General features: G+C 43.3%; 49 protein-coding genes (2 of these 49 only partly in view). 48 read left to right on the top strand and 1 reads right to left on the bottom strand.

Annotated features, from left to right (window positions below; genetic code table 11):
* The 17 genes from J7E37_RS04070 to J7E37_RS03990 all read left to right on the top strand — a co-directional run.
* Nucleotides 1–612, top strand: partial view of a 1-deoxy-D-xylulose-5-phosphate reductoisomerase gene (locus J7E37_RS04070; RefSeq protein WP_215022913.1) — the 3' portion only. It extends 531 nt beyond the left edge of the window; 612 of the gene's 1,143 nt are visible here — the last part of the coding sequence; its start codon lies beyond the left edge, outside the window; the stop codon is at nucleotides 610–612.
* A 51-nt stretch (nucleotides 613–663) separates the two neighbouring features.
* The gene (gene rseP / locus J7E37_RS04065; protein ID WP_215022641.1) at nucleotides 664–1,926 is read left to right on the top strand and encodes an RIP metalloprotease RseP; all 1,263 of its coding nucleotides are present in this window, start codon (nucleotides 664–666) and stop codon (nucleotides 1,924–1,926) included.
* 86 nt (nucleotides 1,927–2,012) lie between these two features.
* Nucleotides 2,013–3,716: a proline--tRNA ligase gene (locus tag J7E37_RS04060; RefSeq protein ID WP_215022639.1), complete on the top strand. Its 1,704-nt coding sequence runs from the start codon at nucleotides 2,013–2,015 to the stop codon at nucleotides 3,714–3,716.
* 726 nt (nucleotides 3,717–4,442) lie between these two features.
* The gene (locus tag J7E37_RS04055; protein WP_214777102.1) at nucleotides 4,443–8,768 is read left to right on the top strand and encodes a PolC-type DNA polymerase III; all 4,326 of its coding nucleotides are present in this window, start codon (nucleotides 4,443–4,445) and stop codon (nucleotides 8,766–8,768) included.
* 212 nt (nucleotides 8,769–8,980) lie between these two features.
* Entirely contained in the window at nucleotides 8,981–9,451 is a 471-nt protein-coding gene (gene rimP, locus J7E37_RS04050; protein WP_214777100.1) for a ribosome maturation factor RimP, read from the top strand.
* 203 nt (nucleotides 9,452–9,654) lie between these two features.
* Nucleotides 9,655–10,764 (top strand): transcription termination factor NusA, encoded by a 1,110-nt coding sequence (nusA, locus tag J7E37_RS04045; RefSeq protein WP_214777098.1) that lies wholly within the window; start codon nucleotides 9,655–9,657, stop codon nucleotides 10,762–10,764.
* A gap of 16 nt (nucleotides 10,765–10,780) precedes the next feature.
* On the top strand, nucleotides 10,781–11,062 hold the full coding sequence (rnpM, locus tag J7E37_RS04040) for an RNase P modulator RnpM (protein WP_041967254.1): 282 nt from the start codon (nucleotides 10,781–10,783) through the stop codon (nucleotides 11,060–11,062).
* Entirely contained in the window at nucleotides 11,062–11,364 is a 303-nt protein-coding gene (locus J7E37_RS04035; RefSeq protein ID WP_214777096.1) for a YlxQ family RNA-binding protein, read from the top strand. Before rnpM ends, J7E37_RS04035 begins: the two co-directional genes overlap by 1 nt.
* Nucleotides 11,365–11,383: 19 nt before the next feature.
* Nucleotides 11,384–13,684: a translation initiation factor IF-2 gene (gene infB / locus J7E37_RS04030; RefSeq protein ID WP_215022637.1), complete on the top strand. Its 2,301-nt coding sequence runs from the start codon at nucleotides 11,384–11,386 to the stop codon at nucleotides 13,682–13,684.
* Nucleotides 13,684–13,965, top strand: a complete 282-nt coding sequence (locus J7E37_RS04025) for a DUF503 domain-containing protein (RefSeq protein WP_192470372.1) — start codon at nucleotides 13,684–13,686, stop codon at nucleotides 13,963–13,965. The genes infB and J7E37_RS04025 overlap by 1 nt, the downstream gene beginning before the upstream one ends.
* Before the next feature lie 19 nt (nucleotides 13,966–13,984).
* Nucleotides 13,985–14,365, top strand: coding sequence for a 30S ribosome-binding factor RbfA (gene rbfA, locus J7E37_RS04020; RefSeq protein WP_214777092.1), 381 nt, complete (start codon nucleotides 13,985–13,987; stop codon nucleotides 14,363–14,365).
* Between the two features lie 315 nt (nucleotides 14,366–14,680).
* Nucleotides 14,681–15,598: a tRNA pseudouridine(55) synthase TruB gene (truB, locus tag J7E37_RS04015; protein ID WP_215022635.1), complete on the top strand. Its 918-nt coding sequence runs from the start codon at nucleotides 14,681–14,683 to the stop codon at nucleotides 15,596–15,598.
* Between the two features lie 96 nt (nucleotides 15,599–15,694).
* Nucleotides 15,695–16,648, top strand: a complete 954-nt coding sequence (gene ribF, locus J7E37_RS04010; RefSeq protein ID WP_215022633.1) for a bifunctional riboflavin kinase/FAD synthetase — start codon at nucleotides 15,695–15,697, stop codon at nucleotides 16,646–16,648.
* 122 nt (nucleotides 16,649–16,770) lie between these two features.
* The gene (rpsO, locus tag J7E37_RS04005; protein ID WP_023614845.1) at nucleotides 16,771–17,040 is read left to right on the top strand and encodes a 30S ribosomal protein S15; all 270 of its coding nucleotides are present in this window, start codon (nucleotides 16,771–16,773) and stop codon (nucleotides 17,038–17,040) included.
* Between the two features lie 300 nt (nucleotides 17,041–17,340).
* Entirely contained in the window at nucleotides 17,341–19,458 is a 2,118-nt protein-coding gene (gene pnp, locus J7E37_RS04000) for a polyribonucleotide nucleotidyltransferase (RefSeq protein ID WP_215022631.1), read from the top strand.
* A gap of 311 nt (nucleotides 19,459–19,769) precedes the next feature.
* A complete protein-coding gene (locus tag J7E37_RS03995; protein ID WP_215022629.1) occupies nucleotides 19,770–20,735 on the top strand; it encodes a polysaccharide deacetylase family protein in 966 nt (321 codons plus the stop codon).
* Between the two features lie 84 nt (nucleotides 20,736–20,819).
* Entirely contained in the window at nucleotides 20,820–22,052 is a 1,233-nt protein-coding gene (locus J7E37_RS03990) for a M16 family metallopeptidase (protein ID WP_215022628.1), read from the top strand.
* Nucleotides 22,053–22,109: 57 nt separating this feature from the next.
* Here J7E37_RS03990 and J7E37_RS03985 read toward each other — a convergent pair whose 3' ends face one another.
* Nucleotides 22,110–22,259 (bottom strand): hypothetical protein, encoded by a 150-nt coding sequence (locus J7E37_RS03985; protein WP_215022627.1) that lies wholly within the window; start codon nucleotides 22,257–22,259, stop codon nucleotides 22,110–22,112.
* A gap of 96 nt (nucleotides 22,260–22,355) precedes the next feature.
* On the opposite strand from J7E37_RS03985, the gene J7E37_RS03980 reads away from it, so the two are divergent.
* From J7E37_RS03980 to J7E37_RS03830, 31 genes are all read left to right on the top strand, one after another.
* Nucleotides 22,356–22,601, top strand: coding sequence for a YlmC/YmxH family sporulation protein (locus tag J7E37_RS03980; RefSeq protein ID WP_167832858.1), 246 nt, complete (start codon nucleotides 22,356–22,358; stop codon nucleotides 22,599–22,601).
* Between the two features lie 212 nt (nucleotides 22,602–22,813).
* Nucleotides 22,814–23,716, top strand: coding sequence for a dipicolinic acid synthetase subunit A (gene dpaA / locus J7E37_RS03975; protein WP_215022912.1), 903 nt, complete (start codon nucleotides 22,814–22,816; stop codon nucleotides 23,714–23,716).
* Nucleotides 23,713–24,309 carry a dipicolinate synthase subunit B gene (locus tag J7E37_RS03970; RefSeq protein ID WP_214777080.1) on the top strand — a complete coding sequence of 199 codons (597 nt, stop codon included), beginning with the start codon at nucleotides 23,713–23,715 and terminating at the stop codon, nucleotides 24,307–24,309. The genes dpaA and J7E37_RS03970 overlap by 4 nt, the downstream gene beginning before the upstream one ends.
* 246 nt (nucleotides 24,310–24,555) lie before the next feature.
* Complete coding sequence (gene asd, locus J7E37_RS03965) at nucleotides 24,556–25,605, top strand: aspartate-semialdehyde dehydrogenase (RefSeq protein WP_215022626.1); 1,050 nt, start codon at nucleotides 24,556–24,558, stop codon at nucleotides 25,603–25,605.
* 41 nt (nucleotides 25,606–25,646) lie between these two features.
* Entirely contained in the window at nucleotides 25,647–26,891 is a 1,245-nt protein-coding gene (gene dapG / locus J7E37_RS03960; protein WP_214777076.1) for an aspartate kinase, read from the top strand.
* Nucleotides 26,892–26,950: 59 nt separating this feature from the next.
* Nucleotides 26,951–27,817: a 4-hydroxy-tetrahydrodipicolinate synthase gene (gene dapA / locus J7E37_RS03955; protein WP_214777074.1), complete on the top strand. Its 867-nt coding sequence runs from the start codon at nucleotides 26,951–26,953 to the stop codon at nucleotides 27,815–27,817.
* A 246-nt stretch (nucleotides 27,818–28,063) separates the two neighbouring features.
* The gene (locus J7E37_RS03950; protein ID WP_215022625.1) at nucleotides 28,064–29,731 is read left to right on the top strand and encodes a ribonuclease J; all 1,668 of its coding nucleotides are present in this window, start codon (nucleotides 28,064–28,066) and stop codon (nucleotides 29,729–29,731) included.
* Between the two features lie 127 nt (nucleotides 29,732–29,858).
* Nucleotides 29,859–30,611, top strand: a complete 753-nt coding sequence (locus J7E37_RS03945; protein WP_251009431.1) for a ClpP family protease — start codon at nucleotides 29,859–29,861, stop codon at nucleotides 30,609–30,611.
* Nucleotides 30,608–30,820, top strand: a complete 213-nt coding sequence (locus J7E37_RS03940; RefSeq protein WP_214777070.1) for a YlzJ-like family protein — start codon at nucleotides 30,608–30,610, stop codon at nucleotides 30,818–30,820. The genes J7E37_RS03945 and J7E37_RS03940 overlap by 4 nt, the downstream gene beginning before the upstream one ends.
* Nucleotides 30,821–31,393: 573 nt before the next feature.
* Nucleotides 31,394–33,727, top strand: a complete 2,334-nt coding sequence (locus J7E37_RS03935) for a DNA translocase FtsK (RefSeq protein ID WP_215022624.1) — start codon at nucleotides 31,394–31,396, stop codon at nucleotides 33,725–33,727.
* A 308-nt stretch (nucleotides 33,728–34,035) separates the two neighbouring features.
* Nucleotides 34,036–34,761: a GntR family transcriptional regulator gene (locus tag J7E37_RS03930; RefSeq protein WP_192473241.1), complete on the top strand. Its 726-nt coding sequence runs from the start codon at nucleotides 34,036–34,038 to the stop codon at nucleotides 34,759–34,761.
* A gap of 86 nt (nucleotides 34,762–34,847) precedes the next feature.
* Nucleotides 34,848–35,942, top strand: a complete 1,095-nt coding sequence (locus J7E37_RS03925; RefSeq protein ID WP_251009430.1) for a BMP family lipoprotein — start codon at nucleotides 34,848–34,850, stop codon at nucleotides 35,940–35,942.
* Nucleotides 35,943–36,186: 244 nt separating this feature from the next.
* The gene (locus J7E37_RS03920) at nucleotides 36,187–37,710 is read left to right on the top strand and encodes an ABC transporter ATP-binding protein (protein WP_215022622.1); all 1,524 of its coding nucleotides are present in this window, start codon (nucleotides 36,187–36,189) and stop codon (nucleotides 37,708–37,710) included.
* Nucleotides 37,707–38,786 (top strand): ABC transporter permease, encoded by a 1,080-nt coding sequence (locus J7E37_RS03915; protein ID WP_214777064.1) that lies wholly within the window; start codon nucleotides 37,707–37,709, stop codon nucleotides 38,784–38,786. Before J7E37_RS03920 ends, J7E37_RS03915 begins: the two co-directional genes overlap by 4 nt.
* Before the next feature lies 1 nt (nucleotide 38,787).
* On the top strand, nucleotides 38,788–39,741 hold the full coding sequence (locus J7E37_RS03910) for an ABC transporter permease (protein ID WP_215022620.1): 954 nt from the start codon (nucleotides 38,788–38,790) through the stop codon (nucleotides 39,739–39,741).
* Nucleotides 39,742–39,962: 221 nt separating this feature from the next.
* Nucleotides 39,963–41,051 (top strand): GGDEF domain-containing protein, encoded by a 1,089-nt coding sequence (locus J7E37_RS03905; protein ID WP_214777062.1) that lies wholly within the window; start codon nucleotides 39,963–39,965, stop codon nucleotides 41,049–41,051.
* Nucleotides 41,052–41,261: 210 nt separating this feature from the next.
* Entirely contained in the window at nucleotides 41,262–42,539 is a 1,278-nt protein-coding gene (gene yfmF / locus J7E37_RS03900; protein WP_215022618.1) for an EF-P 5-aminopentanol modification-associated protein YfmF, read from the top strand.
* On the top strand, nucleotides 42,539–43,834 hold the full coding sequence (gene yfmH / locus J7E37_RS03895) for an EF-P 5-aminopentanol modification-associated protein YfmH (protein ID WP_215022617.1): 1,296 nt from the start codon (nucleotides 42,539–42,541) through the stop codon (nucleotides 43,832–43,834). The genes yfmF and yfmH overlap by 1 nt, the downstream gene beginning before the upstream one ends.
* A 70-nt stretch (nucleotides 43,835–43,904) precedes the next feature.
* Nucleotides 43,905–44,627, top strand: coding sequence for an elongation factor P 5-aminopentanone reductase (gene ymfI, locus J7E37_RS03890; protein ID WP_215022616.1), 723 nt, complete (start codon nucleotides 43,905–43,907; stop codon nucleotides 44,625–44,627).
* Nucleotides 44,628–44,728: 101 nt separating this feature from the next.
* The gene (locus J7E37_RS03885; RefSeq protein ID WP_215022615.1) at nucleotides 44,729–44,986 is read left to right on the top strand and encodes a DUF3243 domain-containing protein; all 258 of its coding nucleotides are present in this window, start codon (nucleotides 44,729–44,731) and stop codon (nucleotides 44,984–44,986) included.
* 340 nt (nucleotides 44,987–45,326) lie between these two features.
* A complete protein-coding gene (locus J7E37_RS03880) occupies nucleotides 45,327–46,118 on the top strand; it encodes a DUF3388 domain-containing protein (RefSeq protein WP_214777055.1) in 792 nt (263 codons plus the stop codon).
* 20 nt (nucleotides 46,119–46,138) lie between these two features.
* Entirely contained in the window at nucleotides 46,139–47,038 is a 900-nt protein-coding gene (locus J7E37_RS03875) for a helix-turn-helix domain-containing protein (RefSeq protein ID WP_215022614.1), read from the top strand.
* Between the two features lie 285 nt (nucleotides 47,039–47,323).
* Nucleotides 47,324–47,476: a hypothetical protein gene (locus tag J7E37_RS03870; RefSeq protein ID WP_215022613.1), complete on the top strand. Its 153-nt coding sequence runs from the start codon at nucleotides 47,324–47,326 to the stop codon at nucleotides 47,474–47,476.
* Nucleotides 47,477–47,568: 92 nt separating this feature from the next.
* The gene (gene pgsA / locus J7E37_RS03865) at nucleotides 47,569–48,147 is read left to right on the top strand and encodes a CDP-diacylglycerol--glycerol-3-phosphate 3-phosphatidyltransferase (RefSeq protein WP_214777051.1); all 579 of its coding nucleotides are present in this window, start codon (nucleotides 47,569–47,571) and stop codon (nucleotides 48,145–48,147) included.
* Between the two features lie 24 nt (nucleotides 48,148–48,171).
* Complete coding sequence (locus J7E37_RS03860) at nucleotides 48,172–49,419, top strand: competence/damage-inducible protein A (RefSeq protein WP_215022612.1); 1,248 nt, start codon at nucleotides 48,172–48,174, stop codon at nucleotides 49,417–49,419.
* 304 nt (nucleotides 49,420–49,723) lie between these two features.
* Nucleotides 49,724–50,764: a recombinase RecA gene (gene recA / locus J7E37_RS03855; RefSeq protein WP_214777047.1), complete on the top strand. Its 1,041-nt coding sequence runs from the start codon at nucleotides 49,724–49,726 to the stop codon at nucleotides 50,762–50,764.
* A gap of 367 nt (nucleotides 50,765–51,131) precedes the next feature.
* Nucleotides 51,132–52,694 (top strand): ribonuclease Y, encoded by a 1,563-nt coding sequence (gene rny / locus J7E37_RS03850; protein WP_483297195.1) that lies wholly within the window; start codon nucleotides 51,132–51,134, stop codon nucleotides 52,692–52,694.
* A 117-nt stretch (nucleotides 52,695–52,811) separates the two neighbouring features.
* Nucleotides 52,812–53,609 carry a TIGR00282 family metallophosphoesterase gene (locus J7E37_RS03845; protein WP_215022610.1) on the top strand — a complete coding sequence of 266 codons (798 nt, stop codon included), beginning with the start codon at nucleotides 52,812–52,814 and terminating at the stop codon, nucleotides 53,607–53,609.
* A gap of 781 nt (nucleotides 53,610–54,390) precedes the next feature.
* The gene (gene spoVS / locus J7E37_RS03840) at nucleotides 54,391–54,651 is read left to right on the top strand and encodes a stage V sporulation protein SpoVS (protein ID WP_010193268.1); all 261 of its coding nucleotides are present in this window, start codon (nucleotides 54,391–54,393) and stop codon (nucleotides 54,649–54,651) included.
* Between the two features lie 70 nt (nucleotides 54,652–54,721).
* Nucleotides 54,722–55,717: a dipeptidase gene (locus J7E37_RS03835; protein ID WP_483297198.1), complete on the top strand. Its 996-nt coding sequence runs from the start codon at nucleotides 54,722–54,724 to the stop codon at nucleotides 55,715–55,717.
* A 299-nt stretch (nucleotides 55,718–56,016) separates the two neighbouring features.
* Nucleotides 56,017–57,671 carry the 5' portion of a 2-oxoacid:acceptor oxidoreductase subunit alpha gene (locus tag J7E37_RS03830; protein ID WP_215022605.1) on the top strand. The gene runs 79 nt beyond the window's last position, so 1,655 of the gene's 1,734 nt are visible here — the first part of the coding sequence; it begins with the start codon at nucleotides 56,017–56,019; its stop codon lies beyond the right edge, outside the window.

Raw genomic sequence — 57,671 nt, 5'->3', positions numbered from 1 at the left:
GATCGGAAGAGGGAAGAGCTGCAAGGTGTAACAAAAGCAGATGCCTTGAACCATCCAAACTGGTCGATGGGAGCAAAAATCACGATTGACTCCGCCACGATGATGAATAAGGGTCTCGAAGTCATCGAAGCTCATTGGCTTTTCTCTCTTCCGTATGACGATATATCGGTACTCCTCCATCGAGAGAGCATCATCCATTCGATGGTCGAGTTCCATGACACAAGTATTATGGCCCAGCTCGGCACACCTGATATGAAAGTGCCCATTCAATACGCCCTTACATATCCAGACAGACTGCCGCTGGTTACAGGGAAAAGGCTGAACCTTGCGGAAATTGGCCAGCTCCACTTTTCGGAAATGGACTTTGACCGGTTCCGCTGCCTGAAGTTTGCTTATGATGCCGGACGGGCGGGAGGCACTTTGCCTGCAGTTATGAATGCTGCTAATGAAGCAGCAGTAGCTTCCTTTTTGGACGACAGAATCACATTCCTTCAAATTGAAGACTTGATAGAGAGAGCAATGGAAAACCATAACATCATAGAAAAACCGGACCTTGAAGCAATTCAAGAGGTTGACAAAGAGACTAGAAGGTATGTAAAGTCACTACTATAAATTTTAGTCTCAATAGTGGGTTCTTATCCTATTAAAAGGTGGTTAGAAAATTTGAATACAGTTATTGCCTTTATCGTCATTTTTGGCGCCCTCGTGTTCTTCCATGAACTTGGGCACTTGATTTTCGCCAAACGTGCAGGGATCCTCTGCCGTGAATTTGCAATTGGATTCGGTCCTAAGGTCTTTTCTTTTAAGAAAAATGAAACGACTTATACGATCCGCCTTCTTCCTATCGGAGGGTTTGTCAGAATGGCTGGCGAAGATCCGGAAATGATTGAGATCAAGCCAGGGCATAGAGTAGGTTTACTCTTTAACAAGAGTGAAGAAGTTCAGAAAATCATTCTAAATAATAAGGAAAAGTATCCGGACGCACGAATTATCGAAGTGGAAAAAGCCGATATCGAACGCGAGCTTTTCATTAAAGGGTATGAAGAAGGAGAGGATGACAGCCAGCTGACATCTTTCCCAATAAGTAAAACAGCCGTTCTTGTCGAGAATGGAGTGGAAACGCAAATTGCTCCATTTGACAGGCAGTTCGGTTCGAAAACGCTTGGACAGAGAACAATGGCTATCTTCGCTGGACCTATGATGAATTTTATCCTGGCGATGGTTACTTTCATCATCCTTGCCATTTTTCAGGGAATCCCGTCAAATGAACCTGTTTTAGGCAAGCTAACCACGGATGGAAGTGCCCTCAAGGCAGGGCTGCAGGAAGGGGACGTCGTAAACAGTATTGAGGGTTCTGAAGTATCAAGCTGGCAGGATGTTGTTGAAATTATACGCAAGAATCCAGGGAATGAACTCGATTTCTCGGTCGTTCGTGAAGGACAGAGTATCGAGCTGCCTGTAACACCAGAAGTCAAGGATATTGAGGGTGAAAAAATCGGATTGATTGGCGTCTACAGCCCGGTAGAAAAATCGCCATTGAAATCGATATCCTATGGTGTGAAGGAAACATACTTCTGGACAAAAGAGATTTTTTCCATGCTTGGAAAACTGCTGACTGGCCAATTTTCGATTGACGCCTTATCCGGACCTGTGGGCATTTATGTCTCTACTGATACGGTTGCAAAGTCCGGAATCTTCTATCTAATGAAATGGGCTGCAATCCTAAGCATTAACCTGGGAATCATGAACCTTCTCCCATTCCCGGCACTCGACGGGGGCAGGCTGACCTTCTTTGCGGTTGAAGCGCTGAGAGGAAAACCAATCGACAAGCAAAAAGAGGGTATGGTCCACTTCATCGGCTTCGCATTGTTGATGCTGCTGATGCTGGTGGTCACCTGGAATGATATTCAAAGGTTCTTCCTGTAAGTCAATACATTTTACTTCCTGCCTGGGCCGCACCGGGCAGGAACATTTTTTCAAAAACATGAACTAATCCTAATGAGGTGTTAATAATGAAGCAAAGTATGTCGCTTATTCCTACTTTAAGAGAAGTACCATCAGATGCAGAAGTCAAAAGTCATCAGCTATTGCTCAGGGCTGGATTCATCCGTCAAAACGCAAGCGGTGTTTATACATACATGCCTCTAGGGCGCAAGGTCCTTCAAAAAGTCGAGGCAATCATCAGGGAAGAGATGAATAATGCTGGTGCAGCTGAATTATTCATGCCAGCTCTGCAGCAAGCTGAACTATGGCAGGAATCAGGCCGCTGGTATTCCTATGGCCCAGAACTGATGAGGCTTAGGGATCGGCATGACCGCGAGTTCGCTCTTGGCGCGACACATGAAGAAGTCATCACAAGCGTTGTCCGTGACGAAGTAAAATCTTATAAACGCCTTCCGCTGACACTTTACCAAATCCAGACAAAATACCGTGACGAAAAACGTCCAAGATTCGGCCTTCTGCGCGGCCGTGAATTTATCATGAAGGATGCCTATTCCTTCCATGCTACACAAGAGAGCCTTGATGAGGTTTATGAGCGTATCTTCCAGGCGTATTCGAATGTATTCAGACGCTGTGGCTTGAACTTCCGTGCTGTTATTGCTGATTCAGGAGCAATGGGAGGGAAGGATACACATGAATTCATGGTCCTTTCTGATATCGGGGAAGATACAATTGCCTATTCCGATACATCTGAATATGCGGCTAATATCGAAATGGCGCCAGTAACGGCCGTTTATGAGAAGAGCAGTGAACCTGCTGGGGAATTAGAAAAAGTGCACACAGAAAACAAGAAGACAATTGATGAAGTTTCTTCCTTCCTTGATGTTGAAGCACAAGATTGCATCAAGTCTCTGCTTTTCAAAGTGGACGATCGCTATGTGCTTGTTTTAGTCCGTGGTGACCATGATGTGAACGATATTAAGTTGAAAAATTACTTTGAAGCTTCAAATGTCGAACTGGCCGATGCAGCAACAACCAAAGAGGTTCTTGGCTGCTCGGTTGGCTCACTTGGACCGGTAGGAATAGACAGTGTAGAGGTAATTGCCGATAATGCCGTGCAGGCGATCGTCAATGGAGTCTGCGGAGCAAATGAAGAAGATTATCATTTTACAAATGTCAATCCTGAACGTGATTTCAAGGTTGCAGCCTTTACCGACCTGCGCTTCATCAAAGAAGGCGATCCTTCTCCAGATGGACAGGGAACAATCGTCTTCGCAAAAGGCATTGAAGTCGGACATGTATTCAAGCTTGGCACCAGATACAGTGAAGCAATGAATGCTGAGATCCTTGATGAGAATGGAAGAACAAAGCCAATGATCATGGGGTGCTACGGAATCGGCGTTTCCCGTACGATGGCCGCAGTCGCAGAACAATTCAATGATGAAAACGGCCTGGTTTGGCCAACCAATATTTCACCATTCGATGTCCATCTCATTGCAGTGAACATGAAGGACAGCGCACAGTCGGAATTGGCTCAAGAGCTATACTCAAGCCTGCAGGCAGCAGGAATGGAGGTACTCCTTGATGATCGCCAGGAAAGGCCTGGAGTGAAATTCGCAGACTCCGATTTGATTGGGTTGCCAGTAAGAATTACAGTCGGCAAGAAAGCCGGCGAAGGAATCGTCGAAGTGAAAATCCGTAAAAACGGCGAAATGCAGGAAGTGCAAAAAGATGATTTGGCAGGTGTCTTGAAAAATATTTTGCAAGAACTATAATCTGTTTGGTGGATCCTACTTCAGGGTCCGCTTTTTTTTATTTGCTCCTCGATTTAGATATTTACAAAGTGAATGCATTTTCCAGAAATCGGAAGACGGCACGATTATTGTCTCGTTTGGATTGATTATGACTGTTTTTTAGGAGATTAATGCAGACTTTCAGGCAAATCCAGGGTTGTTTCGGGAGATTATCAACCACTATTAAGAGAATAATTTTTCCAGTCCGTATATTGCGCCTGATTATAACGTATTTTCCAGCAAACGCACCCTTATAGAGTACATTTAGGGTCAAACCACACACTTATGCAGACTCGTCATCCGACTTAAGGGTATTTTTAGGGCTAAGCAGATCCCTATTCGCCCTCTTCACTCCATGTAAGGGTACTTTTAGGGTCTAAACACACCCCCATGCAGAGATGCCTCTTTCCTAATAGGGTACATTTAAGGTCTAAAACTCACCTTTAAGCCACAACTTCACTTCCCATAACGGTACACATCGGCACAATATGTATTTTGATATAACTGAGTTTGTCTACGGTATGGAAAAATTATATTTTTATTGAAGCATTGAAATGGTAATATCAAACACAGGTAACGGTACAGGCATTTTATGTTATAATAACCTTTGCTATTAAACAGGAATTCATGCAACCAGAGTTGTTTTTCAAACGGGCAATTCCGCCCGATAGATAGAATTTAAGCTTTTCAGATGGGAGAGAAATAACCATGGGTGATCTTTCTTCGGGAAAAAAAGAAAGGTTTCAGCTCCTGCTGCAGCAGCTGCAGCTAACAGAAGATGCAATTGTCACTCATTTTCAAAACGCTGAAATTGACAGGGTAGTGATTGAGAAACAGGCAAGGAAATGGCATTTCTTTTTCCAGTTTGAAAGAATCGTTCCTTGTCAGCTGTATAACACATTCATTGGCAAGCTGGAACAGACTTTCTCACATATTGCGAAAATATCATACTCGGTAAAAGTGCTTGAACAGGCAATCAGTGACAAGGAAATCCTGGATTACTGGAAGTCATGCATTAAAGAAATAGATGGCATCGCGCCTCCATTGTTAAAGCTCCTGAATGAGCAAGTTCCGCAAATCCAGGGAACGAAACTCATTTTAACAGCCAGGAATGAAGCCGAAGGACTTGCACTTAAGCGTAAATATGGGGGCACTATAGCCGAGATTTACCAGAGTTTTGGTTTCCCTTTACTTACGATTGATACGGTTGTAAGTAAAGATAGTTCTTCAGACGAATATGAAAAATTCATGAAGGCTAAAGAGAAAGAAGACCAGGAACGCGGTCTGATGGCGATGATCGAGATGCAGAAGAAGGAAGCTGAACAAGCCAAGGGAGATGGTGCGCCGCAGGAAGGCCCGGTAACCATTGGCCTTACGATCAAGGATGATGCTGACTTCCGCAAGCTTGAAGACATCGTTGATGAAGAGCGCCGCGTAGCCGTCGAAGGCTATGTATTCTTTGCCGAAACAAAAGAGCTTCGCAGCGGCAGGACGCTTTTGACATTCAAAATTACGGACTATACAAGCTCCATCATGGTAAAAATGTTCTCACGCGATAAGGAAGACGCCGCCATTTACCAGCGCATTTCAAAAGGAATGTGGCTAAAGGTAAGGGGCAGCATCCAGAACGACACCTTTGTCCGCGATCTTGTCATGATTGGAAATGACGTGAATGAAATCAAACCTAAAGGAAGAATTGATTCTGCGCCAGAAGGCGAAAAAAGAGTCGAGCTTCATCTGCATACACCAATGAGCCAGATGGACGCGGTTTCATCTGTGAGCGCACTGGTTTCCCAGGCAGCAAAGTGGGGGCATAAAGCAGTGGCAATCACTGACCATGCAGTTGTGCAATCCTACCCGGAAGCTTTCGGGGCAGGAAAGAAAAATGATATCAAGATCCTGTACGGTGTGGAAATAAACCTTGTTGATGATGGTGTGCCAATCGCCTATAATGACGCACACAGATTGCTGGCAGACGATACGTATGTCGTTTTTGACGTCGAAACAACAGGTCTGTCAGCTGTATACGATACAATCATTGAACTTGCAGCTGTCAAAATCCGCGACGGAGAAATCATCGACCGGTTCGAATCATTCGCTAATCCTCACCACCGTTTATCGGCAACGACCATCAACTTGACAGGCATTACCGATGATATGGTCCGCAATGCGCCGGAAGTGAGTGAAGTACTGGAAAAGTTTAAGGAATGGACAGGTGACTGTGTTCTGGTTGCCCACAATGCTTCTTTCGATATGGGTTTCCTGAATGTCGGCTATAAAAAGATTGGCATGGGCAAAGCGCCGAATCCTGTTATCGATACACTGGAGCTTGGCCGCTTCCTGTATCCAGACATGAAAAATCATCGATTGAATACATTAGCGAAGAAATTCGATATTGAACTAACACAGCACCACCGTGCTATCTATGATGCAGAAGCGACAGGGTACCTGTTGGTGAAAATGTTAAAGGATGCAGCGGAAAAAGGACTGGAATACCACGATCAGCTCAATGACAATATGGGCCAGGGTAAAGCATTCCAGAGAGCGCGGCCTTATCATGCTACCTTGCTGGCTAAAAACGAAGTCGGTATGAAAAATATCTTCAAGCTTGTGTCTATTTCCCATATTGAATACTTTTACAGGGTGCCGCGTATCCCACGATCACTTTTAAATAAACATCGTGAAGGAATCCTGATTGGTTCTGGATGCGATAAGGGTGAAGTTTTTGAAGGCATGATGCAAAAAGGTCCGGAAGAGGTCGAAGAGGCAGCACAGTTCTATGACTATCTGGAAGTTCATCCAAAGGCTGTTTATGCTCACTTGCTTGAGCTGGAATTAGTGCGGGACCAGAAGGCACTCGAGGATATCATTAACAATATCGTCAAGCTTGGCGAGAAGCTGGACTTGCCGGTAGTTGCTACAGGTAATGTCCACTACTTGAACGAGAATGATAAAATTTACCGCAAAATCCTGGTCAACTCCCAGGGAGGAGCAAACCCTCTTAATCGTCATGAGCTTCCAGATGTGCATTTCAGGACAACGAATGAAATGCTCGATGCCTTTAAGTTTCTGGGAGAAGAAAAGGCGAAAGAAATTGTTGTAGAAAACTCTAACAAGGTTGCTGACATGATTGATGTCATCAAGCCAATCAAAGATGATCTCTATACGCCGAAAATCGAAGGCGCAGATGAAGAAATGCGCAGTATGAGTTACGGAATGGCCCGCGACATCTATGGGGATGACCTTCCTGAAATCGTTGAGGCTCGCCTTGAAAAAGAATTGAAAAGTATCATAGACAATGGTTTTGCCGTTATCTATTTGATTTCTCATAAACTTGTTAAAAAGTCACTGGATGATGGCTATCTAGTAGGTTCACGTGGATCGGTAGGGTCTTCTTTCGTAGCGACGATGACGGAAATCACTGAGGTTAATCCGCTGCCGCCGCACTATGTATGTCCAAAGTGCAAAAAATCGGAGTTCTTCAATGATGGATCAGTCGGTTCAGGTTTTGACCTTCCGGACAAGGACTGCCCGGATTGCGGAATTAAATATAAAAAAGACGGACATGACATACCGTTTGAAACCTTCCTTGGTTTCAAAGGGGACAAGGTGCCCGATATCGATTTGAACTTTTCGGGTGAATACCAGCCGCGTGCCCATAATTACACAAAAGTGCTGTTTGGTGAGGATTATGTTTACCGCGCGGGAACAATCGGAACTGTAGCGGATAAGACGGCCTATGGTTATGTAAAAGGATACCAGGGCGACAATAATCTCCAGCTGCGCGGTGCGGAAATTGACCGTCTTGCATCCGGCTGTACTGGTGTAAAGCGGACGACTGGCCAGCACCCGGGCGGAATCATCGTAGTTCCTGATTACATGGATATTTTTGATTTTTCGCCAATCCAATTCCCTGCAGACAGCAGCACGTCCGAATGGAAAACAACCCACTTTGATTTCCATTCGATTCACGATAACTTGTTGAAGCTGGATATTCTGGGGCACGATGACCCGACAGTGATCAGGATGCTTCAGGACTTAAGTGGAATCGACCCTAAGACAATTCCGACCGATGACCCTGAAGTCATGAAGATTTTCAGCGGAACAGAATCGCTGGGTGTGACTGAGGAACAAATAATGTCCAAGACCGGCTCACTCGGGATTCCGGAATTCGGAACCAGATTCGTTCGCCAGATGCTTGAGGACACAAAGCCGACGACATTCTCTGAACTCGTACAGATTTCAGGTCTTTCCCACGGTACAGATGTATGGCTTGGAAATGCCCAGGAATTGATCCATAACAATATTTGTAACCTCAGCGAAGTAATCGGCTGCCGTGATGATATCATGGTTTACCTGATTTACCAGGGACTGGAGCCGGCATTTGCGTTTAAGATCATGGAATCTGTTCGTAAAGGTAAAGGCTTGACGGATGAAATGGAAGAAGAAATGCGCAAGAATAAAGTTCCTGAATGGTACATCGATTCGTGCAAAAAGATCAAGTATATGTTCCCAAAAGCTCACGCCGCTGCTTACGTTTTGATGGCCGTAAGGATCGCGTACTTCAAAGTTCACCATCCGCTCATGTATTATGCAGCATACTTCACAGTCAGGGCAGATGACTTTGATGTCGATGCAATGGTCCGCGGTTCCGAGAGCATCCGGGCGGTGATTGAAGAAATCAGCGCCAAGGGGCTTGACGCTTCGACAAAAGAGAAAAATTTGATGACCGTAATGGAACTCGCGCTTGAGATGTGTGAGCGTGGATTTGGATTTGCAAAGGTTGATCTGTACAAATCGAGTGCGTCAGAGTTCATTATCGAAGGCGATAGGCTTATACCGCCATTCAATGCGATACCTGGACTCGGAACGAATGCAGCGATTAATATCGTCAAAGCACGTGAAGAAGGAGAATTCCTCTCCAAGGAAGACCTGCAGCAGCGAGGGAAAATCTCCAAGACGATTCTGGAATACCTCGACAATCATGGCTGTCTTGAGGGCATGCCTGACCAAAACCAATTGTCGTTATTCTAATTGTTATCATCTTAGCCTTCTGGAGAGGAATGCTATAACTGCCGTTTGTTTGCAATAAATATCTGGTTATGTTATATTTTTATTGGAAATACTAAGGATATCTCGGCAGATGAGAGTGGGGCAACCCGCTCTTTCTTGTTTGTTAGGCACTTTTACGGGGATAAAAACCAAATAGTGATTAAGTAATGAGGTTGCGTCAAAGGAGGGATTTTATGAGCAAGGTTACCGAAGTTGTGGAAGAGCTAGTAACTCCCATCTTAAATGAAAACGAACTAGAATTGGTAGACATCGAATATGTCAAAGAAGGAAAGAACTGGTTCCTGCGCGTATACATTGATAAGGACAATGGAATTGATATCGAAGAATGCGGCATCGTCAGTGAGCGCCTTAGCGAAAAGCTCGATGCCATTGATCCAATCCCGCATAACTACTTTTTGGAAGTCTCCTCACCAGGTGCAGAACGTCCGCTGAAAAAGGAAAAGGATTATCAGAAAGCAATCGGCAAGAATGTCTTCATTAAAACCTATGAACCAATTGATGGGGAAAAGGCTTTTGAAGGAGTGTTGACTGATTTCAATGGGGAAACCATCACTGTTGAAGTGAAGATCAAAACTCGCACGAAGACACTCGTCATCCCATTCGATAAGATTGCCAGCGCGAGACTCGCTGTCACTTTTTCATAATCTGTCCAGAAATTATCTTAAGTTAATTAATTAAAGGATCGTTTCGAACCTATTGTTTTTAGGCAAAAGTTCATAATGCTTAAACGTGTGCATCCTGTACAGGAAGATGATAACGTTTTTGAGGTGTGAACTGGCGGGCAAAGGGCGGAGTTTCGAAAAGAGCCTTACTAAGCAGGGTAGTAAAAAAGGGGGATTTATATCTCATGAGCAGCGAATTGTTGGATGCTCTTACGATTCTTGAAAAAGAAAAAGGAATTTCCAGGGACATCTTAATTGATGCGATCGAGGCAGCGCTTATTTCTGCATACCGCCGCAACTTTAACCAGGCACAAAACGTACGTATTGATTTGAACCTTGGCAATGGTTCAATGCGTGTTTTTGCAAGGAAGGAAGTTGTCGATGAAGTGTTCGATCCACGTCTGGAGATCTCTTTGGAAGATGCACAAAAAATCAATCCGAATTACGTGGTTGAAGATGTTGTTGAACTTGAAGTAACACCAAAGGATTTCGGAAGGATTGCTGCGCAGACTGCCAAGCAAGTAGTTACTCAGCGTGTCCGTGAAGCAGAAAGAGGAATCATCTATTCTGAGTTCATCGATCGTGAAGAAGATATCATGACAGGTATTGTCCAGCGCCAGGATCCTAAGTTCATCTATGTAAGTCTGGGGAAAATCGAGGCCATCCTGCCAGCGAATGAACAGATGCCGAACGAACACTATAAGCCTCACGACCGCATCAAAGTATTTATCACCAAGGTTGAAAAAACCACTAAAGGTCCACAAATCTTCGTTTCCAGAACCCACCCGGGGCTGTTAAAGAGACTATTCGAGATTGAAGTTCCTGAAATCTATGATGGAACAGTTGAAATTAAGTCAGTTGCGCGTGAAGCAGGCGACCGTTCAAAGATTTCTGTTCACTCAGACAATCAAGAAGTGGATCCAGTTGGTTCATGTGTCGGACCTCGTGGAACTCGTGTCCAGGCTGTCGTCAATGAGCTTAAGGGTGAAAAAATCGATATTGTTAAATGGTCTGAAGACCCAGTCGTATTTGTGGCCAATGCATTGAGCCCATCAAAGGTTCTGGATGTCATTGTCAACGAAGAAGAAAAAGCGACTACCGTTATCGTTCCTGATTATCAGTTGTCACTTGCAATCGGAAAGCGCGGCCAAAATGCGCGTCTTGCTGCTAAATTGACTGGTTGGAAAATTGACATCAAAGCAGAAACCGATGCTAGGGAGTCCGGGATTTATCCTCGTGACAATGAGCCGCTGTTGACTGCTGATAACGACTTTGAAGATGAAGACATCGATTAATGAGAGGTGAATGATCGTGAACAGCCGTAAAAAGGTTCCTATGCGAAAGTGTGTCGCAACCGGTGAAATGAGACCGAAAAAAGAACTAGTTCGCATCGTTCGCTCAAAGGAAGGCGAAGTATCCATCGATCTGACTGGCAAGAAATCAGGCCGTGGTGCCTATCTTTCTAAAGAAAAAGAAGCAGTGCAATTAGCAAAGAAACGGAATATATTGTCCAAACAGCTTGAAACTCAAGTGGACGATGCAATATACGATGAGCTGAATGATCTCATCGAAAAGGAGAGCAGACTATCCTGATGAACTCAAATCAATGGATGTCATTGCTTGGCTTAGCCAATCGAGCACGGAAAATTATTTCAGGGGAAGAGCTTTCCGTCAAAGAAATCAGAAGCGGGAAGGCGAAGCTCATTTTGCTTTCTGCGGATGCATCCGCAAATACTACAAAAAAGATTACCGACAAGTGCAAATCCTATAATGTGCCTTACAAATTGGTCCCGGACCGGTTTCTGCTTGGCCAGGCGATCGGCAAGGAAGCACGAGTTGTAGTAGCCCTGTTGGACGAGGGTTTTGCAAAAAAACTGTTGACGTTGCTCGATTAATTCTAGCGGGGGTGAAAATATGAGTAAAACACGCGTTTATGAATATGCAAAGAAGCATAATTTATCGAGTAAAGACGTGATTATAAAATTAAAAGAAATGAACATCGAGGTTTCTAACCATATGACTGCAATGGAAGATGAAACTGTGAAGAAGCTTGACGCTGTCTATAATAAAAGAGAAGAGAAGCCACAAGCACAGTCAAAGCCGCAGCAGCAAAGCCAGCAGAAGGCTTCACAAGGACAGAAACAAGCCCAGAACCGCAATCAAGGCCAAAAGCCTAATCAGGGTCAGAATCGCAATCAATCCCAAAACCAGCAAAAAAACAACCAGGGACAGCCAAAAGCCCAGCTGAAGACAACAGCCAGTGCTTTTTCAGACGATGAGCGCCGCGCAACAACTCCGGAAAAGGTGAAAAGTTCAGCTGCTGCTAAAAAGCCTGGGAACACGCAGCCTTTCAATAAAAATAACAAAAACAAACCAAACAATAAGAACAGAAACCAGCAGAACCAGAATAAAGGCCGACAGAACCAGCAGCAAGCTCCACAACAGCCGAAGAAGGTTAAAGAGCTTCCGTCAAAAATCACTTTCAGTGAGTCCCTAACAGTAGCTGAACTAGCCAAGAAGCTTAACCGTGAGCCATCAGAGCTTATCAAGAAGCTATTTATGCTTGGTGTCATGGCAACTATTAACCAGGACCTTGATAAGGATGCAATTGAACTGATTGCTACTGATTACGGTGTTGAAGTGGAAGAGGAAATCAAGATTGATGCAACTGACCTTGAAGTTTACTTCACAGAAGATGAGGAAGCATCAATGGTTGAAAGACCGTCCGTTGTTACAATCATGGGTCACGTTGACCATGGTAAAACAACCTTGCTTGATTCCATCCGCAACACGAAAGTGACTGCAGGGGAAGCCGGCGGCATCACTCAGCATATCGGTGCTTACCAGGTTGAAGAAAACGGCAAAAAAATCACATTCCTTGATACACCTGGTCACGCAGCGTTCACGACAATGCGTGCTCGTGGTGCAAAGATTACCGATATCACTATCCTTGTTGTAGCTGCTGATGATGGTGTCAAGCCGCAGACTGTTGAAGCCTTGAACCATGCAAAAGCTGCTGAGGTACCGATCATTGTTGCGGTAAACAAAATGGATAAACCGACTGCCAACCCTGATCGCGTTATGCAGGAATTGACAGAGTATGGACTAGTACCGGAAGCATGGGGCGGCGACACAATCTTTGTTCCAATTTCCGCACTTACTGGCGAGGGCATCGACAGCTTGCTTGAAATGATTCTTCTTGTTGGTGAAGTGGAAGAATACAAAGCAAACCCAAACAGAAACGCAATCGGTACTGTTATCGAGGCACAGCTTGATAAAGGACGCGGATCTGTTGCCACATTGCTTGTACAAAACGGTACACTGAAAATTGGTGACCCGATCGTCGTCGGAAACACATTCGGCCGTGTCCGTGCGTTGGTAAATGATCTGGGACGCCGCGTAAAAGAAGCTGGCCCATCAGCACCGGTTGAAATTACTGGTCTTAACGATGTCCCTCAAGCAGGCGATCGTTTTGTAGTATTCGAAGATGAAAAGACTGCCCGCCAGGTTGGAGAAATCCGTTCGCAGCAGGCTGTACAGGCACAAAGAAGCGAAAAAGCGCGCGTGAGCCTCGATACATTGTTTGAACATATGAAACAAGGGGAAATGAAAGACCTAAATCTAATTATTAAAGCCGACGTCCAAGGTTCAGTTGAAGCACTTGCAGCAGCATTGCAGAAACTGGATGTGGAAGGTGTTAATGTAAGAATCATTCACACTGGTGTTGGTGCGATCAATGAGTCTGACATCACACTTGCAGCAGCATCAAACGGTATCGTCATCGGTTTCAACGTACGTCCTGACAATAATGCGAAACGCGCTGCGGAATCAGAGAGCGTCGATATCCGACTGCACCGCATTATTTACAAAGTGATTGAAGAAATCGAATCAGCGATGAAGGGCATGCTGGATCCGGTTTATGCCGAAAAGGTAATCGGCCAGGCTGAAGTCCGCCAGACCTTCAAGGTATCAAAAATCGGCACGATTGCCGGTTCATATGTTACTGATGGTAAAATCACTCGTGACAGCGGTGTTCGTTTGATCCGTGACGGAGTCGTCATCTTTGAAGGCGAAGTCGATGCACTGAAGCGCTTCAAAGACGATGCCAAGGAAGTAGCACAAGGCTATGAGTGCGGTATTACCATTAAAAACTTCAAGGACGTAAAAGAAGGCGATGTTATTGAAGCATATATCATGGAAGAAGTGGAACGTTAATGGTAGTAGGCTTAGCAGCCTGTGAATGCATCATCTATGATGCTCATTCTCTTAAGGAAAAGAGGGCTGTCCTCCAGCGGATCATCACAAGGCTGAAGCAAAAGTTCAATGTATCTGTATCTGAAGTGGACCATCACGATGTTTGGCAGCGGACAACAATTGCAGTTGCAGCCGTATCAGCATCGAAGGTTTCAACTGAAAGAGAGCTGCAGAATGCCTTGAAAATGATTGATTCTTTTCCAGAGATCGAACGTACCATCACCGAAATAGAATGGCTTTGATAGAACGAGGTGATTGAAAATGGGTCATAGAGTAAATCGTGTTGGCGAACAAATGAAAAAAGAACTGGGCGATATTATCAGCCGTAAAATCAAGGATCCGCGAGTTGGTTTCGTGACAGTAACGGATGTCCAGGTTACAGGGGATCTTCAGCAGGCAAAAGTGTATATTTCTGTTTTGGGTGATGAACAACAACGAGAAGATACACTTAAAGGGTTAGCTAAGGCAAAAGGTTTTATCAGGACTGAAATTGGCCAGCGAATCCGCCTGAGAAAGACACCTGAACTGATCTTTGAATTTGATGAAACGATGGCTTATGGTAATCGCATCAATTCACTGATCCATGAGCTGCAGAGGGAAGAGCAGCCAGAAGAAGATGGGCAAGAAAAGGATAATGATTAAACGGTTCGCCGTAGATCTTGATATGAAAAATGGATAGACACTTTTGTCTATCCATTTTTTTCGATAAGTGTCATAAAACTAATAATACATGGCTGTTTTAGTAAGGCTGTTTTCGTAAAGATTGTCGTTAAAATTCTGAAGCCGATTTTAATGTAATATAAGCTATTTTGCAGGTCGGTATTAATTTTGCATGCTCTTTTCTCACAAAAGAGTCAACTTTTCGAAAAAAATAGGTTATTCAATCCTATTTTGTAGCCAATAGCAACAAAGTGTGAGAAAAAAGCCTAATACATAAAAGAATTGAGGAAAAAGAAAATGGAAGGGATTCTGCCTCTTTTTAAACCAGCGGGTATGACTTCGCATGATTGTGTGTTTAAACTCAGGAAATTGTTAAGAACGAAGAAGGTCGGGCATACGGGCACTCTTGATCCTGATGTAACTGGAGTACTGCCTATATGTGTTGGCAAGGCGACAAAAATTGCCGAATACATTACTGACGCCGGAAAAGCCTATGAGGGGGAAGTCACCCTGGGCTTCACGACAACTACAGAAGATGCATCAGGTGAGAAGGTTGAGGAAAAAGCAGTGGACAGGACAATTACAAGGACAGAGATCGAAGAAGCCCTCCAATCACTGACAGGCGAAATTGCACAGACTCCCCCTATGTATTCAGCGGTAAAAGTTAATGGAAAAAAACTATATGAATACGCGAGACAAGGAATTGAAGTTGAAAGGCCAACCAGGAAGGTCACCATTTATGGGATAGAGCTGCTTGATGGCAGAGATTCATTTGAAGGTGAACAGATTAGCTTCAAATTCCGAGTTTCCTGCAGTAAGGGGACATACATTCGGACATTGGCAGTGACCATTGGTGAAAAACTAGGATATCCTGCCCATATGTCTTCCCTTGTAAGAATTCAATCCGCTGACTTCACTATTGAGGACTGTTATACGTTTAAACAGCTCGAGGAATTGGCTGAAGAAGGCAATCTGGCGGCTTCCCTGCACCCATTGGAAGCTGGTATTTCTTATTTGCCGAAATATCGCATTAATGATAAAGTAGCAGAGAAAGTGAAAAATGGAGCATTGCTTCCTATCCCGGAGGAATATGCGGGGGATAGCGGTCCCATTATAGTAGAAACAGAAGACGGAAAAGCGCTCGCCATCTATAGAGCACATCCAACAAAAATAGGGATGATGAAACCTGATAAAGTTTTGAGAAATGATCAATAGATCATCACTGTATAATTTGTTTATTTTACAAATTAGCGATGTGAACTCTAAAGTCTTGATTAAAGAGCAGCTGGGTCAGAAAAGGTGAGTAATATCGTGGAAATGATTAAACTAAACCATCCTCATGAATATAATAAAGAAGATTTTCCTCCAATGGCCATGGCCCTCGGCTATTTCGACGGAGTTCATCTAGGCCACCAGCAGGTTATCGAGGAAGCAAAAAAAGAGGCAGAAGCCAAAGGGCTGAAAAGTGCGGTCATGACATTTGACCCTCACCCCTCTGTTGTTCTTGGCAAAAGTGTTCAGCACATGGAATATATCACCCCATTAAATGATAAAGCTCGAACTATCGAAGCAATGGGAGTGGACTACTTATTTGTTGTTCATTTCACAACCGAATTCTCAAGTCTTTTGCCCCAGGAATTTATCGATCAATATATCATTGGTTTGAATGTACACCATGTCGTTGCAGGATTCGACTATTCATACGGAAAAATGGGAAAAGGAAATATGGAGACGATCCAGTTCCATTCAAGAGGCAAGTTCGATTTCACTGTGGTATCCAAGCTGTCTACAAGAGAACAAGAAAAGGTCAGTTCTACCTTGATCCGGACGTTTTTACGTGACGGCAAGGTGGATAGGATGCCGGGCTTGCTAGGGAGATTTTATACCACAGAGGGTACAGTTATCCATGGAGATCGCCGAGGGCGTACGATCGGTTTCCCGACAGCAAATGTAAGCATAGATGAGCAGTACATTCTCCCTCCTACTGGAGTATACGCTGTTAAGATTCATGTAGAGGGAGAATGGCATGAAGGTGTCTGCAATGTTGGTTATAAACCAACATTCCACATGGAAAAAAAGGACAAACCTACTGTCGAAGTCCATATCTTCAATTTCAATAAAGAGATTTACGGGGAATCCGCAGCGATAGAGTGGCATCTGCGCCTCAGAAGTGAACGGAAATTCGAGGGAATCCAGCAGCTTATTGCCCAAATCGAAAAAGATAAGCAAGAAGCCATTCTATACTTTGAAAAAAACAAGGGTTAGACTTGCTTTTTGTCGTAAAAAGATGTATTCTTATTAACGTATCAAAAAAGAACCTTTGCTTGGCAAGTCGAGTCACCGACGCTTGCTAGGTAACAGGGGATTATTAAATGGAGGTGAAACGGATGGCAATCACAAAAGAACGTAAAAACGAACTGATCAACGAATTCAAGACTCACGAAAGTGATACTGGATCTCCAGAAGTTCAAATCGCTGTCCTTACTGCAGAAATCAATACATTGAACGATCACTTGCGCGTTCACAAGAAGGACCACCACTCACGTCGCGGTCTTTTGAAAATGGTAGGTAAGCGTCGTAATCTTTTGACTTACCTTCGTAACAAGGACGTTGCTCGCTACCGCGAGTTAATCAACAAGCTTGGTCTACGTAGATAGTCTGTAAAAGCGGGATTATTCCCGCTTTTTTATTAGGCAAATTTTTTGCAGGTACATAACGATTGATTGATATGAAGCGCTCCTTTTTGGAGCATAATATAACATAAAAGATTTCTAAAAATGACAGCCATTCAACATGCTTTGTTGTACAAGCCTTTGTAAATCAGGCTGGATTGGCTGGTTCATGGTTTTATCATTCATTATAAAGGTATATTTGTTATAAGACATGCGTTTGTGGTGTTTTAAATAAATGCCCAGGCACGGCCTGGGTGTATTTAGTGGTAGAGAGGGGCAAAAAGTATGGAACAAGAAAAACAAAGTTTTTCCTTCGACTGGGCAGGGCGCAAGCTTACAGTTGAAATTGGACAGCTTGCAAAGCAAGCGAGTGGTGCAGTCCTTGTCCGTTACGGTGATACGGCTGTATTAAGTACAGCGACAGCATCAAAAGAACCGAAGAATTTAGATTTCTTCCCTTTGACAGTCAATTATGAGGAAAGACTATATGCTGTTGGAAAAATTCCAGGCGGCTTCATTAAACGTGAAGGACGTCCAAGTGAAAAGGCGATCCTTGCAAGCCGATTAATTGACCGTCCGATCCGTCCATTATTCCCGGATGGATTCCGCAACGATGTCCAGGTAATCAGCATTGTCATGAGTGTTGACCAGGACTGTTCATCAGAAATGGCTGCTATGTTTGGATCATCTTTAGCACTTTCCGTTTCCGATATCCCATTTGGAGGACCAATCGCTGGTGTCACTGTGGGAAGAATTGAAGGGAAGTTTGTAATCAATCCATCTGTTGAAGAAACAGAAAAGAGTGATATGCACCTGGTTGTTGCAGGTACAATGGATGCAATCAACATGGTTGAAGCAGGTGCCGAAGAGGTTCCTGAAGAGGTCATGCTTGAAGCAATCATGTTTGGACATGATGAAATCAAGCGTTTGATAGCCTTCCAACAGGAAATCGTCGCACAGGTTGGAAAAGAAAAAAGAGAAATTAAACTTTTTGAATTAGATAAAGAACTTGAAGCTGAAGTTCGCGGAATTTGTGAGCAGGATATGGTTTCGGCTATCCAGGTACAGGAAAAGCATGCTCGTGAAGATGCGATCAAAGAAGTGAAAAATGCCGTCATCGCCCGCTATGAAGAGCAGGAAGCGGATGAAGACAAACTTAAGCAAGTGAAACAAATCGTTGATAAAATCGTCAAAGGTGAGGTTCGCCGCTTGATTACGGAAGAAAAAGTCCGTCCAGACGGCCGTGGAGTCGATGAAATCCGACCGCTTTCTTCTGAGGTAGGCTTGCTTCCTAGAACACATGGTTCTGGATTATTCACAAGGGGACAAACGCAGGCATTAAGCATTTGTACACTTGGCGCAATGGGTGATGTGCAGATTCTTGACGGTCTTGGAATCGAAGAAGAAAAACGATTCATGCACCATTATAATTTCCCATTATTCTCTGTTGGTGAAACAGGTCCGATTCGTGGGCCGGGTCGACGTGAAATCGGTCACGGTGCTCTTGGTGAAAGAGCCCTTGAACCTGTGATCCCGAATGAGAAAGACTTCCCATACACTGTCCGGCTTGTATCCGAGGTGCTTGAATCAAATGGTTCTACTTCTCAGGCGAGTATTTGTGCTAGTACATTGGCTCTTATGGATGCAGGGGTGCCAATTAAAGCACCGGTTGCTGGTATTGCAATGGGTCTGATCAAATCAGGAGAACACTATTCTATTCTTTCTGATATCCAGGGTATGGAAGACCACCTTGGTGACATGGACTTCAAAGTAGCTGGAACTGCAAAAGGTGTTACAGCCCTGCAGATGGATATCAAGATCGAAGGATTATCCCGTGAGATTCTTGAAGAAGCTTTACAACAGGCGAAAAAAGGGCGTATGCATATTCTTGATTCCATGCTGGCGACCATTAAAGAACCACGTGAACAGCTTTCAAAATATGCACCAAAAATCATCACGATGTGGATCAAACCTGATAAAATCCGTGACGTCATTGGGCCAAGCGGAAAACAAATCAATAAAATCATTGAAGAAACTGGCGTAAAAATCGATATCGAACAAGATGGTACGGTATTTATTGGCTCAGTAGATGAAGAGATGATCCAAAGAGCAAAGAAAATTATCGAAGACATTGTCCGTGAAGTCGGAGTTGGAGAAATGTACCTCGGAAAAGTTCGCCGCATTGAAAAATTTGGTGCGTTCGTTGAAATCTTCCCTGGTAAAGATGGCTTGGTCCATATCTCCGAGCTTGCTGAAGAGCGAGTAGGTAAGGTAGAAGATGTCCTGAAGCTGGGAGATGAACTACTGGTCAAGGTAACTGAAATCGACAAACAAGGCAGAGTCAATCTTTCACGCAAGGCAGTATTGAAAGAACAGCGTGAAAAAGCAGAAAAACAATCATAAAAAAGAAATGCGGAAGCGTCTCGAGGGGCTAGGCGCTGGAGACAGTACAAGATTTCTTATAAATCATTCAAAGGCCGGGTGCAGTCCCGGCCTTTTTAATGTTTTTTCACTGTGCCACCATCTTAACACCCACAAAGACCATCCCCAGCAGGTTTCACACAAGATAATAGCCAAGATCCTTTCTTTTCTGTTCGTCCACTGTTGTCTTTCGTTCTACCTTGTCCTTCTGTTTCATAAAGTAAAATAAGGCCCACTTTGTATAAGTATCAAACATATTTTCGAGGGCCTTAACAGTAGAGGAGGCAAATTAAATGCGAAAGTTTGTATTAATTTCTGTTTTATTGATTGCTGCGTGGATCACGGTGAATAATCCATTCTCCCATACATATGTTTCAGGACTTAAAACCGGGGCACTTGAAGTGGCTGGCAATAAGAATTCGTTAATGTCAGAAATTGAATCGAAAGCAAAAGAATATGAAGTCGAACCATCCGATGCCAGAAAAGATCCTGTCTGGAAGGTAGTTCCCGGCTACAATGGGCTTAAAGTAGATATCAAAAAGTCTTTTGCCAAGATGGAGAAGGAAGGCGAATTCGATCCGGAAAAGCTAGTCTTCAAGCAGGTTCCGCCTCAAGTCCATCTAAATGATTTGCCGCCGACGGCCATCTATAAAGGGCATCCTGAAAAGCCGATGGTAAGCTTTATTATTAATGTAGCATGGGGAAATGAGTACTTAACAGGGATGCTTGCGACATTAAAGAAGCATAATGTGACTGCAAGTTTTTTTCTTGAGGGCAGATGGGTAAAGAATAATCCAGGCATGGCGAAAATGATTGCTGATGCAGGTCATGAGATAGGAAATCATTCATTTACACACCCAAACATGAAGCAGCTTTCTGCAGCGAAAATCAATGAAGAGATCCGCAGGACAAATGAGGTTATTGAAGCAGTGACTGGTGTGAAAAGTAAGTGGTTTGCTCCTCCAAGTGGGTACTATAAGGATGAAGTGGTTGAGATTGCTGCAGCACATAATTTAAGGACCGTCATGTGGAGCGTAGATACGATCGATTGGCAGAAGCCCTCTCCAGATAAATTGATCAACAGGGTAATGGGGAAGGTTCATAATGGCGCAATGATTCTAATGCATCCAACAGAGTCGACGGCTGCTTCGCTCGATCAATTGATCACTCAAATAAAAGCCAAAGATTTACAAATTGGGACAGTTTCCAGTTTATTAAGTGAAAACCGAATAATAACCACAAAAAAAATGAAAGAATAGCATTGTATTTGGAAAAAGTAAGTTAAATGGACTATACTAAGTAAATGCAATAGTTTTAGCAGCTGGTTCCAGAGGAGGAATATAATGATAAAGAAATATACATGCCAAAACGGTGTAAGAATTGTACTAGAACAAATCCCAACTGTCCGTTCGGTGGCAATCGGAGTATGGATCGGAACAGGCTCCCGTAATGAAAACCCAGAGAACAATGGAATTTCCCATTTTCTTGAGCATATGTTCTTCAAAGGCACCAAAACAAGGACTGCAAGAGAAATCGCAGAGTCCTTTGACAGCATTGGCGGCCAGGTGAATGCATTCACTTCCAAGGAATATACATGCTATTACGCGAAGGTATTAGATAATCATGCCCCATACGCACTAGAAGTTTTAGCTGATATGTTCTTTAATTCTACTTTTGATTCCGAGGAATTGAATAAAGAGAAGAATGTTGTGAACGAAGAAATCAAGATGTACGAAGATACACCTGATGATATCGTCCACGATTTGCTTAGCCAGGCAGTTTACGGAGATCATCCGCTTGCGTATCCAATCCTTGGAACGGAGGAAACGCTTCAAAGTTTTACCGGAGAAAAGCTGGAGCAGTATATGCATGATACTTACAGACCGGAAAATGTAGTCATATCCATTGCCGGTAACGTTCCGGAATCTTTCATTAAAAACGCAGAAGATTTCTTTGGCTCATATGAAGCAAGCAAGGAAAAGATGGATAATGAGAAACCTGAATTCCATGCAACACATGCTTCCAGGAAAAAGGAAACTGAACAAGCACACCTTTGCCTGGGTTTCGAAGGCTTGCAGATCGGCCACTCTGACGTCTATAGCCTGATCGTCTTGAACAATGTACTGGGGGGCAGCATGAGCAGCAGGCTGTTCCAGGAAGTACGTGAACAGCGCGGCCTAGCTTACTCTGTGTTTTCCTATCATTCGGCGTACCAGGATAGCGGTATGGTGACAATTTATGGCGGGACGGGAGCAAATCAGCTGAACGTTTTATATGAAACAATCCAGGACACTCTTTCGAAGCTGCGTGCAGAAGGAATTACGGAAAAAGAACTCAACAACAGCAAAGAACAGCTTAAAGGCAGCCTTATGTTGAGTCTTGAAAGCACAAACAGCCGTATGAGCAGGAATGGAAAAAATGAACTTCTGCTTGGAAGACATCGCTCCCTTGATGAAATAGTCGAACAAATCGATCAAGTGACCAAGGATAGTGTCGATGGAATGGCCAATAGGATCTTCACGGACAAATATTCTGTTTCCTTGATCAGTCCAAATGGCGAACTGCCAAATTTATAATATCTTCCCAAAACAGCAGTTTCCATGTGAAACTGCTGTTTTTATTTAAAGATACATTTAGCCATTCCAGTTACAGCGGGAAGGCAGAAAGAGGAGCATGTTCTTGACAGGTTTAGTCTTTGCACATGAAAAGCTGTCAAGAAAACGAAGGAATCGTGACAGGATTGGTCCATTCACCTGAAAGCTGTCAAAATAACCAGCGATCATGATAACAATTCCCCCTTTTTTCAAGGATATGTATTCTAAAAAACCTCCTGGATTGATACATATAGAGTAAGGACAAAGTGACAGGGGGTGCCAAACATGAAATTAAGTGAACTTGGCGGGAAAGAAATCGTCGATGCGAAAAGGGCAGAAAGATTGGGCGTGCTCGGACAGACTGATCTGGAAATTAATGAACGTTCTGGACAAATAGAAGCATTGATTATTCCATCTTTAAAATGGTTCGGTCTCCGCAAACAATCCGGAGAGGTTCGGGTTCCATGGAAGCATATAAAGAAAATAGGTACCGACATGATTATCATTGACATTCCTGATGACGAAGAGTAAAAGCGGGCGTAAAGCCGGCTTTATTTTTTATGACTGTGTAATTTTAAAACAAAGTTAATCTTAAACAAAGATTTCTGCGCTGGCCATAGGGCCGGCGCTTTTCTTTTATGGAAAGCTCACCTATTGCAAGTTTGATACATATGATGTTGAAGTAGTTCAATTTGAATGAAATATATATTCCAGGATTAATGGAAAAGAAGGTGATTGTTCTCATGCTGACAGGAATGCAAATCGCAGTTATCGGCGGTGATGCGAGACAGCTGGAGATTATTCGCAAGCTGACAGAGCTTGATGCAAAGCTTTCTTTAATAGGCTTCGAGCAGTTGGACCATGCTTTTACAGGTGCCTCAAAAGAAAAGATAGATGAAGTTGATTTTTCCGTCCAGGACGCTTTAATCCTGCCTGTGCCAGGAACAAGTCTGGAGGGTCAGGTCGAAACGATTTTCTCGAATGAAAAAGTAGTCCTCAACAAAGAAATGCTTGAAAAGACACCGGAACATTGCACAGTTTATTCAGGCATCAGCAACACATATTTGACTGGTATCACAAAGCAGGCTAACAGGAAACTTATACAGCTGTTCGCTCGTGATGATGTAGCAATATACAACTCGATCCCGACTGTCGAAGGAACGATCATGATGGCGATCCAACATACAGATTTCACCATCCACGGCTCGAAGGTAGCCGTTCTTGGGTTGGGCAGAGTTGGTATGAGTGTGGCGAGGACCTTCCATGCCCTTGGTGCTAAGGTGAAGGTCGGAGCGAGGAAAAGTGAGCACATAGCAAGGATTACGGAAATGGGATTAGAACCATTCCTTTTATCTGAAATAGGCAAGGAAGTTACAGATACCGATATTTGCATCAATACGGTTCCTCATCAAATCGTTACAGCCTCTGTTATTTCGAGGATGCCAGCTCATACTCTGATCATTGACCTTGCATCCAAACCAGGTGGAACGGATTTTCGCTATGCGGAAAAGCGCGGAATTAAAGCACTGCTTGCACCGGGATTGCCGGGAATCGTTGCCCCGAAAACTGCAGGACAAATATTGGCGAACGTTCTTTCTCAGCTGCTTATGGAAGACTTTAAAAACCGAAAGGAGAAAGAAGCATGAGTTTAAAAGGGAAAAAGATCGGATTTGGATTAACAGGCTCGCATTGTACGTATGATGCTGTGTTTCCTGAAATTGAAAAGTTGGTGAATGCAGGAGCTGAAGTTTTACCGGTTGTCACATTCACTGTTAAAAATACAGAAACACGTTTTGGCAAGGGAGAAGATTGGGTACAGCGGATTGAGGAACTTACCGGGAATAATGTGATAGACTCAATTGTGAAGGCCGAACCTCTTGGTCCCAAGATACCGCTTGATTGCATGGTCATTGCCCCGCTGACAGGCAACTCAATGAGCAAGTTTGCGAATGCAATGACAGATTCACCAGTCTTGATGGCTGCTAAAGCGACCTTGAGGAACCAGAAGCCCGTTGTCCTTGGCATATCGACGAACGATGCTTTGGGGTTAAATGGTGTTAACCTTATGAGACTAATGGCAACGAAGAACATTTATATGATTCCTTTTGGCCAGGATGATCCGGTCAAAAAGCCAAATTCGATGGTAGCGAGAATGGAGATGCTTTCCGAGACAATCATGGAGGCGATGAATGGCAAGCAGCTCCAGCCAGTGCTGGTCGAGCGTTATAAGGATAATTAATTCTGTAAGTTAGTCCCGAAGATAACGGGCAAAATTTTGCTCTAAATGCTCTAATTTCAACTGGAAACGCTTTTCTCCGGCAGTGAAGCAAAATGTTTCTTTTCTTAATGATTGATTATGATAAAATATAGGATAATATACTAGGCGGTTATTTCTATTGGACCGCCGTTTTACTTATGGTTCAAACAACCTCAGCAAACATGCGGGGATATAAAAACGATAATGGTAGTGGAAGGGGAAACAGCAATGTCAGAGAGAAAAGGTTACCGTATAGCAGTAGTGGGAGCAACAGGAGCAGTAGGTCATCAGATGATCCAAACGCTCGAAAGCAGGGATTTCCCTGTATCAGAGCTTTTATTGCTTTCATCATCAAGGTCAGCTGGTACAAAGGTTCAATATAAAGGAAAAGAGATAACAGTACAGGAAGCGAAGCCAGAAAGCTTCGAAGGTGTGGATATTGCTCTGTTCAGCGCTGGAGGAAGTGTTTCAAAGGAGCTGGCACCGGAAGCAGTCAAACGCGGCGCAATCGTTGTTGATAACACAAGTGCATTCCGTATGGATGAGAACACTCCGCTTGTCGTGCCCGAAGTTAATGAGGAAGATTTGCATTCTCACAATGGTATTATCGCTAATCCGAACTGCTCTACGATCCAGATGGTTGTAGCATTAGAGCCATTACGTAAGAAATTCGGCCTGGATAAGATTATCGTATCGACGTACCAGGCAGTATCAGGTGCAGGGGCAGCAGCAGTCGAGGAGCTAGAGGAACAGACTCAGGCAATCTTGAACGGGGAAGAATATGAACCAAAGATTCTCCCGGTTAAGTCAGCGGAAAAGCACTATCAGATTGCGTTCAATGCTATTCCGCAAATCGATACATTCGTAGATAACGGATTCACATATGAAGAAATGAAAATGATCAATGAAACTAAAAAGATCATGCATATGCCTGGGCTGCAGGTTGCTGCAACATGCGTGCGGCTCCCGGTTGGAACTGGTCATTCAGAGTCAGTATATATTGAAATTGGCCAGGATGGCGTTTCCGCAGCTGAAGTAAAGGAACTTTTGGCAGATGCACCAGGAGTTGTCCTTCAGGATGATCCTGATCAGCAGCTGTATCCAATGCCTGCATTCTGTGTTGGCAAAAATGATGTTTTTGTGGGCAGAATCAGGAAGGACCTGGACAATGAAAAGGGCTTCCATATGTGGGTCGTTTCTGACAATCTGTTAAAAGGTGCTGCATGGAACTCAGTCCAGATTGCTGAAAGTCTTGTGAAGCTTGGATTGGTAAAGTAGAAGATAATTGTATTAAATGACAGAACTACTGAGGTGTTACGATGAAAATAATCGTTCAAAAATTTGGCGGTACATCTGTCCGGGACGAACAAAGCCGCAGCCAGGCGATGGGCCATGTTAAAAAGGCGATCGCTGATGGGTATAAAGCGGTTGTGGTAGTCTCTGCGATGGGAAGGAAGGGAGACCCGTACGCAACTGATACCCTCCTCAGTCTGCTAGGAGGAAGTGACAGCAAAATCAGCAAGCGTGAGCATGATCTCCTGCTGTCATGCGGAGAAACGATTTCCAGTATCGTTTTTACCAATATGCTGCTTGAGAACGGCATAAGTGCGACGGCCCTTACAGGTGCACAGGCAGGATTCAGGACAAATAGCGAGCATACGAACGCGAGAATCCTTGATATGAAATGCGACCGATTGTTGAGGGAACTTGATCAGTTCGACGTTGTCGTCGTGGCTGGCTTCCAGGGTGCAGCAAAAAATGGAGACGTGACAACAATCGGCAGGGGCGGCAGTGATACATCTGCTGCAGCGCTTGGTGCAGCGTTAAACGCTGAATGGATTGACATATTTACCGATGTCGAGGGAATCATGACTGCTGACCCAAGGATTGCAGAAAACGCAAGGCCTCTTTCCGTGGTCACTTATACTGAAGTTTGCAATATGGCTTACCAGGGAGCAAAGGTAATCCACCCTCGTGCAGTAGAAATTGCCATGCAGGCAAAAGTTCCGATTCGAATCAGGTCCACCTATTCGGAAGGTCTCGGTACGCTGGTTACTGCGCTTAATCGTGAGAATAAAGGGACAGACATCAAGGAACGGCCTGTGACAGGAATTGCGCATGTTTCAAATGTAAGCCAAATCAAGGTATTTGCTAAAAAAGACCAATACAATTTGCAATCTGAAGTTTTCAAGGCGATGGCAAATGAAAACATAAGCGTTGATTTTATCAATATTTCTCCAAATGGAGTGGTATACACAGTCTTGGATGAGATGACGGACCGGGCGGTAAAGGTATTGGAGGGGCTGGGGCACACCCCGCAAATTGAGAGACATTGCGCAAAGGTCTCCGTAGTCGGAGCTGGAATGGCAGGAGTCCCAGGGGTAACTTCGAAAATCGTTACAGCTTTATCAGAAAAGGGCATTCGCATCCTTCAGTCCGCTGACAGCCATACAACCATTTGGGTATTAGTCAAACAAGAGGATTTAGGAAAGGCAGTAAATGCATTGCATGATGCCTTTCAGCTCGAAGAGGAAACAGCAGATTTCGAGCGTCATGATATATAAAAAGATTTTGCTTCCCAGTCTCGGCTGCCGGAAGCCTTTCAGAAGAGGAGTGAACAGTAATGGTTCAATTCGGAAGAGTATCCACAGCAATGGTGACCCCATTTGATCATAAAGGTCACATTGATTTCGCTAAAACGACCCAGCTAGTAAACCATTTGATTGATAACGGAACAGATTCGCTTGTTGTTGCAGGCACAACTGGTGAATCCCCGACTCTATCTAAAGAAGAGAAAATCGCATTATTCCGGCATGTCGTGAAGGTTGCAGACAAGAGGGTTCCAGTAATTGCAGGAACAGGCAGCAATAACACATATGCGACCATCGAACTGACTAAAAAAGCGGAAGAGATTGGTGTAGACGCGATTATGATCGTAGCACCTTACTACAATAAGCCGAACCAGGAAGGATTATACCAGCACTTTAAAGCTGCAGCAGCAGCTACATCCCTCCCTGTAATGGTTTATAATATTCCAGGGAGGTCAGTAGTCAACATCCTGCCTGAAACGGTGATCAAATTGGCTGAAATCCCGAACATTGTAGCAGTAAAGGAAGCGAGCGGCGACCTCAATGCTATGACTAAAATCATCGCAAATACACCAGAGGATTTCCTTTTATATAGCGGGGATGACGGATTGACTCTCCCTGTCCTTGCCATCGGAGGTACTGGAATTGTATCTGTAGCTTCACATGTGATTGGAAATGAGATGCAAGCAATGGTCGATGCTTTCTTCAGCGGAAGAAATGCGGACGCAGCAAAATTGCACCAGCGCCTGCTCCCAATCATGCAAGGACTCTTCGCCGCACCAAGTCCGGCACCTGTTAAAACGGCATTGCAGCTGAAAGGGCTAGATGTCGGTTCCGTTCGTTTGCCAATGGTACCATTGACAGAACAAGAAAGAACAGCAGTAGCGAAATTATTTGAATAGAAGAAAAGGCCAGCCTCATGTAATGAAGGTTGGCCTTATTTTATATGAAAGTAAAAACAGAGTCGTTGCATTGCCCGAAAACTAAATTCAAAATCCAATCGGTAAAAGCTGGAACCTTGAACATAGAGAAAGGTCAGCATCATACTTTTGACACGAATGAATATTGTTGTAAAGGATTTCTGCCATCAAGTATAATGATTTTAACTGATTGCGTTCGGGAGCTAACAACATAGGAGGAGCAGGAGATTGATTACGAAAAACGAAAGTATTAAAATCATTCCACTTGGCGGAGTTGGGGAAATCGGCAAGAATATGTACATCACCGAAGTAGACGGTGATATTTTCGTGGTTGACGCAGGATTAATGTTTCCTGAGGATGAGATGCTTGGAATTGATATAGTCATACCCGATTTAACATATTTGATATCGAATAGCCACAGGGTTAAAGCGATTTTCCTAACGCACGGACATGAAGACCATATTGGGGCATTAACATATGTTTTACGAAAAATAAATGTCCCCGTTTACGGAACGAAATTAACTATTGCCCTTTCCAAAGAGAAGATGAAGGAGCAGGAATTTACTGGATCTGCTGATTTTCATGAAATTCATGCGGACTCAGTATTGGATTTTGACAATGTTTCTGTTTCCTTTTTCAAAACCAATCATAGTATCCCTGATTCAGTAGGCGTCAGCATTGATACTTCAGAAGGCGCAATCGTACATACAGGGGACTTTAAATTCGACCAGGCTGCTGGACCACTGTACAAACCAGAAGTCGGCAAGATGGCAGCAATAGGTGAAAAAGGTGTTCTTTGCTTGCTTTCAGACAGTACAGAGGCTGAAAGACCAGGGTATACACCATCCGAATCAACCGTCGTTGCTGAACTGTCCAATGTTTTTTATAATGCACAGGGCAGGATCATTGCTGCTTGCTTTGCTTCTGACCTAAACAGGATCCAGCACCTCTTTAATAGTGCATCGGCAAATGGCCGCAAAGTAGCGGTGGCAGGCAATAGCTTAAAGCGTGTGTATGATATTGCATTGCAACTCGGCTATTTACAGGTGGAAGAAGACTTAATTATATCGGTAAATGATTTAAAGGATTACGAAGATGATCAGGTTGTTATTTTAACCACGGGAAGCCAGGGCGAGCCGATTGAAGCTTTGCAGAAGATGGCTAAACAAGTTCATCCACAGGTGAATATCCGGGAAGGGGACACAGTCCTGTTTGCTGCGTCTCCACTGCGGGGAAGTGAAGTATTTATTTATAAGACGATGGATATGCTTTACCGTGCCGGTGCGAATGTTATGTCTGGCAAAAAAAGTGCTCAGGTTTCAAGCCATGGAAGTCAGGAAGAATTGAAATTTATGATTAATCTGATGAACCCGAAATTCTTCATTCCTGTTCATGGCGAATACAAAATGTTAAAGGCTCACAAAAAGCTGGCACAATCATGCGGGATTTCAGAGGAGAATATTTTCATTCCTGACCGTGGTGACGTAATAGAAATTTCTGGCGGGAAACTTAAGTCCACTGAGAAGGTTCCGGCAGGGAATACATTGATTGACGGAATCGGGGTTGGAGATGTAGGCAATATTGTTCTCCGGGACCGAAGACTGCTTTCGCAGGACGGCGTTTTAATTGTAGTCGTTACACTGAATAAAGCAGACAGAAAGATTGCAGCCGGACCTGAAATTATCTCGCGCGGTTTCGTCTATGTCCGTGAATCAGAAAAGCTGATGGCGGAATCTTCTGCGCTTGTAAAAGAAATCGTAGAGAAAAATGCAGAAAAAGCGTTATTTGATTGGAATAGTCTTAAACAGGACATCCGTGATTCATTGAATCAATATTTATATGAAAAAACAAAACGCCGCCCAATGATCATGCCGATCATAATGGAGGTTAAATAATCACAAAAGGTACTGGCTTGATGCCAGTGCTTTTTGTTTTACCATCTCATGTCACTTCTCTGGTCTGGAATGAAAATGCTTATGATGTTCATACTAAAATTATCATGCCTGAAGGGAGCATAAAAAGATGGATATTGATATGAATAAATTCAGTTCAGAAAACCAGGAAGGACAGCAAGGGGATAAGGAGAACAAACCGTCTGGCCTTCTTGAGAAAATACAGCAGCTTGGACAAACGAATGTACCCCAGCTGTCTCAGGATTCGAAGATCCATTGTTTGACGATTGTTGGCCAAATCGAAGGGCATATGCAGCTTCCGCCTCATAATAAAACGACGAAATATGAACATTTAATTCCACAAATTGTCGCAATTGAACAAAACCAGAATATTGAAGGCTTGCTTGTTATCTTGAATACAGTTGGCGGGGATGTAGAAGCAGGGCTGGCGATATCGGAAATGCTGGCTTCACTTTCGAAGCCGACAGTATCTATCGTACTGGGTGGCGGCCATTCAATAGGTGTGCCTATTGCGGTTTCCTGTGATTATTCTTTCATTGCGGAGACAGCAACAATGACTATTCATCCGATCAGGTTGACTGGACTCGTCATTGGTGTTCCGCAAACTTTTGAATATCTAGATAAAATGCAGGAAAGAGTCGTGAATTTTGTTACAAAGCATTCCAATATTGCTGAAGAAACATTCAAAGAGCTGATGTTTGCCAAAGGGAACCTGACGAGAGACATTGGAACGAACGTGGTCGGCCATGATGCGGTGCAAACCGGTCTTATCCACGAAGTCGGCGGCATAGGACAGGCAATGAGGAAGTTAAACGAATTAATTGATATGAATAAACAAAAGTCAGAAGTGATTGTACAATGATCCTTTATACGATGATGCCACAGGAACAGGTCTTCCCTCCAAATGAAGAGGGAGCTGTAAACCAGATAATGATAAATTATAATGGAATTCCTATCATGGCTGAATGGACAGAGAATCACGAGTACCGGGTAATCAGGGTTATGAGTACCGATCCAAATCACTATATGGAACCTTCATGTTTACCGGGTTCAACTATTTCACTATCGTAGTTAAAACTTCTCGGAAAATTTTTACTTGCACGGAATAGAAAATCCGTCAGGCAGTTGCGGAATAAGTTTAGATACCTTTTGAAATAGCTAAGAAAACGATTGTCCCGTTTCACCTCGCAAATATGATATAATATGGATACACTCAGCATTGGCAGCCGATAGGGCTGCTTTTCTTCCTTCATAAGAAAGTATAAGCTTTTAACTAAGATTCCTGTCTAGCTCTAGCGCCTAGCACCTCGAGACGATTGTCTAGTGTTGCCTCCTAGAAACTTCGAAACTTCAGCCCCGCCGGAAGAAGCAAAGTGCTTCTTTGTCGGAGTCTCCAGTTTCTGCGTTTCTGGGCAGTCGGCTATACATTTCTATTTCGGTCCGCCCAATGAAGTCAAAGAGCGACTTCACTGGTCGACCCTCCGTGGCACACGATGTGCTAGACCCGCCAGCCACAGGACGTGGCGCTTTAAATCGGACAGCGCTTGTCGGGGCTGGACAAGGCGCTTGCGCTTTTCTTATAAGTTTGAAGAATGGACTCATTGTTTATGCTGATAGTGAAGCTATAAATATTCAGGTGATAAAATGGCCAAAAAGAAAAGACGGCAATCAAGAAAGAAGAGTGCATTGAAAGCAACAGTTCAATATGAACTTGCCGGGTTAGCATTGCTCGCATTGGCCATCATAGCGATGGCGGATTTGGGTGCGGTTGGAAGGGCGGTCGTGATGTTTTTCCGCTTTTTCTTCGGAGAATGGTATATGCTCAGCCTGGTCGGGCTGGTCGTGTTCAGTATTTATATTATGTGGAAACGAAGCCTGCCCTTCATTTTCAATACCAAGTTGATTGGTACATATCTGATTGTCAGTGCAATCTTGTTATTAAGCCACGTGACGTTATTCGAACTATTATCCAATGGAGGAAAGTTTGAGGATCCAAGTGTCATTAAAAATACATTTGATTTATATGTCATGGAGGCAAAAGGAGAGACAAGCACAACAGACCTTGGTGGCGGGATGATCGGGGCTGTGATGTTTGCGCTGTTTTATTTTTTGTTTGATGCAGCTGGCTCCCAGTTGATTGCGTTTCTGTTGATCATTATAGGCGCGATTCTCGTTACAGGGAAAACCTTTAGTGAAGTTGCCGGAAAAATACTTACACCCATCGGCAGTTTTATCAGTGACCAATGGATTTCATTCATTGAAGATGTGAAGCAATGGAAAGAAAATCACCAGCATAAAAAGACGGAAAAACTGCAGGGAAAGCAAGCTAAAAAAGAGAGCAGCCAGGCAGTTTCCCAGGAAGCGCCAGTTGAAAAAACAATTGAACTTACTGATGAGCCGGCTCCGGAGCCAATCATATCCAGCTTTGCTGAGCGAGCCTATGCAAACACTGCTGAAGCACAGCCACAGGAGGCGGAGAAGAAGGCTAAAACCGGAACGGACAATGGTGATGTTGGTGAAGACTTGACACAATCTATTACATTTACTGAGGTAGAGAATACCTCATATGAGCTTCCGCCGATTGATCTATTGAAGCTGCCGAATAAAACCGACCAGAGCGGCGAATATGAAATGATTCATGCCAATGCAGCCAAGCTTGAACGGACCTTCCACAGCTTTGGTGTAAAGGCGAGGGTTACCCAGGTTCACCTTGGACCTGCTGTTACAAAATATGAAGTCCACCCAGATGTCGGTGTCAAGGTCAGCAGAATTGTAAGTTTGAACGATGATTTGGCATTGGCTCTGGCTGCGAAGGATATCAGGATCGAAGCCCCTATACCCGGAAAGTCAGCCATTGGAATCGAAGTACCTAATTCCGAGGTGGCCATGGTTTCTTTACGGGAAGTTATTGATTCCAAACAGCACAACAAACCTGGATCAAAACTTCAAATTGGATTAGGGCGCGATATTACCGGAGAAGCAGTACTGGCAGAATTAAACAAAATGCCTCACCTTCTTGTTGCCGGTGCCACCGGTAGCGGAAAAAGTGTATGTATTAACGGGATTATTACCAGTATTCTGATGAAAGCAAAGCCTCATGAAGTCAAATTGATGATGATCGATCCAAAAATGGTAGAGTTGAATGTTTATAATGGGGTACCACATTTGCTGGCTCCTGTTGTGACTGATGCGAAGAAAGCATCCCAGGCACTCAAAAAAGTGGTCAGTGAAATGGAAAGGCGCTATGAGCTTTTCTCGCACACTGGAACAAGGAACATAGAAGGCTACAATGAATATATTAAGAGGTACAATAGCGAGGAAGAAGCGAACCAGCCTTTGCTCCCATTCATTGTCGTAATCGTGGACGAGCTTGCTGACTTGATGATGGTAGCATCATCTGACGTCGAAGATTCGATTACACGTCTTGCACAAATGGCCCGTGCTGCGGGAATCCATCTGATCATAGCTACGCAGAGGCCGTCTGTTGATGTCATTACAGGGGTAATCAAAGCGAATATTCCTTCAAGAATTGCATTTGCAGTATCTTCGATGACAGATTCAAGGACGATTCTTGATATGGGCGGTGCTGAGAAGCTGCTCGGTAGAGGTGATATGCTATTCCTGCCTGTAGGGGCGTCCAAGCCAGTCAGGGTGCAGGGAGCTTTCCTCTCGGATGAAGAGGTTGAAGAGATTGTCAACTATGTGATTGGCCAACAGAAGGCGCAATATCAGGAAGAAATGATTCCTGAAGATATACCTGAGAATACGTCAGAGGTTGAGGATGATTTGTACGGTGATGCCGTAGACCTTGTGGTGGAAATGCAGACAGCTTCTGTATCCATGCTGCAAAGAAGATTCAGGATTGGGTACTCTCGTGCAGCAAGACTGATTGATGAAATGGAGCTGAGAGGTGTCGTTGGGCCCTATGAAGGAAGCAAGCCGCGTACCGTCCTGGTGGCTAAGTCCGAAGAGGCATAACCTCATACGTTTATAAAAGACAAAAGTCGGGTGAAGACACCCGGCTTTTGTCTTTCTTTAGGAAATAACTCCTATCGAAAAAATAATAGTGTCATACTATTAAAACCGCTTACAAAAAAGTATTATACCAAAAAAATAGGTTTTTCGTCCCGGAAAAAGTGACAATTTTGGTTATTCTAGCTTTTTTCGACAAAATGATGAAACTCTATTTATTTATCTTAAAAAAAGTGTTATAGTATTTTCGATTAGTAGGAATGCTATACATCAGATGTCTGATGTCTTGAGCAAAAAGGTTGGAGGAACGCCTCATGTCGATCAAGTCAGATAACCGGCACCTGTATTTACAAGTAATCGATCACCTTAAGCAAGATATTCAAAAAGGTATATATAAAGAAAGAGAGAAATTGCCTTCTGAATTTGATCTTGCCAAACAGCTTGGAGTTAGCAGGGCAACTCTCCGCGAAGCATTGCGAATTCTTGAAGAAGAAAACGTCATTGTTCGCAGGCATGGTGTAGGAACCTTTGTCAACGCCAAACCCTTGTTTGAGTCAGGTATCGAACAGCTTAACAGCGTGACTGGCATGATTGAGCAGGCAGGGATGAAGCCTGGTACAATCTTTTTAAACTCAACGACTACTGGGCCAACCGAAGAAGATATTCGTCGTTTCTCATGTTCGCTTGATGATGAAATCACACTCGTTGAAAGGGTCAGAACTGCAAACGGGGAACCAGTTGTCTATTGTCTGGACAAGATTCCTTCAAGTATCCTGCCGGAAGATTCTTCTTTTGAAGATGAATCATTGCTTCATCTTCTTGAGATTAAATCGAACCGGAAGGTGACATATGCAGTAGCTCAGATCGAGCCAATTGGCTATCATGAGAAGATTTCACCCATCCTTGAATGCGCGCCGGAAACAGCATTGCTTGTTTTAAAACAGATGCATTTCGACGAGAACGATGTTCCAATTCTTTATTCGGTCAATTACTTTAAAGCCGACAAGTTCAGTTTTCATGTCCTTAGAAGAAGAATTTAATTTTTTTAATGAAATGAAAACGCTAACTGATTGGTTTTTCAGAACATTCCTGCGAAATCACAAACATTCTCTGGGGGGTACAAACCTTGAAAAAGCGTAAATTTGGTTTGGTAATGTCATTGCTTTTAGCGGCAGGTACAATGTTGGCAGGTTGCGGAAGCGACGAAGGCGGCAGTTCTAATGGCAAGGAGTCAGACTTAAGAGTAGGTATGGTTACTGACGCAGGTACGATTGATGATAAATCTTTCAACCAGGGTACTTGGGAAGGAATCCTGAAAGCTGAGGAAGAACTTGGCGTAAAGACAAAGTACCTTAAGCCAGCTGGAACAACTGAAGCTGAATACTTAAAAGAAATCGGCAACTTATATGATGCAGAATATAAGTTTATTATTACACCGGGCTTTAAATTCGAAACAGCAGTATTCCAAGCCCAAGATAAATATGAAGATGCTAAATTCGTCATCATTGACGGAAACCCACACAATGGAGACTTTAATCCAGTCGTAAAAGACAACACTGTTGCTGTATTCTTTGCTGAGCATGAGTCTGGATTCCTTGCTGGTGTAGCAGCAGCGGTTGAATTGAAAGAAGGCGAAGCAGGCTTTATCGGTGGTATGGAAATTCCGGCAGTACAAAAGTTCAACTGGGGCTTCCAGCAGGGACTTAAGTATGCAAACGAAAATCTTGACACAAATGTAACAATGAAAGCTGAGAACGTTGTATATCAAGGTTCATTTGATAACGCTGCTGCTGGTGGACAAATCGCGGCTCAATTCTATGATCGCGGCGTAGATGTCATCTTTACTGCTGCTGGTGGTGTTGGTGTTGGTGCGATCAACGAAGCGAAGAACCGTGCTAAGGCCGGAGAAAATGTCTGGATCGTTGGTGTTGACGTTGACCAGTTCGAAGATGGTAAGTACGATGGCGACAAGTCCGTTATCCTTACTTCAGCAATGAAGAAGCTAGACCAGGTTGCTTTCGACATGGTCCAAGCTGAAATAGATGGCAAATTCCCAGGTGGAGAAACATTAACATTTGATGCAAAGAACGATGGTATTGGTCTTCCTGAGAAAAACCCTAACCTAAGCGAAGAAACTATGGGCAAGGTTAAGGAAGCTTACGACAAGATTAAATCAGAAGAAATCAAGGTCTCTGCTGAACAAGGAGATTTATTTAAGTAAAAAAGTGCAAAAGAGACGGTTCCTTCCGTCTCTTTTGTCTATCAAACCCGGTACGGAAAAAATTGCTAATTTTAAAATGTATGTTCGATTGATTTTTCGTATTGATAAAGAAATGTACAGCTCCAGAGCCTGGCTTACACAAAATCGGCCTGCCAGAACAACACGGCCAAATCTTGTGAAGCTGACCAAGGCGCTTACGCTATTCTTAATAGGTATAGAGTCTAATACAAAGGTGAGTGCTACTATGAGTTATGTAGTTGAGATGTTGAATATCCGGAAAGAGTTTCCGGGTATCGTAGCCAACGATAATGTTACCCTTACCCTAAAAAAAGGGGAAATACATGCACTATTAGGTGAAAACGGTGCAGGGAAGTCAACCTTGATGGGTGTCCTGTTCGGCATGTACCAGCCAGAACGAGGCATAGTAAAAGTTAATGGCCAAGAAGTAAAGATTACCAATCCTAACGTTGCCAACCGTTTGGGAATCGGGATGGTCCATCAGCACTTTAAGTTAGTCGAGAATTTTACTGTTACCGAAAACATCATTTTGGGCAGTGAGCCACTTAAGGGCATGGTGCTTGATATTGATAAAGCAGCAAAAAGAATTGAAGAATTATCAAAGCATTACGGTTTGAATGTTGACCCGCATGCGAAAATCGAAGATATCTCAGTAGGTATGCAGCAAAGAGTCGAGATTTTGAAGATGCTTTATCGTGAAGCAGATGTTCTGATTTTGGATGAGCCAACAGCTGTTTTAACACCAGCAGAAATTGATGAATTAATGAAAATCATGCGCAATCTTATTAAAGAAGGCAAGTCTATTATTATTATCACTCATAAACTGAAAGAAATTAAAGCGGTTGCTGACCGTTGTACGGTAATCCGCCGTGGTAAAGGCATTGGCACTGTCAATGTGGCAGAAGCAAGTGAGGCTAGTCTTGCAGAAATGATGGTCGGACGTCAGGTCTCTTTTAAAGTGAATAAGAAAGAAAGTACTCCTGCTGAGGTAGTACTTAAAATAGATTCTTTGTCTGTCAAAAATAATAGAAAAGTAATGGGATTAAAGGACTTTTCACTGGAAGTTCGAGAGGGAGAAATTGTTGGTATTGCCGGCGTTGAAGGTAATGGCCAGACAGAGCTTGTAGAAGCAATCACTGGTTTAAGGAAAGCAGAGTCCGGGTCAATCCTTATTTATGGTGAGGAAATCACTAATCTTCCAATCCGTCAGAGAAATGAAAAAGGCATCAGCCACATTCCCGAAGACAGGCAAAAGCGCGGTCTTGTACTGGATTACTCGCTTGTCTCAAACATGGTGCTCCAAATCTATAATAAGAAGCCTTTCTCTAAGAATGGATTATTAAATGTGTCCGCTATGAAAGCGTATGCTCAAAATATACTGACGAACTTTGATGTGCGTTCAGGTGAAGGTGCTGCATCGATTGCCAGAACACTATCTGGTGGTAACCAGCAAAAAGCAATTATCGGAAGAGAGCTGGAACTTGATCCAAAGCTATTGATTGCGGTTCAGCCAACACGCGGTCTTGATGTTGGGTCAATTGAATACATCCATAAAAGGATTATTGAACACCGTGATAAAGGCAACGCAGTTTTGCTGATTTCATTGGAACTTGATGAGGTTTTACAGTTATCAGATCGTATCGCGGTTGTAAACAATGGTGAACTGGTAGGAATCGTAAATGCAGCTGAAACTGACGAAAATGAAGTTGGTCTAATGATGGCAGGCGTGTCTAAGGAGAGAAGCATATGAGAAATACCATCGTATCTTTAATATCCATTATTCTAGGTTTGGTAGCCGGAGGCATTTTGATGCTGTTCATCGGCAGCAATCCGATCGAAGGCTATTCCTATTTGCTTCTAGGAGCACTGAAGAATCTGGAGCGTATCGGTAATACTTTGGCAACAGCAACTCCGCTTGTATTCACTGGTTTGTCTGTCGCTTTTGCATTCCGTACTGGTCTTTTTAACATTGGCGCTTCTGGCCAGATGCTGGCAGGGGGACTTGCTGCAACAGCTGTCGCCTTAACTTTCGATCTATCCGGACCCATGAACCTTTTGGCTATGGTACTGGCAGGTTTGATTGCAGGTGCTTTATGGGCATTCATTCCTGGTTTGCTAAAAGCAAAATTCAATGTTCACGAGGTTGTTTCCACAATTATGATGAACTGGATTGCCTACTGGACGATTTACTATATTGTCCCGGGGTATTTCAAGGGTGAATTCCTTGAGACAGAATCTAAGAAACTCGCAGAATCAGATACTTTGAGGACGCCATTCTTAACTGAAATGTTTGATGGTTCTTATATCAACCTGGGTCTGTTCCTTGCAGTCATTGCCGTTATTATCATTGCCTTTATCATTGATAAGACGACATTGGGCTTCGAGTTGAAAGCCGTTGGTTTTAACCGATTTGCTGCAGAATATGCAGGTATGAAAGTTAACCGTAACATTATCCTATCCATGTTAATTTCAGGTGCACTTGCGGGTGTTGGCGGGGTAGCGTTGTATACAGGGAACGCTTCTAGTATTCAAATAGGTATTCTGCCTTCACAAGGTTATGACGGCATCGCGGTAGCCCTCCTTGGTGCCAACCATCCTGTAGGGGTATTCTTCGCGGCGGTACTGTTCGGGATTTTATACTCTGGTACAGGATTCATGAACGCAATGACGGAAATTCCACCTGAATTGGCAAACACCATTATCGCGATCATTATTTATTTTGCTGCAACAAGTGTTATGATTGAGCGTCTTTTGAACAAATTCAAGGCGAAAAAATCGAACAAAGAAGATAAAAGTGGTCCTGTAGTCGAGAAGGGAGATTCATAAGATGTGGTCAATAATAGAACAAATTTTTCCTTACGCGATTATCTTTACAATTCCTCTTCTAATTACGGCGCTTGGCGGACTTTTTAGTGAACGAAGTGGTATTGTTAATATTGCCCTTGAGGGATTGATGGTCATTGGAGCCTTTTCTGGCGCACTGTCCATCCATTACCTGAGCGGTGTATTGGACAACCACACATTGGTACTCTGGCTTGGATTGCTGGCTGCTGTACTTGCTGGTGTGCTTTTCTCCATCTTGCATGCTTTTGCCAGTGTTAATCTTAATGCCAATCAAATTATCAGTGGTACGGCAATTAACCTGATTGCCACTGCACTGACAGTGTTCCTTGCAAGGAATATTACTGGTAGTGGAAACATTCGGATCTCAAGCGGTTTTTCACCATGGGATGTTCCTTTCCTTTCTGATATACCTGTAATAGGAGATTTATTTTTCACAAAGACATATCCAACAACATGGTTGGTATTGATTATTCTTTTCGCAAGTTCATTCATTTTATATAAAACAAAGTTTGGACTGCGTTTGCGCTCCTGTGGCGAATTCCCGCAGGCTGCAGAAGCAGCAGGGATCAATGTCAGGAGAATCCGTTACAGTGGGGTACTGATTTCTGGAGCTTTCGCCGGTCTTGGCGGAGCGTTGATTATCGTCACACAGTCAGGTGAATTCACAGGAACCGTTGCAGGTCTTGGCTTCCTGGCACTTGCTTCCTTGATTTTCGGTCAGTGGAAGCCGCTAGGTGTGCTTGCAGCGACACTCTTCTTTGGATTTGCCAGTACGATTGCAAACGTGTCTCAAGTAATTCCTGAGCTTGCTGTAATTCCACCAATCTTATTGAAGATTTTCCCTTATGTAGTGACGCTGATCGCACTCGTAATCTTCTCCAAATCATCACAAGCTCCAAAGGCTGTTGGAGAAACTTTTGATAGTGGGAAACGTTAATACTGTTTACTGTGAAAAGAGGTACCTCAAAAGGGTGCCTCTTTTAATATTTGTTAATGCCCAATATTGTGTTAAGTCCCTGTTGATTGTAGTGGAAGAGACTTAAAGAATCAGTTGATAATATCTTAAAAATTTGAACATTCTTTTTAGAATTCATCTTCCATATGTGTTAATATAAAGGAAAAGTTTGCTAAAAATAAAATCGTCAAGAGGGCATGCGCATGAAGCTATCATTATATATGGACGATCGAGAAACGGAAAAAATCTTTTCTTATTTACGCTGGATATTCTTGCTGGTAGGGATTCTATTATTCTATTTTCCCCCATTGGCGGACAGGCTGAATTTTACGAAAGAAACATTTCCTTTATTGCTGTCACTAGGATTTGTCTACATGACCGTAGCCCAGGTTGCTTTGCTAAAAATGTCAGCGGGAAACGAGTATTTCAATTTACTTACAAAGGCCGGCATCGTTTTCGATTATATTGCGTTAATGTGGCTGCTTGCATTGACAAATGGAGTCATGTCCCCGCTTTTTCCGATTGCTTATTTGGTCGTTATGCATGCGACCATTTATTGGCGGACGAAAGGGGCAATTTTATCTTCGATTTCGTTAACAATAGGATACATAACTATTTTTGCCGTACAGGCTCAATTTGACTTTAATACAACATTTGTCTTTATTTTAAATCTTGTTTTCATATGGATCATTGGTGTGTTTGGATCATTGATCGTCATACGTGAAAGGAAGCATTTAAAACAGAAAGAGATTTTTCATGAACTGATGTTCACTGACTATTTAACAGGCTTATATAATCATCGCCATTTCCAGGAACAATTAAGGGTTTTGGCAAGTGCACGGCAAGACTTCCTGCTGGTAATGGGAGATATTGATCACTTTAAGCAAATTAATGACCAGTTCGGACATTTAGCGGGTGATGAAATTTTGAAAAAAATTGGAAGCATCTTTCAAGAACTGGCGGCTGAATATGATGCGCAAGCTTTCCGTTATGGCGGAGAGGAATTTGCCTTTCTATTGCCTGCTATCGAGGAACCAGAACAAATCCGCTTTTTTGATGACCTCTACGAAAGATTATCTGCTGAAAAATTCAGTGAAGAATGCAAGAGTGTCACAATGAGCTTTGGTATAGCTTCTTTAAAAGGGTCCGTCTTGCCGGATAAACTTCTTGGTTACACTGACCAGCTTCTATACAGCGCAAAAGCAAACGGAAAAAATCAGGCTAACTTTGAATCTGGTTATACATATTTTTATTCACGGGCAAAAGATGAAATCGCTGCTTCTAGACAATAAAAGCTTCCCAATGGGGAAGCTTTTGCCATATTGACTGCCAGTTCCTTGAATAAGACTTAATGTGAAAGGTATAGTTAGAGTATATTTATAGGAATATTAAATATAGACTTCACAACGTATACATAAAAAGAAGAATGTTTTATTTTCATCAATAATGTGAAGAAGAAAGATTGTAAGCAAGTCCTGTTGTATAAATAAAGGAGGATTTCAATGGCTGTCATTTCAGAAAGCATTAAGGATATGAAGGGCTACAAGCTCCATATCGTCAAAACCGAAAAATTCAAGACAAATACAATCGTTTGGAAAATGAAGGCGCCGCTTACGAGTGAGGATGTAACAAAACGGGCGCTGCTTCCGTATGTTCTGCAAAGCAGTTCCAAGGCTTACCCAACGACTTCGAAGTTTCGATCTTATCTTGATGAGCTTTATGGAGCTAATTTATATGTAGATGTTTCAAAAAAGGGAGAATATCAAGTCCTCAGTTTTTCTCTTGAAATTGCCAATGAAAAGTTCCTGAGCGACCCTGACCCTTTGCTGAAAAAAGGATTGCAATTGATGGCGGAGATACTTGTGAATCCGCTGGCTGAAAATGAAACTTTTGACAAAGAGACAGTTGATAAGGAGAAACGTACATTAAAACAGAGAATCCAGGCTGTCTATGATGATAAGATGCGATACTCTAATTTCAGGCTCGTCCAGGAAATGTGCAAAGATGAACCATATGCACTCCATGTCAATGGCGAGATTGATGATATTCCGCAAATAGACGAGAAAAATCTCTACGAATATTACCAAAAAGCATTTGCGGAAGATGAGCTTGACCTGTTTATTATCGGGGATGTTGATGAGGCGGAAGTCCAGTCGTTTGCCCAGGAACTCCTGCAATTTGACGAGCGCACACCCAAGCTTGTTGAGACTTCGAAGGGTGCTGACGTTGAAGAAAAAACCGTCAAGGACCATGAGGATGTTAAGCAAGGTAAGCTTAATATCGGCTACAGGACAAATGTCCTTTATGGAGATAAGGATTATTATGCACTCCAGGTGTTCAATGGAATTTTCGGAGGCTTTTCACATTCAAAACTATTCTTGAATGTGCGGGAAAAAAATAGCCTGGCTTACTATGTCGCCAGCCGACTTGAAAGCCATAAAGGTTTGATGATGGTCATGTCGGGCATTGAATTTGAAAATTTTGAACTGGCCGTAAAAATAATCCGTGAACAAATGGAAGCCATGCAAGCTGGCGATTTTAGCGACCAGGAAATCGAACAGACAAAAGCTGTAATCGAAAACCAGATGCTTGAAACAATGGATACGGCAAGAGGGATGGTAGAGGTCCTGTATCATAATGTTGTATCACGTCAAAATGTCAGCCTCGATGACTGGCTTCAGGGCATGAGTAAAACCAAAAAAGAAGAAATCGTTGATGTAGCCAAAAAGGTGCAGCTTGATACGGTTTACTTCTTAACTGGATTGGAGGCGGACAAATAATGGAGAAGATTACCTTTGAACAGCTCCAGGAAGAAATGTACTTTGAAAAGCTGAATAACGGACTGGATGTGTATATCCTTCCAAAAAAAGGCTTCAATAAAACATATGCTACATTTACAACGAAATACGGTTCGATCGATAATCACTTCCTTCCTCCAGGAAAGAATGATTTCGTGAAGGTGCCTGATGGAATTGCCCATTTCCTTGAGCATAAATTGTTTGAAAAGGAAGATGGAGACGTATTCCAGCAATTCAGCAAGCAAGGTGCTTCGGCGAACGCATTCACATCATTCACGAGGACTGCGTATTTGTTTTCCAGTACATCCAATGTAGAAAAAAACTTGGAAACGCTGATCGACTTTGTTCAAGAACCTTATTTTACCGAGAAGACAGTTGAAAAGGAAAAGGGGATCATCGGGCAGGAGATAACAATGTATGATGACAACCCTGATTGGAGACTGTATTTTGGCCTTATACAGAATATGTATAAAAACCATCCGGTCAGCATCGATATTGCGGGTACAATCGAGTCTATTTCCCATATAACAAAAGATATGCTGTATGAGTGCTATGAGACTTTTTACCATCCAAGCAATATGCTGTTGTTCGTTGTGGGTCCTGTTAACCCTGATGAAATCATGGGCTTGATAAAAGAGAACCAGGGCAAGAAGGTATACAAAAACCAGCCTGAAATCAAGCGGAGTTTTGATGAGGAGCAGGCAGGGGTTGCTGAGAAGAAACAGGTTCTTAAAATGAATGTCCAGACGTCCAAGTGCCTGGTTGGAATCAAGGCTGCAGACCCAACTGAATCGGGCAGGGAGATGCTCAAAAAAGAGCTTTCCATCAATGTGATGCTTGATATCCTCTTTGGCAAGAGCTCAGAAAACTATACTCAATTGTATGGCTCAGGCTTGATTGATGATACCTTTTCGTACGATTATACAGAGGAGCAGGGCTTTGGCTTTGCGATGGTTGGCGGCGATACAAACGAGCCTGATGTCCTCGCAAGCAAGCTTGAAGCCATGCTGTTGGATGCAAAGGACGGGCGAGGATTGACAGATGACAACCTTGAAAGAACAAAAAAGAAAAAAATTGGAGCTTTCCTCAGGGCGGTCAATTCACCTGAGTATATTGCTAACCAGTTCACACGCTATGCATTCAATGAAATGGACCTGTTTGATGTTGTGCCGGTGCTTGAAAGCCTTACACTGGACGATCTTAGGCAGGCTGCCAGCAAGCTGATTGCTGAAGAACGATTCACAGTCTGCCAGGTAGTCCCAAAGGATAAGCAATAAAACAGCATTTCATTTATGCGCCGGTCCTTGCCGGCGCATTATTTCAAGAGAGTATTTGGAGAGGGGAAACATGAAAAAATTCGCACTCGTTACAGGAGCAAGTGGGGCGATCGGAAAGGCGATTTCCACGAAGCTTGCAGCTGAAGGTTATTCGCTTTATTTGCACTTTAACAAGAACGCAAAAGGGATGGAGGAACTTGTCGGCGAGATTCAACACTTTGGCGGAGAATATATACCGATCGGGGCAGATCTTGCCTCAAAAACAGGCTATTTGGATTTAGCGGCAAACATTTTCTCCATTGATGCGATTGTACATAATGCAGGTAATGCCCTTTATGGACTTCTTGAAGATTTGGAGGAGGCGGAAGCAGAGGAACTTATCCAGATTCATTTAACATCGCCTTTGATGCTGACCAAAGAGCTTATTCCTAAATTGCGGCAAAAAGAAAGAGGGAGTATCGTCGTAGTATCATCAATATGGGGGCAGACAGGCGCATCGTATGAAGTGGCTTACTCGGCAGTGAAAGGAGCCCAAATAGCTTTTGCCAAAGCGTTGAGCAAAGAACTGGCAAGCTCAGGGATAAGGGTGAACGCCGTAGCTCCAGGAGCGATTCAGACTCCTATGGTTGAAGACTTTTCACAGGAAGAGATCAAGGCCATCACCGATGATATTCCTTCAGGCCGTTTGGGAAAAGCTGACGAAGTGGCAGATAGTGTTGAATTCCTCCTGTCTGATAAATCCACCTATATTAACGGGCAGGTCCTGGCAGTTAACGGTGGCTGGCTGACATGATGCATATGTGACAATTTTTCAAAACATGAACCGTTATGAATAATTATGGGAGTACGTATGCAAAATAACCTTGTACTATTTCAGACAAGGAGGTTGTCAATATGTCCGTACTGGATAACTGGAGTCAATGGAAGGATTTCTTGGGAGATCGCCTTCATCAGGGGCAGGAACAGGGTTTGAACAAAGAAGTCGTGGGAGACCTTGCCTACCAAATTGGGGACTATCTTGCCAAGAATGTCGACCCTAAAAATGAGCAGGAAAGAGTACTTGCAGACCTGTGGTCAGTTGCAAGTCCTGACGAACAGCATGCCATCGCAACAATGATGGTTAAATTGGTTCAGAACAACGGTTCTAATTAATAAGTGGGATTTGAGAGGGGACATACAGCTTCCTCTCTTTTTTTTACGCTCTTTTCGTAAAATTTGTTGCTTTCTTAACCAAAAGTAAAAACTCGCACCTGGGTGTTTACGTGTAATATTGCGCTCATGGTTCAGAAGTCTCCTCGTAAAGAGCTTTATTTATCGACGCAAAGAGGAGTGCATTCCATCGAAAAGGCATCTGGCACAAGGCTTTATTTTACTTTTAACTTCTGGCTTGTTTTTCCTTTCATCTTCTTAGAAAATCATATAATATAGTAGCTAGATATTCGATGTCAAAATGTGTCGCAATCAAGTGACCCTATAGCAGAGGAGGAGAACGATGGAAAAGAAAGAATGGTACTTGGAATATGAGATTATGATTAACCGTCCAGGACTGCTAGGTGATATTTCTTCCTTGCTTGGTATGCTGTCAATAAATATTGTTACGATCAATGGAGTCGATGAAGGAAGACGCGGCCTGTTGATCCTAGCAAAAGATGATGATCAAATTGAACGATTAGAGTCAATTTTAAATACAATGGATACAATAAAGGTAATTAAAATCCGTGAACCAAAGCTTCGTGACCGGATGGCGGTCAGACATGGCAGGTACATACAGCGTGATGCAGATGATAAAAAAACATTCCGGTTTGTCAGGGATGAACTTGGACTACTTGTAGATTTTATGGCAGAATTGTTTAAGATGGAAGGACACAAACTGATTGGGATCCGCGGGATGCCGCGAGTTGGCAAGACGGAGTCCGTCGTGGCTTCAAGTGTTTGTGCGAACAAGCGGTGGCTGTTTGTATCTTCAACATTGCTGAAACAGACAATCCGCAACCAATTGATTGAAGATGAGTATAACGCTGACAATTTATTTATCATTGACGGAATCGTCTCGACTAGGAGGGCAAATGAGAAGCACTGGCAGCTTGTCAGGGAAATCATGCGCCTGCCTGCGGTAAAGGTTGTTGAACATCCGGATATTTTTGTCCAGAATACGGAATATACAATGGATGACTTTGATTATATTATTGAACTTCGCAATAACCCTGATGAAGAAATCGTGTATGACATGGTTCAGAAGAATCACATGTTTACCGATTCTGATTTTGGCGGATTTGATTTTTAACAGTATTGGAAGGTGTTATCGTGACTGAGTTAGGAAATATATTAAAGGAAGCACGTGAAGCTAAGGGCCTCAGCCTGGACGAACTGCAGTCCATCACGAAAATACAGAAGCGCTACCTTCTTGGTATTGAAGAGGGCAATTACTCTATGATGCCAGGGAAGTTTTATGTCCGTGCATTCATTAAACAATATGCAGAGGCTGTGGGGCTTGATCCAGAACAGCTTTTTGAGCAGCATAAAAATGAAATCCCATCTACATACAACGAAGAGCTGCCCGAGCAGCTTTCCCGTGTCCAGTCGAGGAAAAGTATTTCTCCGGAGACTTCCAAAATCCTTGATGTTCTTCCGAAAATTTTGTTTGGAATCTTTATCATAGGCGCTATCGCACTGGTTTGGTATCTGATCGTCGAGTATGCGGGTGATGAAACAAAGGATCCTGTGACGACAGGTAAGCAGACAAGGGTGGAAGAACCTGCAGAGATAACAGATGAAGATGATCAAACAGATGATAGCGGAAGTGAAGGCACTGGTGAGGATGAGGGTGCTTCCGAGGAGGAACCGGCTGAAGAAGAAACAGAGCCTGAAACTCCGCAACAGGAACTTACCGTCGCCTCAAACAGCGGCAGCAACACGGTTTATGAGCTCAAGGGTGCCGACTCGTTTGTCATTAAAATTGTATCACTTGGACAGACGTGGGTGGGTCTGTCGAATGGTTCAGGAAAATCCATCTTTCAGGAAACCCTTGTAAAAGGAGAAGAGAATGAAAGCCGTACGGAGGATTTATCCAACGAGACCAAGGCAGTCATCAATATCGGACGTGCACCTGATACCGAAATCTATGTAAATGACCAGAAGCTTGAATATGCAGTACCGCCTGAAAAGGATATGACCCAGGTGATAACAATTAATTTTGTGAAATAAATTTAAAGGAATTTGTTATATGCAAAGCTATCTAAAAAAGTATTGCTAAGGCTTAGTATTGAGTTCTAAGTACCTGTTGATTGTAGTGGAAGGCGCGTAGACTCCTCCGAAAATGCTAACGCATTTTCATCGTGCGTGGGCAGCCTCAAAGTTGCTCATTCAATGTCCTGCGGAATCAGCTGGCCAGGTGAGACCTAGGTTGAAATGGTAAGCTTGAAGGACCAATTAACCCCGCAGGAGCTTGCGACGAGGAGGCTCAGCGCCAGCCCCAAGGAAGAATTGCTTATGAAAAAGACGGCAGTTGGTCTTTTTCATATTCTGCCGGCTGAAAGCGTAGCGCCTGGAACGAAAATCAACAGCCATGTTATACAAGGCCTAAAAAGTATGATTTGCAAAAATGCCCGTATGGACTTTTGTTTATACGGGCTAAAATTATAAAAGGCATATTTAATGATGTTTTTTACATATTGGATATAATGAAAGAAGTCAAACTAATGGCTTTGCAATTTTGCATCTGGAGGAAATAGTATATGAATTTGCCAAATAAGATTACGGTTTCACGAATTTTATTGATTCCGTTATTCATGATCATCATGCTTGTCCCGTTTTCGTGGGGGGATATCTCCCTGCTTGGTACAACCATGCCCGTCACTCATTTTGTAGGAGCGTTAATCTACATCTTTGCGTCTGTTACAGACTGGGTTGACGGTTATCTGGCACGAAAGCACAACTTAGTTACAAACCTTGGGAAATTCCTTGATCCCCTTGCAGATAAACTGCTTGTCTCTTCTGCACTGATTGTGTTGGTTGAACTGGGGTATGCCCCTGCGTGGATTGTCATTATTATCATCAGCCGGGAGTTTGCTGTAACCGGATTGCGTTTACTGCTTGCTGGCGGTGGCGAAGTTGTTGCAGCTAAAATGCCCGGTAAGATTAAAATGTGGGCCCAGACAGTGGCCATTTCCGCCCTCTTGCTGCACAATATCATTTTTGAAGCATTCTCCATTCCGTTTGCAGACATAGCATTATGGGTGGCGATGTTCTTTACCATTTGGTCTGGATGGGATTACTTCGCTAAAAACAAGCAAGTATTCAGTAATTCCAAATAATCGATTTTGTCAGGGGGACAAGAAATGAATGCCGAAATCATTGCTGTGGGATCTGAATTGCTCCTTGGCCAAATTGTCAACACGAACGCCAGGTTCCTTTCCAGGCAGCTTGCCGACCTGGGAATCAATGTTTACTTTCATACTGTTGTCGGAGATAATCCTGATAGATTGAAGAATGCAATGGAAATTGCCAGGGAACGTGCAGAGCTGATTATCTTTACTGGCGGATTGGGTCCAACGAAGGATGACCTGACAAAAGATACTATTGCTGGGCAGCTTGGAAAGCAGCTTGTTCTTGATGAAGAAGCGATGAAGTCCATCGAATTGTATTTTGAAAAAACGAACAGGGTAATGACTGAGAATAACAGGAAGCAGGCACTCGTGATCGAAGGGTCCACTGTCCTGAAAAATGATCATGGCATGGCTCCGGGGATGTTCCTGGCAACTGAGTACAACAAGTACATGCTTCTGCCGGGACCTCCCTCAGAAATGGAGCCTATGTTCTTGAAATACGGTCAGGCTGCTATTGAAGGCTTGTCTGGCAATCAAGCTAAAATTGAATCGAGAGTCCTCCGGTTCTTTGGAATTGGCGAGGCGGCTCTTGAATCAGAAATTGAAGATTTGATTGACCAGCAAAGCAATCCGACCATTGCACCACTGGCTGGAGAAGGTGAAGTTACACTGAGGCTTACCGCGAGGGACGACGTGCGCGTGTCTGCCCAGGCATTGATTGACCGAATAGAAGCTGAAATCATGGACAGAGTCGGTGAGCATTTTTATGGTTACGACGAAACTTCGTTAGTCATAGAGCTTTCGAAAATATTGAAAAGCAGAAACCTGACATTATCAGCTGCTGAAAGTTTAACAGGCGGCATGTTCCAGCAGGATTTGACTTCAGTTCCAGGTGCAAGCAGCCTTTTTAAGGGCGGTATCGTCTGTTACTCCAATGAGGCCAAAATTGGTCTTGTGAAGGTTGATCCGAAAACAATCGAGAAATTTGGAGCTGTAAGCAGTGAATGTGCGGAAGAACTCGCAGTAAATGCTGCAGCGCTTACCAACTCTGATATCGGCATCAGCTTTACCGGAGCAGCTGGTCCAGACAGCCTGGAGGGGCATCCGGCTGGAACGGTTTTCATCGGGGTGCATATAAAGGGGCAGCCAGTCCATGTGGAAAAACTGACCCTCAGCGGTTCCCGGGATGCCATCAGGAAAAGGTCAGTAAAGTTTGGCTGTCAGATTATAATTAATAGATTATCAGGAACACGGAAGTGATGAACTCCCGTGTTCTTTTTATGCCCCGAATATACTGAAAGGAAATAGTCATCCCCGTATTTAGAATAGGCAGATTCTTTGCTGAAAAATAATTTTAATGGGTATATATCAAAGTAAAACTGCTGAAAAAAGCATCGAAAAATCAATTTTGACGCTTTTTGCTCTTCTAAAAAAAACGAATAAATGTTCGATTTTTTGTTGGACAAACCTCTTGGAAAAAGGTATAGTAATAGTAGGCTTTAAATAAGAGATTTGCGGCCAGACAGTATGCTGGTTCGTTTTTATATAAAAGGAGGAAATTTGTGTGAGTGATCGTCAAGCTGCCTTAGATATGGCGTTAAAACAAATTGAAAAGCAATTTGGTAAAGGATCAGTTATGAAATTAGGGGAGAAAACAGACACTAAAATTTCTACTTCTCCAAGTGGGTCCCTTGCACTGGATGCTGCCCTGGGAATAGGCGGATATCCTCGCGGACGTGTTGTTGAAATCTACGGACCTGAAAGTTCAGGTAAGACAACTGTTGCGCTTCATGCAATTGCAGAGGTACAGGCAAATGGCGGCCAGGCGGCATTCATTGACGCTGAACACGCACTGGATCCTGTATATGCACAGAAACTTGGTGTAAATATCGATGAGCTTCTTCTTTCGCAGCCTGACACTGGAGAACAGGCATTGGAAATCGCAGAAGCACTTGTGCGAAGTGGAGCAATTGATATTATTGTTGTTGACTCCGTTGCAGCTCTTGTTCCAAAGGCTGAAATTGAAGGTGAGATGGGCGATGCCCACGTTGGTCTTCAGGCCCGTTTGATGTCCCAGGCATTGCGTAAGCTTTCCGGTGCAATCAACAAGTCAAAGACTATCGCAATCTTCATTAACCAGATTCGTGAAAAAGTCGGCGTTATGTTCGGGAACCCTGAAACAACTCCTGGAGGACGCGCTCTTAAATTCTATTCAAGCGTACGTCTTGAAGTCCGCCGTGCTGAAACTTTGAAGCAGGGCAATGATATGGTCGGTAACAAAACGAGGATCAAAGTCGTCAAGAACAAGGTCGCTCCTCCATTCCGTACAGCTGAAGTGGATATCATGTACGGTGAGGGGATTTCCCAAGAGGGTGAAATCATCGACATGGGTTCAGACCTTGATATCGTCGATAAGAGTGGTTCTTGGTATTCCTACAATGGTGAGCGTCTTGGACAGGGAAGAGAGAATGCGAAAATGTTCCTTAAGGAAAACCCATCCATCCGTCTTGAAATCAAGCAGAAAATCCGTAATCACTACGGCCTTGATGGCGAGTTCAAAGTGACTGAAACTGATGAAGACCAGGAAGAACTTCCATTAGATTAATAGTCTATCTCTGCTATCACCAAGGTCTCCTGAAATCCAGGAGGCCTTGTTTGTACTTTTCTTACTTTAATGTTAGGTGAATATTGATGTTCAGCCTATACTCCTTTCGCAGAATGCGTAGAAAATCAACAGTCACATCGAAGAAATAAGAATTGATTGAATAATTAATCAAACCAACAGAATACACATGGGACAAACCCTTGACAATAAAATATGGCAGCTTTACAATTAAAAATGTATATTTTACATTTTCATGGTATTAAAAACGTTTAAAAGCATTTGAGCTGTATATTGATGCTTGTAACAATGTACATGCCGACACTTTAAAAAACGTAACACAAGTTCATAGCAAGAGGAGGTGAAAATGATGGATCTAATTATTTCAATCATCTCCATTTTGCTTGGCCTATTCGTCGGTGCAGTTGTTGGCTATTTTTATCGTAAATCCGTTGCGGAAGCAAAAATTGCAGGTGCCAAAAACGCCGCAGAACAAATTGTTGAAGATGCGAAGCGTGAAGCAGAGGCTATGAAAAAAGAAGCCCTGCTGGAGGCTAAGGATGAAAATCACAAGCTGCGTACTGAAGCAGAGCGTGAAATTCGTGAACGAAGAAATGAACTGCAAAAACAAGAAAATCGTTTATTGCAAAAAGAGGAGAATCTTGATCGCAAAGATGAGTCGTTGAACAAACGCGAGAATCTTTTAGAGAAAAAAGATGACGCTCTTTCCAAAAGACAACAGCATATTGAAGAGATGGAAAGCAAAGTGGACGAGATGGTACGAAATCAGCAGACTGAACTAGAACGCATCTCGGGCTTAACGCGTGATGAGGCTAAATCCATCATTTTGGAGCGTACTGAGCAAGAACTTGCTCACGACATTGCACTAATGATTAAGGAAAACGAAAACAGGGCGAAAGAAGAATCCGATAAGAAAGCGAAAGAAGTACTTTCACTGGCCATTCAAAGGTGTGCAGCAGATCATGTTGCTGAAACGACTGTATCAGTCGTAAATCTTCCGAATGATGAAATGAAAGGGCGTATTATCGGTCGTGAGGGACGGAATATCCGCACCCTGGAAACGTTGACGGGAATTGATCTCATTATTGATGACACTCCGGAAGCCGTTATCCTTTCTGGATTTGACCCAATCAGACGTGAAACAGCCCGTCTAGCTCTAGACAAGCTTGTCCAGGATGGACGTATTCATCCGGCTCGAATTGAGGAAATGGTTGAGAAAGCGCGTCGTGAAGTTGATGAACATATTCGTGAGGTTGGGGAACAGACTACCTTCGAAGTGGGAGTTCACGGACTGCATCCAGATCTTATTAAAATTCTTGGCCGTTTGAAATACCGTACAAGCTACGGACAGAATGTACTTAAACATTCAATGGAAGTAGCCCAATTGTCCGGATTGCTTGCCGCAGAACTAGGTGAAGATGAAACGTTAGCTCGCCGTGCAGGACTTCTGCATGACATCGGAAAGGCCATTGACCATGAAGTGGAAGGAAGCCATGTTGAAATTGGCGTGGAGCTTGCTACAAAGTATAAGGAGCATCCAGTTGTAATTAACAGTATTGCTTCTCACCATGGTGATACAGAGCCGACTTCGATCATTGCAGTACTTGTTGCAGCTGCTGACGCATTATCAGCTGCAAGGCCTGGTGCCCGCAGCGAAGCGCTTGAAAACTATATCCGCCGTCTCGAAAGGCTGGAAGAGATTTCAGAATCCTATGAAGGAGTCGAAAAATCATTCGCTATTCAGGCTGGCAGAGAAATCAGGATCATGGTTAAGCCTGATCAAATCGATGACTTGCAGGCCCACCGCCTCGCACGAGATATTCGCAAGAAAATCGAGGATGAACTCGATTATCCTGGACATATCAAGGTTACAGTCATCCGTGAGACACGGGCAGTTGAATATGCAAAATAAAGCGGTGCTTCGGCGCCGCTTTTTATATTGATGGAAACTTTGCTGGTTTTCCTCTAATCTCGATGTTATGGTACAATTTTTACATAAAAACTAACTTAAAGGCAGGAATGAGGATATATGAGAATTTTATTTGTAGGGGATGTTGTAGGTTCGCCTGGACGAGATATGGTTACGGAATACCTGACAAAGCTAAAGGGGAAATTTCGTCCGACTGTTACCATCATAAATGGTGAGAATGCAGCGAGCGGAAAAGGGATTACCGAAAAGATTTACCGGCAATTTCTCGAACAGGGCGCACAGGCTGTAACTTTAGGCAACCATGCATGGGATAATCGAGATATTTTCGAATTCATCGATAATGCTAAATATCTGGTCAGGCCCGCTAATTTCCCTGAAGAAGTACCCGGAAAAGGAATTGTTTATTTAAAGGTCAACCAGGAAGAACTGGCAATAATCAACTTACAGGGCCGGACCTTCTTGACACCAATAGATTGCCCATTTAAAAAAGCAGATGAATTGATTGAGGAAGCTAGCAAACGCACTTCCCTCATCTTCGTCGATTTCCATGCTGAGGCAACTAGCGAAAAGCAGGCGATGGGCTGGTATCTTGATGGGAGAGTTTCCGCTGTGGTCGGTACGCATACTCATGTACAGACAGCAGACGACAGGATCTTGCCCTCTGGTACAGCTTTTCTTACCGATGTAGGCATGACCGGGCCATATGATGGTATATTGGGAGTAGAAAAAGAAGCGGTCCTAAGAAGGTTCATGACAAGTTTGCCAACACGTTTCGAAGTAGCCAAGGATGGAAGGAACCAGCTGTCTGCAGTATTGATAGATTTGGACAAAAAGACTGGCAAAGCAGTGAAAATCCAAAAAATCCTTATTAACGAAGATCACCCTTTCTATGATTAAAAAAATGATATGTGGTTAACAATCTTTCAGGCTGCAGACGGACTCATTTGAGTTTATCTGCAGTCTATTAATTTGCGTTAAATTGGTTATTTGGATGTGTATGAAATACCAAATGCCTCTTATTAAGAAGCATCCGGAGAAAGATACTCTTATGAAGAGGTAGAAGGCCGCATAAGGGTACGATTCGCGCCGAAAGATACCCTTATAGAAAGGTAGAAGGCCGCATAAGGGTACGATTCGCACCGAAAGATACCCTTATAGAGAGGTAGAAGGCCGCATAAGGGTACGATTCGCACCGAAAGGAACCCTTATAGAAAGGTAGAAGGCCGCATAAGGGTACGATTCGCGCCGAAAGCTACCATTATGAAGAGGTAGAAGGCCGGATAAGGGTACGATTCGCACCGAAAGATACCCTTATAGAGAGGTAGAAGCTCGCATAAGGGTACGATTCGCACCGAAAGCTACCCTTATAGAGAGGTAGAAGTCCGCATAAGGGTACGATTCGCACCGAAAGCTACCCTTATAGAGAGGTAGAAGGCCGGATAAGGGTACGCGCCCACGCCTGGAACCAAACCTGTGCATCAGGATATACCTGAGCTTTCCAGTGAAGATACATTCAAATAATCCGCTCTAACAACAGTATCCCTCTTAAATACTTTCATGCTTTTTTTTACTGAAGGTCATATGTGGGTCTCCTCCTGAATATAGTAGCAGTGGAACAGACTAACCTGGATGTCCACTTATGACATCCAGGACGGGATAAAATAAGGAGGAGCCAGGAATGGAGATATTAAAAGTTTCAGCAAAATCTAATCCTAATTCTGTAGCTGGTGCGCTTGCTGGAGTACTGCGCGAAAGAGGAGGCGCAGAAATTCAGGCTATCGGGGCGGGTGCATTGAATCAGGCCGTTAAGGCAGTAGCGATCGCAAGAGGGTTCGTAGCACCTAGCGGCGTCGATTTAATTTGCATCCCGGCATTTACTGATATCCTGATTGATGGCGAAGAACGGACAGCCATCAAATTGATTGTTGAACCCAGATGAAAGCGTCAGCGTGCCTATAGATAGAGTAAGTCTTAAAAACCTTTAAGGGTAACTTTCAGCCTGTTTGCTACTGCAAGCAGGTTTCTTTTATATTTTGGTGTATTATGAATGTAAAAAGGAGGGTATTTTTGTGAAGATCTTTGACGCCCATTGTGATGTCCTATATAAATTATTTTTGGATCCAACCCTTGAGTTCGCCAATTCACCGGGATTGCAGGTCAATCTTGAAAGGCTGAAGACTTCGAACACCAAAGTCCAATTATTTGCTATCTATGTACCTGAATCTGTTCATCCTGAGCTGAAATTTGAAGCTGCATTAAGGATGGCGGATTTATTCTATGAAAAAGTCCTGACCCCTCATCCTCAAATAAAGCTGGTAAAGGACAAGATGGACATTGACAGGCTAACCGAGGATGAAATCGGTGCAGTCCTGACTCTGGAAGGTTGTGACGCGATTGGACAGGATTTATTGAAGCTGCGCACTTTGCTGAGACTAGGAGTACGCTCAGTAGGCTTGACATGGAACTATGGAAATTATGTGGCTGATGGTGCCCTGGAGGAACGTGGAGCGGGCCTTTCAAGATTTGGCCGTCAGGTTGTCCAACTCTTGAATGATACTGGAACAGTCTGCGACGTCTCCCATTTATCTGAACAGGGTTTCTGGGATGTAATGGACAGTGCTGAGCATGTGTTCGCATCCCATTCAAACTGTTATTCGCTTTGCCGCCATCCGCGCAACCTTAAGGATAATCAGATCAATGCTTTGATTGATCGTGATTCAGTGATTGGTGTTACCTTTGTGCCAGAATTTTTATCTGGTAAAAAGGAGTCTGCAACAATTGATGATATTATTCGCCATCTTGATCACATTTGTTCTCTTGGGGGAGAAAATCATGTTGGCTTTGGCTCGGACTTTGATGGAATTGAATTTACGGTAAGCAACCTTGAGGGTAATGAACAGTATGATAACCTTTGGAATGAACTGCAAAAATATTATTCTGATATACAAGTGCATAAGTTCCTACATAAGAATATGGCTTCCAGAATGCCTGTTCAAAGTCGCTGAATCCAGTGTAGAAGGACAATCACTTACCCTGAATCCAAGGTGACCTGGACAAGAAACTTATAATATTTTAATAAATAAAAAAATATTCATATTTTAGTCAATAATTATTCTGAAAGGGTTGCTTTTTTATTCACATAGGTCTAGAATTGTAAGCGTTTAGTACCATCCATTTGCTAGATTTCAGCACTCAATGCAAGATATTAAACCGCTTAATTCTAGTGAATTACTTGGAAAAGTGCTACACTTAATTAACGAAGCGTTTTTACATATTTTTTTACGTATCTAAAGGGGTGTAAGAGATGATCAATCAACTTTCATGGAAAGTTGGCGGACAGCAGGGAGAAGGAATTGAATCTACCGGGGAAATTTTCTCTATTGCATTGAACCGTCTAGGCTACTACTTGTATGGCTACCGTCACTTTTCATCACGTATCAAGGGCGGACATACAAATAACAAGATTCGAGTAAGCACTACAGAGGTTCGATCTATTTCTGACGATTTAGATATTCTTGTAGCTTTCGACCAGGAAACGATCGATGTAAACTACAAAGAATTGCATGAGAACGGCGTAATTATCGCTGATGCAAAGTTTGACCCGAAAAAGCCTGAGGATACTCAAGCTGCGATGTATGCGGTTCCATTTACGGAAATAGCTACTGAATTGGGAACATCTCTTATGAAAAACATGGTTGCCATCGGTGCGACTAGTGCAGTTCTAGACTTGGATATCCAAGTTTTTGAAGAAGTCGTCCAGGAGATTTTCGGACGCAAAGGACAACAAGTTGTCGATAAAAATATGGACGCCATCAAAGCTGGCTACGAATATACGAAAGAACAACTAGGCGGCACTGAGACAATGCAGCTTGAAAAGGCTGATGGCCAGAAACGCCTGTTCATGATTGGCAATGATGCAATCGCTCTTGGAGCAGTAGCAGCAGGATGCCGCTTCATGGCTGCATATCCAATCACACCTGCTTCTGAAATCATGGAATATTTGATCAAGAAGCTGCCTGCTCTTGGCGGAACAGTGATCCAGACGGAAGATGAAATCGCTGCTGTCACTATGACAATCGGCGCTAACTATGGCGGCGTACGTGCCCTTACAGCTTCTGCTGGACCAGGTCTTTCATTGAAGATGGAAGCAATCGGCCTTTCAGGTATCACTGAAACACCGCTTGTCATTGTTGATACACAGCGTGGCGGACCATCAACGGGACTTCCTACAAAACAGGAACAGTCAGATTTAATGGCGATGATTTATGGAACGCACGGTGAGATTCCTAAAATTGTCTTTGCTCCAAGTACTGTTCAGGAAGCATTCTACGATGCAGCAGAAGCATTCAACCTTGCTGAGGAATATCAGTGTCCTGTCATTATGCTGACTGACCTGCAATTATCGTTAGGAAAGCAGACAGTTGAACCGCTTGAGTTTGATAAAGTGGAAATCCGCCGCGGTAAGTTGGCTGCAGAAGCTCTTCCTGAAATTGATAATAAAGGATACTTCAAGCGTTATGAAGTGACCGAAGATGGTGTTTCACCACGTGTTATTCCAGGAATGAAGAACGGTATCCATCATGTTACTGGTGTTGAACATGATGAAACAGGAAAACCTTCGGAATCAGCTGCTAACCGTATTGCGCAAATGGATAAGCGTATGCGTAAAATCTGCAATCTGAAGTTCAATACGCCAATCCACAAGAATGCTCCGCATGAGGAAGCTGATCTGTTGATCGTAGGTTTCAACTCTACAAGAGGTGCAATTGAAGAGGCAATGGGAAGACTTGAGAAGGATGGCCTGAAAGTAAACCACGCACACGTGCGCCTGGTACATCCATTCCCGGCTGATGAAATGATGCAGCTTGTAAAATCTGCAAAGAAAGTTGCAGTTATTGAAAACAATGCGACAGGACAGCTGGCAAACATCATGAAGATGAATGTCGGAAGTCATGAGAA

Source organism: Bacillus sp. ISL-39 (genome assembly GCF_018613295.1).
Taxonomy (GTDB): Bacteria; Bacillota; Bacilli; order Bacillales; family Cytobacillaceae; genus Mesobacillus.
Note: the sequence above shows the minus strand (reverse complement) of the source record. Positions and strands in the feature narration are given on the sequence as shown.

Bases quoted from the DNA above. Each gene is read 5' to 3' on its own strand.
- J7E37_RS04060 (WP_215022639.1), top strand. From the start codon at position 2,013: ATGAAGCAAAGTATGTCGCTTATTCCTACTTTAAGAGAAGTACCATCA.
- J7E37_RS04055 (WP_214777102.1), top strand. From the start codon at position 4,443: ATGGGTGATCTTTCTTCGGGAAAAAAAGAAAGGTTTCAGCTCCTGCTG.
- rimP (WP_214777100.1), top strand. From the start codon at position 8,981: ATGAGCAAGGTTACCGAAGTTGTGGAAGAGCTAGTAACTCCCATCTTA.
- nusA (WP_214777098.1), top strand. From the start codon at position 9,655: ATGAGCAGCGAATTGTTGGATGCTCTTACGATTCTTGAAAAAGAAAAA.
- J7E37_RS04035 (WP_214777096.1), top strand. From the start codon at position 11,062: ATGAACTCAAATCAATGGATGTCATTGCTTGGCTTAGCCAATCGAGCA.
- infB (WP_215022637.1), top strand. From the start codon at position 11,384: ATGAGTAAAACACGCGTTTATGAATATGCAAAGAAGCATAATTTATCG.
- J7E37_RS04025 (WP_192470372.1), top strand. From the start codon at position 13,684: ATGGTAGTAGGCTTAGCAGCCTGTGAATGCATCATCTATGATGCTCAT.
- rbfA (WP_214777092.1), top strand. From the start codon at position 13,985: ATGGGTCATAGAGTAAATCGTGTTGGCGAACAAATGAAAAAAGAACTG.
- truB (WP_215022635.1), top strand. From the start codon at position 14,681: ATGGAAGGGATTCTGCCTCTTTTTAAACCAGCGGGTATGACTTCGCAT.
- rpsO (WP_023614845.1), top strand. From the start codon at position 16,771: ATGGCAATCACAAAAGAACGTAAAAACGAACTGATCAACGAATTCAAG.
- pnp (WP_215022631.1), top strand. From the start codon at position 17,341: ATGGAACAAGAAAAACAAAGTTTTTCCTTCGACTGGGCAGGGCGCAAG.
- J7E37_RS03995 (WP_215022629.1), top strand. From the start codon at position 19,770: ATGCGAAAGTTTGTATTAATTTCTGTTTTATTGATTGCTGCGTGGATC.
- J7E37_RS03990 (WP_215022628.1), top strand. From the start codon at position 20,820: ATGATAAAGAAATATACATGCCAAAACGGTGTAAGAATTGTACTAGAA.
- J7E37_RS03985 (WP_215022627.1), bottom strand. From the start codon at position 22,259: ATGATCGCTGGTTATTTTGACAGCTTTCAGGTGAATGGACCAATCCTG.
- J7E37_RS03980 (WP_167832858.1), top strand. From the start codon at position 22,356: ATGAAATTAAGTGAACTTGGCGGGAAAGAAATCGTCGATGCGAAAAGG.
- dpaA (WP_215022912.1), top strand. From the start codon at position 22,814: ATGCTGACAGGAATGCAAATCGCAGTTATCGGCGGTGATGCGAGACAG.
- J7E37_RS03970 (WP_214777080.1), top strand. From the start codon at position 23,713: ATGAGTTTAAAAGGGAAAAAGATCGGATTTGGATTAACAGGCTCGCAT.
- asd (WP_215022626.1), top strand. From the start codon at position 24,556: ATGTCAGAGAGAAAAGGTTACCGTATAGCAGTAGTGGGAGCAACAGGA.
- dapG (WP_214777076.1), top strand. From the start codon at position 25,647: ATGAAAATAATCGTTCAAAAATTTGGCGGTACATCTGTCCGGGACGAA.
- dapA (WP_214777074.1), top strand. From the start codon at position 26,951: ATGGTTCAATTCGGAAGAGTATCCACAGCAATGGTGACCCCATTTGAT.
- J7E37_RS03945 (WP_251009431.1), top strand. From the start codon at position 29,859: ATGGATATTGATATGAATAAATTCAGTTCAGAAAACCAGGAAGGACAG.
- J7E37_RS03940 (WP_214777070.1), top strand. From the start codon at position 30,608: ATGATCCTTTATACGATGATGCCACAGGAACAGGTCTTCCCTCCAAAT.
- J7E37_RS03935 (WP_215022624.1), top strand. From the start codon at position 31,394: ATGGCCAAAAAGAAAAGACGGCAATCAAGAAAGAAGAGTGCATTGAAA.
- J7E37_RS03930 (WP_192473241.1), top strand. From the start codon at position 34,036: ATGTCGATCAAGTCAGATAACCGGCACCTGTATTTACAAGTAATCGAT.
- J7E37_RS03920 (WP_215022622.1), top strand. From the start codon at position 36,187: ATGAGTTATGTAGTTGAGATGTTGAATATCCGGAAAGAGTTTCCGGGT.
- J7E37_RS03915 (WP_214777064.1), top strand. From the start codon at position 37,707: ATGAGAAATACCATCGTATCTTTAATATCCATTATTCTAGGTTTGGTA.
- J7E37_RS03910 (WP_215022620.1), top strand. From the start codon at position 38,788: ATGTGGTCAATAATAGAACAAATTTTTCCTTACGCGATTATCTTTACA.
- J7E37_RS03905 (WP_214777062.1), top strand. From the start codon at position 39,963: ATGAAGCTATCATTATATATGGACGATCGAGAAACGGAAAAAATCTTT.
- yfmF (WP_215022618.1), top strand. From the start codon at position 41,262: ATGGCTGTCATTTCAGAAAGCATTAAGGATATGAAGGGCTACAAGCTC.
- yfmH (WP_215022617.1), top strand. From the start codon at position 42,539: ATGGAGAAGATTACCTTTGAACAGCTCCAGGAAGAAATGTACTTTGAA.
- ymfI (WP_215022616.1), top strand. From the start codon at position 43,905: ATGAAAAAATTCGCACTCGTTACAGGAGCAAGTGGGGCGATCGGAAAG.
- J7E37_RS03885 (WP_215022615.1), top strand. From the start codon at position 44,729: ATGTCCGTACTGGATAACTGGAGTCAATGGAAGGATTTCTTGGGAGAT.
- J7E37_RS03880 (WP_214777055.1), top strand. From the start codon at position 45,327: ATGGAAAAGAAAGAATGGTACTTGGAATATGAGATTATGATTAACCGT.
- J7E37_RS03870 (WP_215022613.1), top strand. From the start codon at position 47,324: ATGAAAAAGACGGCAGTTGGTCTTTTTCATATTCTGCCGGCTGAAAGC.
- pgsA (WP_214777051.1), top strand. From the start codon at position 47,569: ATGAATTTGCCAAATAAGATTACGGTTTCACGAATTTTATTGATTCCG.
- J7E37_RS03860 (WP_215022612.1), top strand. From the start codon at position 48,172: ATGAATGCCGAAATCATTGCTGTGGGATCTGAATTGCTCCTTGGCCAA.
- rny (WP_483297195.1), top strand. From the start codon at position 51,132: ATGGATCTAATTATTTCAATCATCTCCATTTTGCTTGGCCTATTCGTC.
- J7E37_RS03845 (WP_215022610.1), top strand. From the start codon at position 52,812: ATGAGAATTTTATTTGTAGGGGATGTTGTAGGTTCGCCTGGACGAGAT.
- spoVS (WP_010193268.1), top strand. From the start codon at position 54,391: ATGGAGATATTAAAAGTTTCAGCAAAATCTAATCCTAATTCTGTAGCT.